The sequence below is a fragment of the Pseudomonas sp. RIT-To-2 genome (assembly GCF_029623465.1).
Lineage (GTDB): Bacteria > Pseudomonadota > Gammaproteobacteria > Pseudomonadales > Pseudomonadaceae > Aquipseudomonas > Aquipseudomonas silvicola.
In genome coordinates, this window is record NZ_JAPYKM010000004.1 from 56,646 (window position 1) to 114,316 (window position 57,671).

The following is a 57,671-nucleotide window of genomic DNA, read 5'->3' on the forward strand; positions in this document are numbered from 1 at the left end:
GGCGACGCCACGGTGGCGCTGGAGGCGTATGACTACAGCACCGCGCTGACGCGCATCGAGGGCTTCTTCTGGTGGTTCTGCGACGATTACGTGGAGCTGGTCAAACGCCGCGCCTACCAGCCGGCGGGGGCATCGGCGCGCCATGCCCTGGCACGGGCGCTGGGCACCTTGCAGCGCCTGCTGGCGCCGTTCCTGCCCTTCGTCTGTGAAGAAACCTGGCGTTGCTGGCAACCGGGCTCGGTGCACCGTGCGCCGTGGCCGACGGCGGCAGCGCAGGAGGCCGAGGGTGATTCGTTGCTGGAGGATGTCAGCGCCATATTGGCCGTTATCCGTAAGGCCAAGAGCGACGCCCGCCAGTCGATGAAAGCCCAGGTCGCCAGCGTCGACGTCACCGCGCCGACCGCGCAGCTGGACGCGTTGCGTGACGCGGTACAGGACCTCCGCGACGCCGGGCAAGTGGGGCTACTGACCTTGATCGAAGGCGCAGGCTGGCAGGTCCGCGTCGACAACCCATCCCCGTCGCCACAGGCCTGACGCACCGCTGCGACTGTGACGTGGCCTGGCGGGTGCTGCTACAAGGCGGGGTCTGGCCCTTGTCTACGGATGGCCAAAGGCGTTGAGGTAAGCCAGCGCGAGGTGGTATTTGCGCGCGCGCTCCAAATCCTTGTCGGTCAGTACCGGGAGGCGGGTGAGGTTGAGGTTGTCCTTGATGTCCTCCACCTTCACTCGCCGCGCCAGTGGGTTCGCCGCCAGACGCTCGATGAACGCCGTGTAGGCTTCACCCGGCTGCTTGGTCATGCATTCGATGGCACTGACCACAATGTCGGAAAATCCCAGCGCGCGGAGGTCGACCAGGCTTATTTCGCTGTCTTCGACCACATCGTGCAGCACCGCGACGAGCTGCGCGTCCAAGTCGTCGAAACGCAGCATCATGCGCAGCGGGTGAAGGATATAGCTGCCCCCGGCCTTGTCGGTCTGGCCTTGATGCGCGCGGCAGGCCAGTGCGATGGCAGCGTCCAGTGTACTCATTGACGGGCACGTCCCTGATGATAGTGCTGCGTGCTTATTTCCTCGCCGAATCGAAGCGCATCGTTGTACAACCGGTTCGCGTGCGGCACGGGGATGTCGCTTTCGGGGCTGCCGTAAAACCGCACGAACACCTGGCGGGTCACGTGATCCCAGCGGTACATCACTTCCTCGTAGGGATAATCGATGTAAATATCCTGACTGGCGAAGCGTTCGCCTTTCTCAACGGGCATTGGCTTCCCTCACTGCGTTGTAATAAGTTTTGCTCTGCTCTGCTCGGCTATGGCACTAGCGACGGGGCTGTCCGAGTCCAGTACTCGCCACTGTTCATAAAATCCGTCCTAGGCCGCCCGGAGCTGGTGTTTGCCCGGCAATGGCATCGTAAAGGTCATTGCCCAGCAGGTTTCTGGCCAGCGCCTCGGGTTCCTCGGCGTAAATCATTGCCGGCGAGTTGACCTGAATTTCGCCGGCAATACCTGCCCGGGTCATCAGCGATGAGTTTACCCCGCTGTAGCCCAGCGCGTCTGAGCCCTCGTAGATCACCTTCACCTTGGCGCCCAGCGCGCGTTGATCGTGGACCACGCGGGTTATTTTACTGTCATCGACAATGATGGTATTGCGCGCAAGGTCTTTGATGCGAGAGGCGTCGCCCCCATAGTCCGCGTTGATTTGCTCCAGTGCTCGTTGCGCTGACTTGATAGGTGCTTTCGCTACAATGCCACCGTTGGACGGCCACGGTACCCTGGAATAGCCAATGCTCTTTTCTGCCGAAGCCTTCGCTGGTTTCAAGCCTTCGCCCTACAAGGAAGTCTAAGGATGCTTTGTTCCACAATATTGAACGGTAAGCAGTTGCCTACGGAGCAATCACAAGTGGTTGTCCCTTGGTGGAGCTTTACCAAGACGGTGCTAGCTGCGGCAGCGCTTTCTCTTGTTCGTGACGGATTGATCCAGCTTGACGATCATGTCCAAGAAGGCCAATTCACTCTTCGGCAACTGCTCAAACACCAAGCCGGACTTGCGGACTACTCAGAGCTGGAGGAGTACTACGCGGCTGTTGCCGAGGGCCAGGCACCGTGGTCAGCAGATGAAATGATGCAACGTCTTGACGGTGCCAGATTACGTTACGCACCAGGGGCTACCTGGCGATACTCCAACGTGGGCTACATGCTTGTTGCCAGACTGATCGAGCGAGTTACGGGGGTAAGTCTAGGAACTGCACTGACCCAACGTGTGCTGTCGCCCCTCGGTTTGACACATACTAGGCTCGCAAAAAAGCAAGAAGATCTGGATGAGGTATACCTGGGAGCCATTGAGTCATACCATCCTGGGTGGGTCTATCATGGTTTGCTGGTAGGCCCGCTCTCAGAGGCGACTATGTTGCTGAACAATCTGCTGACCGGGAAGCTTCTACCTTCTTCATTGCTGCATGAAATGCATGATGCAGTTGTGCTCGGAGGGCCAATGCATGGAAGGCCTTGGGCCAGTCCGGGCTATGGGCTGGGCTTGATGATCGGCGGAACTAAAAGTGGGCATATGCTTGCCGGGCACACAGGAGTCGGGCCAGGCGGCGTAATCGCAGTATTTCATTATTCAAGTGGCAATAATGCGGCGACTTGCTCTGCGTTCAGGGAGGGCAGCGATGAAGGGGGTGTTGAAGCGCAGGTCTGGGAGCGGCTGTTAGCCGCTGTCGGAGTTTGTGAAGAGCGATGACCCCACTGGAGATTTACGTGATTCAGGCAGGTGTCCATTGATGCGGCAGCAGTTGCTCGATCTCGCTGGCCCGCTTCGTCGGCAGCCGCGTCAGCACATCCTTGAGATAAGCATATGGATCATGCCTATTGATGCGCGCCGACTGGATCAGGCTTATGATCGCTGCCGCCCGCTTGCCGCTGCGCAGCGACCCTGCAAATAACCAGTTCGACCGCCCGAGCGCCCATGGCCGGATCAAGTTCTCGATCTGGTTATTGTCGATGGGCACAGCACCATCCTCCAGGTAGCGCGTCAGCGCTACCCAGCGCTTGAGGCTGTAATCAGGGCCTTGGCTGTGGCCAAACCCTCGGGCACCAGTTCGCGCTGGGCCAGCACCACTTCGCGCAGCACATCGACCAAGCGCTGTAGCTGCACGCCGGTTTGGCCCACCCACGGCGCCAGTGTCGCGAGCGGATGGCCAGGCCGGCACGGCCGAAGATCTTTTCCTGTCGATACAGCGGCAGGTGGTCGGCGAATTTGGCCACCATCACGTGGGCCAGCAGGCCCGCGGTGGGGATGCCCTTGTCGATTACTTGAGGCGGCACCGGAGTCTGGATCAGCGTTTCGCACTGCCGGCAGGTCGGGCTCGGTATTGAGCAGGTCGTCGAGCAAGCTGCCCTCCGCCGATCCGCTCGCTGCGCTTGGCGAACTTGTGGTGTTTAAGGAGGGCGATCTCGTGAGTGAGCTGCTCGATGATCGTTTCATCACGATGGATCTTTCGGCTCGGGGTGTCGATCTTGGACTGTTGCCGCTAAGCGAGATTGCCCCATATGCCGGCGCAATGCTCAACCATGTATTACGACTCAGAAACCAGTGCTGGAAGGGCTTTACTGAGCAACAGCATAGGTCAATGAAATTTCAGCTAATGGGTCACTTCGACATCAGCGTCCACATTGAGGCCAATGTCGGGATAACTGCCGATGGCAAGCACGTTCTCCTTGCCCCTCAACCGATACTTCATACGCCAGTAGTTGGAGGCGGGCTTTTCAGCCTTGCGGGGCGCCATCACATGCAGGTAAAGGCCAGGCACTTCGCCATCGGCGTATTTGCCCGATTCGGCCACGGAACGCATGAAGGCGTCGCTGGGTTTTCGGCGTAAGGCCGGACCATTGTCAGGCGCATGGGCTGGGGTATCGTTTTTACAAAAGAAAAATGTACCCCCGATAATACCCCCATGCACCTGGGAAACCACTGGATGTGGACGGACGGCAGTGGACAGTTTTTAGCTATAACTTATTGTTTTGTAAGTATTTCACGGGGGCAGTGGAACTTGGTTACAGGCTATCCGGATCGCCAAAAAACATTTTGACTGGGCTCTAGCACGGTAGTTTCAGTTTGAAAAAATCTTAATATGCCCCCAATTTTGCCCCCACTCAGACGCCTTGCATGAGCGATCACGAATGGCGATTCCTGACGAAATCCAGTATGGCTCTGGGTGGCTTTGAGTTTACGCCCGAACTGGGGTTAGCTGGGGGGGGAGGGAAGTGGCACGCTCAGAGGTTCTCCCTCGGTGAACTGGAAACCAAAGCAGGTTATGCGCAGCCCAATTCTTGTTCGGCCCTGCTAATGCAAAATGACCGGTTCGGTTTCGACACTTGTCGGATAGCGAGGCGCAGCACGCGGGCGGTCGAATGCGAGCGCCCGCGTGCCCAGGTACCGCTTATGCCGACGCCGGCCTTGGCTCTGCGATTACATCAGGGGCGTCTAGTGCCTTAGTGTCGATGCGGTGGAATAGGAGCTTGCCTTTGTTTTGATCGAACACATCAACGGTAGCTAACGGAATAGCCGTGATTAGAACACTGGTAGCTGAATGATCATCGTCAATGGCTTTTACCTGCAGAGCGATAAGGTGATTAGCTCGAGGTCAAATCTACCGATTGAGCACCCAAACGAGAAGACCATCGCCAGAGCCACCTACCATCCAATTCAAAATTCGCGCGCGTCAGGTGCGACATAACCAGGAGCAAGGATCGCGTTCTTGACACCGTACAGTGCCAAGGGATCGGACAACCACAACCTATATTCTGGCCCCCTTAGACTGTGATCTGGTGAACAGTCCACGCTCCACTTACGTAGGGTGTAGCCCGCCGTAGCCGCCCGAAGTTTCAGCGACAGCATCCCATCAACCATTGCGTAATCCATGAGCGTGACTTCCGGTCGCGGTTGATCAGGGTGAGGGATAAGTGTCAGCTCAACGATCCTTGTCCACTGAATGTCTTGATCGCTCGTCTCGTGAACAGCAACGGCATCATCGAGAAGAGGGCTTGCCTTGCGGATCCGGGTGATGACGAAATCTCGGAACTCGCCCGACTTTCTGTCAAACCCACGGACGTGCCAGCGAAGTCCATTGTCGACCAGAGAAAAAGGCACGATGACGCGCTGGCTGGATCCGTTCAGCGACTCGTAATCAATCTGCAGGGGGCATTTCTGGTGAATCGCCTGGGTGACGTGGCCCAGGATATCGAGCTTCGGCCACGTCAGCTGATCTGGAAAATCGACCGTAATCCCAGGCGTGGTGTCTCTGGGTTCCCCATCACCGAGCCCCTTGGTGATCCAGATCAGCGCGTGTTCCGCGGTGGGGTCAAACAGGCTCTTGAAGGATTCACTGGCTTTGTAGAGGCGCGAACTCGCGTCATACACCAGGTTGTGTTTACTGAGCGTTTTGTACAGCGCGATGTCACGACTGGCCGCCGCTTCCTGAATGTCAAAGCGCTCGATCAAGTGCTGACGCTTGAGTTCACCCAGCATGCGCAATCTGAGATCTATGAAGGCGAGGCGGTCTCGTTGTGGCTGACTGAGGTTCTCAAGCATGGTCGAACTTTTTGTGGTGAAGGGGATTGCCATACTACACCATCATCAATAGACTTCATGCAAGGTTATCAAATTGATGACCATTTAAGAGTGGCGTTGGCCTCACTACTGAGCAGATGAAAGCCCTATGCCAAACGAACAGTTGCCCGATGCATCCGATTCGCTGGGCGAGCCCAAGAGCGAGTTGATCGACTTATCGCCTCAGTTGCGAAATCAGCGGTTGCTGGAACCAATGAACCAGCTCCATTCGACTCGTAACTTCCATCAAGACGAGGCTGGAGAGCCGCTATTTGATGGCCTGGACACCCACTACCTGTGCATGGCCACCCTCAATTTCATGATGGAGGGATCCGCAGTTGGCGCGGGGTACAGCATGGCGGATGTGCACACCTATGTGAGTTCACTGATCAGTCGGATCCGGCCAGAAAAAACCGGCTCAGCGTGTGCAAAGGCAGCCGATGTCGTGATTGGCTGCCTGAGTAATAAAGCCGAGAACTACAAAGAATTCGAATTCACCTACTTTCACGCCCCCACTCTGCAAACCCTCGTATACCGCTTTCGCCTGGTGAATCTTGAGCCGGATCTTGATGACGTTTATCGGTATCGCCCCTCACCAGAGGGTTATCTGCTGCTGATCGGCATGCTGAATGTGGACGTTGAAGATCAGCAGATCCTAATGGAAAAGATGCTGCAGATCCTGATCGAGAGAGGGCGCTTTGAGCAGGCCGCGGAGTTCGCCAGGCGCGCCATGGTGCTTTCCATTGAGCATCGGCAACACATTCAGGGCCATATTACTCAGGCGATTCGCGCACCGGGAACGGTGAGATGGAGTACGGATATCAAACCTCGATTAGACGACTCCCGCCAGCACGTTAAAGCTCGCCAGGAGGAAGAGGGGCGGCTGCTCATGGCGATTCGCAACAAGATTGGTGAAGTAGAAAACATCAAGAGCAAGCAAGAGCTTTCAAGCCTGCATGACTTGTTGTCGAAGGCAGGCAACGTAAGAGCCCGGCTGCAGCTGGAGGTCAGCAGCGCCGAAGGGCGTTTCATCGAAGCTCAGACAGCCGCGTTTCGTGCCCGCAAATCTTCCGGCATTCCTGATCTTGAGACACATCTTCTCCCGCAAGCAATGATCCGCCCAGGCGCGCAGTTGGCTGTGGCGGCCGAGGAGCTAATTGTCAGTATGTTCCCGGCAGTGTTTCCCAAAACACCTGATTTATCGAACCTGCTTAGCATCCTGCTGGAGCGACGTCAGTTAACCAAGGACGCAGATGACGACGAGGATGACGACGAGATCGAGCCGTTCCAGGTCTGGCCGGATCCTTTTCCAGATCAATTGGTTGTCAAAATTTCTCAATGGCTATCCGCAAAATTTGAAGAAAACCGTTCTTGGCGGATTGATGAACTGATAGATGCGGGAGCGAACGAAGGCTTCAGTGCGATTGAGCAGCAGTGCATTGCGTTCTGCCTTTACCGCAGCTTCCCCGACAGCGAATCAGAATTTGAAAACCACCATGCGGTGCTCGATGGTGAATACGAAACCTGGGTGGTCCGAGGCGACAACCTCAGATTCGACGTCAAGACAAAGGTTTAGGAGGTTCATTTGGATAACCAGAACAGCGCCGCAGCACGTCTGATTTATCGGGCACTTAATCTAAGTGCGACCCCGGCCAATGACGTGGAGTATCGCGAGCTATTGGCTCGGTACCGTGCTAGCCCAGAACTGCAGCAGGTCCTTGCGCAAATTGCTGAAGGGATGGAACTGATGGTGCTCGATGTCAGCGAGCGTGGCTTGATCATCGCCCCGGCACGCAAGGAAAGTCGCTTCTCGATTCGACTTGGTGATCTACGCAAAAACTTGTCTGAAGACCAGCGTGTCGCGCTGGCGCTGAGCTTCCTGGCCATCTGCGCGGTGTTTTATCCAACGACCGCTTTGATTGAAGATGACAGCCGGTTTCCAATGCCGGCGACGTTGGCCATGTTCAGGGACACCTTGACTGGCTTGTCCGGGCGCATGAATGCACTCGAAGATTCCGATGATTATTCCCGAGAGGAGCTGCGACCAGGCTGGAGCTACATTCACAGCCTGCCTACTTCGATCCCCCAAGCCGATCGCGCGTCGCCAAACTCGATTGAAGGGTTGGTGCGCATGGCACTGAACTACCTGATTGAGTACGGGCTGGTGAATAACGTGGGGCCCCAGGATGAGGGCGAAGCGGTTGAATACACCGCCACCCATCGACTGCGCATTCAGCTGCGTGAACGGACGCTACCGCGACTATTTGACTATGTGCGTTCCGGCGCAACGGCCTGAGGATTTTATGCAAAAAATTACCCGAATGCATGTTTGTCGCTACGGTACTGCCACTGCCTGGTACGACCAGACCTTGCTCGACTTCACTGCGCCGGATACGCACGAGGCGGTCAACGCAATTGTCAACCTTGAGAACACCGGTGGCAAAACCTCGTTGCTGTCGTATGTGTTCAGCATCTTCGAGCCGCGCCGGGATCTGTTCATTCAGCACATGCAGAACCCCAACCACCAGTTCAATGACTATTTCGCTAAAGACGGAAAGCCATCTTTCATCATCATCGAATGGTCGATGCCTTCAAGGCTGCCTGGGGGCAAGGACTACAAGTTGGTCATTGCCCAAGCCGTTGCGACGCGAGATGTCATTGAACGCGGTAACGACGTTGATCGGGTGTTTTTCGCGTTTGAATCCCAGCACGGCATAGCCTTTGAAGATATTCCGGCCCCTGGCGTCAGCATGCTTGGAGTCAACACGATGGGAGAGCTCAATCAATGGCTCACCCAGATGAACAGGAAGTCCCCTGAAGACTTTTACTCGACCCGCAGTCAGCACGATTGGATCACGCACCTTGCTACTACGCGGCTACTGGATCTCGATCTTCTGGTCATGCAGCGACAATTCAACGGGCAGGAAGGCGGCCTGGAAAGCGGCTTCCTGACCTTCAAGGATGAAGAGGATCTGGTTCGTAAGCTCATGGCACTGACGATGGACCCTGAGCGCGCTCAAACGGTACGCAATACCGTGGTGAATGTGGCTGACAAATATCAGAATAAGCCTCGTCTTGAAGCGCGGCTTATTCAGTTGGCCAGAATCCTGGGAGCCATGAAGCCACTGGGTGAATCGTCTAAAGCTTTTGAGCGTGCACTTGAAGCGCGAACCGGATTGTTGCGCCACGCGTCGGGCCTGGCTGCGGCCATGGAGCTGGCTCGTTTAAGTGAGGAAAAACAGGTCACTTATTTTAGCGACGTGATCGATAGCCTCAACCCACGTATGTTGGAAAAGCAGGAGCTTCTGGTCAATCAGCGAGCATCCACGCTTTCCATGCATGCTTTACAGCACACGCGCAGTGTGGATCGCACTGCAGTGGCATGCAAAGAGGCCGAGGCAAGTAGGGATGCAACTCAATTGCGTTTGAGGCATCTCAACGGCGCCATTTCGTACAAGAAAATCATCAGCGCCCATGAACGCGTTCTCATTGAAGAACAATCACTAGCAGAAGAAGTTGAGGGCTTGCGCCCGATCAAGGAAAAGCTCGAAACGCAGGGAGCGCTGCTTCGTGGCGCTATCGATATTCTGCTCAAGCAGAACGACGACAAACACATAGCGCAGAAAAATATTGAGCTGGAGGCTGCTGAGGCAGTGGCTCAAGCCAAGGCCCAAATTAAAACGTTGAGCTTATCCATTAGGGCGCTCCAGCTGGAGGAAGCGAAAGTCGGGACCGACATCAATAATGCCGAGATTCAACGCACAGGCTTGCTGGACGATGGAGTACTTGACGCGTTCGATCATGACGCAGCTGCTGCGATCGAAAGAATTACAGCGGCCATTGCCCAAGCGCAAACCCGCCTTGAGGCTTTGCGTGCTGAACGAGCGGGTCATGAACAATACATCGGCCGTCTTCGTGAACAAGCAGAGCAGCATAAGTTACAGGCCCAAGCGCAAGCGCACATCCAACAAAACCTGAACAGAGAAGTCGGCGATGCCAGAACCCTTCAAGAAGACCTTCAACAAAATCGGTTGCTGTGTTCGGTGGTCGAAGCCGAGCGATGTGATCCTGACTCCCTGACTCTGCTGGGCACCGTTAACGAATTTATCCAATCCATGGATCGTGAAGTGTTGGAGCGGGATATTCGCCTGGCCAAACTCCAGCGCGCCAGGCAGTCCATTGAAGAATCCGAACTTGCGGGCCAGAGTGATGACGTCGATCAAGTTGTCCGGCTACTTCGATCCGCTGGCATTCATTCTGCGCGAGCAACTAACTCCTACATTGCAAACCTGGTCCCCGATGCTGATGAGGCCCGTCGACTGGTCGCCTCCGACCCAGCCCGGTTTCTCGGCGTCTGTGTGGCCTCTGAAGAGTGGGGGAAATCACGAAAAATTGTTGCGGGGGCTGACTTACCCCTGAGCACTCCGGTGACAATCGCCCTCGCCACCCTTGATGTGGCCGTTGCTGCATTCGATCGAGTCGTGATACCGGCAGAAGACAACTCTGCCTATAACCTAGAGGCCGCGGCCGCAGCGCTGATCGATTTTGAACGACGAATCGCTGAAATCTCAGAGACGCGCGACGCGCACATTCAACGCCGCAGCGATGCTCGTGATGCTTCCAACAAACTCATGGATTATCAGGAACGCTTCGGCGCTGTGCGAATCGCTGAGCTTGAGCGAAATATTCAAACTCACTACGAGGAAGAACAGGCATTCGCGACCCTGCGGGCAGCGTGTCTGGAAGAAGTCAGTGAAGTGTCGGAGCGTGCAAAGGGGCTTGAGGGAGAGATTGAATCGATTCCAAATGAAATCGCCAATCAGGCGAGCATGATCCAGCGTCTGGAGCGTTACTCGCATCAGTATGAGCAGCCGCTTGCGCAGTGGAAGCAGCAGCTGGCAACGGTACAAGCCTCTCTGGAAGAGGCAGAATCAGAAAGTGACCGCTTTGGGAGAGCGATCGAACAGAAGGAAGGAATTATCACCCACTCGAAGCAATTGCAGTTCGACCTTGCAGTCGATGCAAGGCAACTCTTGAGTCGTAAGGATGTTACCGTGATCTTCGATCCCGGTTTCGATTGCAACGCAATCCTCAAACATGATTTCAATCTGCAGGCACTGATCGAAACCTATGACACCGAAAAGCTTTTTTTTGATACCGCGGAATCCGACCGATTGGGTGCTCGCCGAATAGCCCTTCAACAACGGCGTGAAACGGAAGCGACACTGCGTAGCGAATACAGGGCTGATTATTCCGATCTGCGCGAAGAGGCCGTGATCGACCTGCTCGACCTCGATCTGGCACATGAACGCTCGACCCAGGCAGCGCAGGTCAGTTTGTACGAGCAGGCATTTTTATCGTCATCGAACGCGCACGCGGTGGCCAGCAATGACAAGCGTGCTTTCTTTGCCAAGGTCAATCCCCCTCAACCCTCCGATGACGTCTTGTCACTCAGCGATGATGAACTGGCGCAACACATCGTGGTGGTCCAGGAAAATACGGAGCAGCTTGAGACCAGTCTGGTCTGTGATCAAGAAGCAGCCGAGAAAGCATTGCAGGGGCGTGCTCAAAGCAAGAAGAATGTCGATGTGCTGAACAAACATAAGAAAATGCTCAGTTCTGCGGTTCCTCATGAGGCTGCCGCTCCCGAGTTTATTGAGCTTGAAGGTGACGGTGATGCACAACTGAACGAGGTGCTCGACCGCCACAAGCAGCTCAGTGGCGGCTTGGACGAAGCCCGGAAATTGGCTCAGGCGCACTTCGTAGGGTTTACTGATGTGGTGAAATCAAAGGCCGTGCAGGAAGTCGATCCGGCCCTCGCGCACGAGCTGTCGAGCAACTCATTTGAAACCACCTGCAGTGATTTTGAGCGACTGATGATGCTGATCGTTGAGCGTACGGATGCCTCTCAGTCTGAGCTCGACGGCATGCTGCCCGACTTTGAGAATTGCGTGGGCGAAGTGCATCAGTTGGTAGAAGAGGGCATGAGTGTCCTGAAGAAAGCTTGCGAGGTCATGGTGCCAAAAGGCGCCCCCTATGTCGGTGGCAAAGTCATCATGAAGATGCGTCATCCGATTACAGGTGTTTCGACGGAAACCGGAAAGGCTTCTATTCGGCATTACTTGAACGCGTTGATAGAGACTAAGGTCATTCCTGAACACGGCGCGGACCTGGTCGCAGCCGGCATGATTAACCTTTCCCCACAACGCGCGTTCGGTTTGCAATTATTGCAAATGGAGCAGAATGCTGACCACCAGTACCAAGATGCCGGGAGGCTGAAAAAGTCTGGTGGCCAAGGGGTGGTCATCGCCATGTTCATGTACCTGATGATGAGCCAATTGCGGCGTACCCATCAGGCCGTCACTAAGCGTGGAGGCGGGTGTCCCCTTATTCTTGATAATCCGTTTGCCAAGGTACAGACCCGGGCGTTGATTGATGTACAGATCATGCTGGCCGAGGCCATTGGTGTGCAGTTGATTTTCTTCACAGCCATGAAGGATGTGAACATCCTTGCCGGCTTTCAGCGGGTGATCCGTCTGCGCAAGGAGGGCGTGAAAAGTGGGCGATCTCACATTCAGATGGCGACTGCAACCTTCAATACTGTGGTGCAAAGAGCAGGTACAAATTGATGAACATTGCTTTTTTTGAAGCGTTGCGCGGCAGCCGTAAAAAGCGCATAGAGCTGCTGAAGTTAAGGAGCCTCTGGATAGAACACCATCCAGAGCTCCAACAGCACCCCAATCGGGATAGGTTACTCATGGAAGCCCTTAGGGCTGGAGATGAGCAAGGCATCCTGAGACTTCCTTCTCCCCGCAGTTTCGAGCGGATTGGCAATCCGGCCATGCCCATGTTTATCACCGTCATCGTTGAAACGATCTCGGTGTTGAAACCAGACTGGACAACCGTTTCCTGGATGCCGGAATTGGGGTTTTGGATGCAATTGACGGAAAGCGAAAAGGTGACTGCCAAGGTCGTCAACGAATGGCTCATCCGCCGCAAGGGGCGCTTTATGACGGTGCCGTTGCGCGAGCGATCGCTTGAGATGTTCGGGGATGAGAAATACCTCGATGCCAGGGTGCGATCCAATGCACTTTTTGGCGGCAGGCTTGCTCTGTCGGCGATTGGTGCCAGGAAGGTGGACCTTCCCTTGCCTTACCGACAGCAGCCTGGCAAACCAGGGCGGCCGGTGCTGGTCGTGGAGAACCATCACACGTTCTTCAGCCTTGGCGAATGGAACGACACCGCACATCGCTACGCGGCCGTCGTATATGGCGCGGGTAGCGCCATTACGTCGACGGGTACAGCGCTGGATGAAGTCATCAGGGAGGTTGACGGTGACGGAGCGGAATACTTCGGAGATCTGGACCCCGAGGGTGTTTCAATACCGCTGCGATACAACTCTAAGCATAAGACCCAGCTGTACCCGGCGATCTGGCTCTACCGAAAGCTGCTGACTATCGGTCGCCACAGGCCACTGCCCATCCTTTACGCAGGTGACAACCAAGCGGTTACTTCGTGGATACCTGAACTCGCTCAGGAAGTCCACGATGTGTGGAAGGAGGGCGACTGTCTGCCACAAGAGGGCATAGGGCTTGAGCAACTCTTATCCCAGCCTTATGAACTAGGCTTAAACAAAGCCTCTATCGATAATTTATCTGCAGCCGCTCAGTCGTAGGCTAGCGACAAAATGATCGTTGTGCCGGCTGCGGACAATAAGCATTGGATATCGAAGGCTTCGCGCAGTCATCATTGATCTTGCTTAGTAATGTCGCAGCATTGATGTACCCGGGGCGCTCCATGCACCCCGACCTCGAAGGCGTCAGTATCGATGACTCGCTCCGGTTACTCCTGTCGCTGAATTGCTACGCGGTGACCATTAGGACGCTTGCTTGGCCAAGCGTTGCATGTTGAGCGAGCTCGTCGTCAGACCGGCCCGGTTGAAGCGGTAGCGCATGTACGCCGAGATATCGTCCTCGTGCGACGACACGATCAACTGGCTATGTTTGAGCTCACAGCGGAGCAGGTCGGTCAGAGATGCGATGTTCACCTCGTCTAGAGATTGGGATGGATCGTCGATGAGGATAAGCGGGACTTCTGCGTAGACCTTGTTGAGCGACAGGAAGAAGGCCAGGCTCAGCGCCGACACCTGGCCCGTGCTCATGGACATGACCGCGTCATGCTCAGATTTTTCTGCCGTCAGGAACCTGAGCTGCTTGCCATCTCGGCTCTCGATGAACAACCCCAGGCCGCGTTGGTAGTTCTGGATCAGTCGCCCACTGTAGATGTGGAAGATGAGCTCGATCTCCGAGATGGTCTGATCTGCATACTTCTGCTCCGCTTTCTCCAAGGTAGCGCGCAGCTGGATGACCTTGCCCTTTGCTCTGGTGGCGGCCTCCGTCTCGCGTTGCATTTTCTGCAGTTCTTCAAGGCATTTTTGAAGTCGGCTGCTCTGCGCTTCGTTGGCTTTGATCGTGATGTAGAGCTCTTTTTTTGCCAGATCCTGAGCGTCGAAAATGTAAAAATCCTGCAAGTCCTTGAAGACTGCTTCGATGGTTTGCCGCCAATCGTCAGGGAGCACCACTGTCTCGTCCGTTTTCTTGGCGTGCATCGATTTTCGCAGTTCTTCCAGGCGAGCCTCTGTCACCACTTCGTCGTTGTTGAATGTGAAGGTGATCAGAATGCCTTCGCCCCTGAGCCGTTCCAGGAGCTGCTGGATTGCAGGGAGGCGGGTTTCAACTTTGGCCAGTGCCTGATGCAGTGCCTCGTTGTACCCAGGTTTCAGGATCGCTTCGCGCCCCTGAATGAATGTATCAATGGTGCCCAACTCAGTGGTCATCGCAGTGGTCAGCGCGACGAGTGCCTTCCCATCCTTTCCTAAGGTGTCAGAGATTTTTTGGGCTCTGACCTCAATCGCTTCGAGCATTGCAACGTGAGTTTTCCAGTCATTCCCGCACAACGGGCAAAACTTGTCGTCCGGATAGAGCTTGGCGTGCTCATCAAGCAACTGCTGCTTCAGTCGGGCCAGTTCGGCAGCGGCGCTGTCATTGGCTGTGTTCTTGATGTTCAGGTCATTACGCGCTTTGATTTGCTCTTCAAACCATTCAAGTCGACCAGCAGCCCAACTTGGCAGTGTTCGTGCCTGCTCAGCAGTGATGGCGGAAGCACCTTTCTTGACGATTTTGGCTGCTTTATCGAGCCCGTCGAGCTCCTTTTTGATCTGTTCCAGGTCATCTAGTTTGTTCAAGTCGGTGCCCAGCAGTGCCAAGCTGCTCAGCGACTCCGCGTGCGACTCGATGTCCGCATTGATGGCATCATTCTGAGCTCTGACCCGAATGGCTGCTTTCTGAGGGAGCAGGCCATTTAGCTTGCGAATGGCGTTCGAGAACTGGGTGTGAATCTCTGAGTCGTAGGTGGGGAAGGGATCTTCCTTATCCCAACCCGGCCCAACCTCAACCGTGGACAGCTTTTTGTAATCAATATTTCCCAGATCGGCTTGCACCATCGCGCGCAGGGCTGTGCACTCATTGTTAAGCGCTTCTTCATCAGCTTTGCGTTTTTCGTCCCCTAGGAATTTTGTGAACCTTGTCGAGAGTGAGCGGCAATTTTCAATCTCAGCTGCAACATCGTTGATGTTGAACAGGTTGCCAAGCTGGTCTTTACGCTCGTCTACCCGCGTGTGAAGCAGTTTGTTCTGCCCTTGCTCAAGGTAGTTGAGGAAGGTGAAATTTTCCCGGAAGTTTCTGCCGAAGACTTCGTCTAGAAACTCGTTCTCACGCAGGTTGGCCGGCGTGAAGGCTTTCGATTCGAAATCGGGGAGTTCATACAGCTTGAAGTGCTTGAACTTGTCGGCTCGGTTGTTCGATTTCTTGTCGAACGCTTTTACGGGCGCATGCCGGGCCAGAACCAAGCGTTTGTCCCCATCATGGAATTCGATTTTGATGCTCAGGTCTTTTTGATCGGTGCGCTGGTTCCAGAAGAGGTTGTCGTCATAGTTTGTTTTGAGCTTCGTCATCAATGTCGAAAAAAGATTGTCGATCCGCTTGATCTGACCCGTGAGCAACAGCTCGACAGCATCGAAGACACTGGTTTTTCCGTACCCGTTCGGCCCGTCGAGCGTTAGCAGCGATGAGGTGCCAAGATCCAAATTGACGTGTTTAAAAGCCTTGAATCGAGAAACTTCAATCCGCGCTATTTTCCATTTCATTGCTCATCAGCTCCGTGATCAATTCTTCAGCGTTATTCGACGTGAGTTTCTGGATGATTGTGTAGGTTTCATCAAGGCCTGCTTCGGCTACGGCGTCGGCTGCTTGCAGGCGCAAGGAAATAAGCTCACCTCGGGTGAACGGGAGCTCAAGAAAAGGAAGCTTGATGAAAATCTTTGCTGCAACACTGTAGTGCGTAGCGGCCAGAGGGTCTTCCTTGTAGTTGCTGAACTGGCTCTTGTCCGAGACAGTGGCCACTAGTTCGTTGAAGGTATAGTCCTGGATGGCATGCTGCTCAGTATCGCTGTAGTAAAGTACATATTTCTTGAAGAAGTGAGGGTCCTCTTCAATCGCAAAAATCTGTTCTTCCTGGTCTTTGAATTCAGCTAGGTGGTTCAGGTGATGAATGCAGATGAGGTCACAGTTTTTCTTGAATGTTGGATGGTTCAGGAAGGAGTCGGGGGCCGATTGATTAATAAGAGCATTTAGTTCGGTGGGACTGGGTAAGTGATCCAGCTTGTGCAAAATCGCAAAGCGGATGGCGGAGCCGGATTCCCGAACGTAGAAGCTCGTAAGGTCGGTTTCAAAGTCTTTGGTGAATCCATGATAAATGAGCGCCTCATCAATAATTTTATTTATCATTCAAACGAGCCTCTGCGTCTTCTTTAGTCACGATGCTTAAACAAAATGATTTGAGAATGTTGCTGTCAATGCGGTCTCTGACCTGCTGATCGTCAAGGTCGTTGGGGTGCGTGAACTTGGTGTTGATGATGAAAGACTCGGAAGATCTGCTGGGGATCAGGTTGTTGTACTCAAACAGCAGCTTGAGTAAATCTCCGTTGGTATCCATCTCTCCCAGCAGGTCTACAGTGCAACCCTCGTGGTCATCAACGAAGGGAAGGTCGAGGGCCGTCGGAAGATAGAATCGCTTGTCACTGTCCAGATAGTGCGGGAATTGTTTAAAAATCGGCTCAATCGACATGTCCTCGATAAGGCCGGAATAACGCCGGATATCTCCTTTTTGTATGCTGGAGAAACGCTCTGATGGCTTTATCAATTGACAAAGCGTCTGCATGTCGCTGGCTTCTGAATCCCGAATATGTTCGAAGAGCCGACGCGCTCGCCCGTACGAGGCGTCGCTCATACCAGGTAAGGCTTGATCGAGTCTGTCTTCCAGATGGCTGTGCAGCTTTGCCTTCAGATCGATCGCATAATACTCAGTGTTGTTGTATGGGTTCTTGTTAACAATATCGTCTATTAGGCTCTGAGCTGTAATACGGCTTTCATACGCTGCCTTGTTGGCCTTTTCTCGGTCGACCTGTACCATTCGGTGAATCGCGACTGCTTGTGTGCTTATCTTTTCAGACAGAAGGCAGTAGTTGTAGTGCAAGAGCTCGTCGGTTAGCAGGATGGAGTTGCTGCTGCATATTTCTTTGATGACAGCTTTTGTGAGGCCTTCGATCTCGCCTAGACCGCAATATTTGTTGTTCCCGTACGAGTAGAATTTAACCAGCTCGTTGTTGTTTCCGGTGTAATCATCGGTATCGTTGAGTTGGACCGATACATGGAAGTATCGTGATACGCCTTTAACTCGATCGTACTCGACAGCAGATGATTTTTCCAGTGCCTCGATGTACTCGCTTTTGTACGTGCCAATCTTGGCTTTTACTTGATGAGCGCTTACAAGTGCGCCGCTTTTGTAAATGGCGAAATCGTCGCTGCTATCTAGTTGAAGCTCAAAATCTAAGTCGCCCTGATGGATTAACTTGAGGGAGTGATATAGTGCAATTTTCCCTTGGTAGACGTAGCCGCTCCACGTAGACACAGCGGTGGCTGGATAGCCTTTGCTCTTGACGCTCACGTTGACTCCCTTCACGGATAGATATGACACTCATAAATGGCACAAAGATATCACCATGTAAATGTCGTCTTGTAAACCGCAGATTGGAGAGATTTTTGTTGGCTTTCTGACGCCGGAAAGTAGTTCTATTGTTTCGCTTTAACGTTTAAGCGCGGTGGTCTAGTGATACTGCGATACGCGAAAAGGGCGGTTTGATGGGCTGGATTTAAATTTAAGCTATTAATTTATATAGGCTTTGCCAGGATGTAGATTTTTTGACGATGACCAAGTCAGCGACTTCTTCACCATCTGTGAACCTCGGCGGTTTCAAGGGGGGATGGACGTGTCCTGCGTCCGCAGGAAGTCGAAGAGCTGCACGCTCAACGGGGCGTGTAGTAGATGGCGTCCAGAAGCGCTGCGCGTCCCAACCAGATTTCTGCGTCAGCCGCATTGCTCGGCTGCGGATGTCTCCACCACGGATCACCCTGCATCGGCTCAATGATGCGCTGCCAGTAGTTCTCCAGGTTCGTTGTGCTCGGGCTGACACCGAAGTTTTCGCACAAGTCCTTCCGGTTGGCCGAATCGATGCACACGAATGCGTCAGGCCGCTTCATCGCCAAGAGCCTAGTCGCGGTCGGTAGTCCGCCGACTCGCCCGTCCTGATCGAAGGCTGCTCTGAACGCTTTGCAGTAGCGGTCGTAGTCGCCCTGCGTGACCGCGCCCATCAACGGGATGAAATCGAGGGCGTGGGAGAGATCTGTGGGCGCTTCGATGACCAGGTTCGCGAACGTCCCACTTGCGCCCATGCTCCCGAAAAGCCCGTAGTCCACGCCTGGCTGCTGAGACTTCTTGCGCCCGAGAGTGCCGGCGACCAGCTTGCGGTCGTCCTCGTTCCACTTCGCGTAGGGTATGCCAGTCGCAAAAAGGGCGCGAGCCTTTGTCAGAACGCCCAAGCGCTCCTTAAACAGGTGCGCAGACGGGTGTGATGAGCTTCGGACCTGCACGAGGTAGTCCGCCCAGCTCATGTCATGTGGCGCGCGCTTGGTATTCGGCTTAGAAGGTGGCCGAACGTCAGCGAATTTGATCAGTTCCTGTCGCGCAGCCATCTTAGCTGCGTACTGGTGACGGTACCGAAAGAGGAACTCGTGAGAGATGTCCTCCGCCCCCTTCCACGCTTCTGCGATGAAGCGACTGAGCTCTACCAGCGCTGCATCGTCGAGCGAGCCATCAAGCAGCACGCTCGCCTCGACGTTTCGGCTCATCGCCGCCTTCGTGAGATTTGGGCTCCCGACCACGCAGCGTATGCGTTGCCCGTTACGAAACAGGTAGACCTTCGGGTGGAACAGGTCGCCCGTAGGAGGAACGACGGCTGCGGCCGCTAGCGCTGCTGCCCGCTCAAGCACCTCGGGCTGCGTCTGGAACATATGAGTGCCGACAACGAAGTGCTCGAACTTCGAGCTGTCTTTCATCGCTGCCTCGAAGACCGCGTTCTCGGTCGCCCAGGCTACTGCCCATTGCATCGAGTCGCAGTTCTCAACCAGTGCTATGAGTGTCGACTGCGTCTGCGAAGCCGACAGGAACTTCACATCCATCTCTGCTTTCCCTCGTGTTTCTACTTAACTAAGTCCGGTACGCTTCTGGGAGCGTCAGGAGAGGCGGACTGCTCGTGCAGCGACCGGCATGTAGAGCCATCGCTCGCTCACGGGCTTGCCGGTCGCGTTGAGAAGGGCATGACCATAGGACTCGAGCTGCGGACCGTGCTCCGCCACCAGGTCCTCGTCTCTGGCTGAGCCACCGGGGTTCGACTTGTGGTCCATGAGAATCCAACTATCTGGCAGTTCAACCAGCAAGTCGATGCGGCCCCGGATACGAGTGCCGTTAGGGCCATTGGCTTCGATGGGCACTTCGACGTAAACGGGACAGTCAGGCCAGCGCTTGGCTACCCAAGCTTGGAACGCTGAGGTCTGGGTGCACACGGCATCCTTATCTACAGAATCAGCCACGGCCCAGATCTTCAGGATGCGCTCGACGTCAGGGGGAGAAATACCGCCAAGCACGCCGGCGCGTGCGATGCACAGGTGGAGCGCAGTGCCCAGCGATGCCATGTCGGGCTTGCCTGCCAGACTTAGCCGAACTCCGACGGCGTCGGTCTCGACAACTGTGAATGTACCGCCCGAAGCAGAACTCGGTCGGTGCCACAAAGGTTCGGCCTGCACGCGCGGACGAGCTGTAAACCAGTGGCAGGCCTCGGGGGCTGTGGAAGGTGGCTCCGCTGAGCACTCATCCTTGCTCCAGGACTTCGATAGTCTGGAGAGCTGCTTGCCTTCGGGTGTCGTTACGATTTCTGAGTCACCGAACAACAGCTCGGCTGCGCCTTGAATCTCGCCAACCCAGGCGCGGCCCGGTCCTGATTTACGCACGAAAGATAGTGCTACGTTTATGTCACGTGCGCGGGTCAGGCCCACGTATAGAAGACGCTTGTTCTCCGCCAATGCCTCTGCCTGCATGGCTTGGCCAGTTACGCTGGCTTCGGCATTGAGTGCGGCCTGGGGCTGGGACCGCTTACCCCAGCTCTTTAACCAGCAGTGGACGAAGCGGTTGGCGAGTGGCTGCTGCGGGTCGAAGCTTCCAACTGTCCTCGCGCGCACGCCCCAAAGCGAAGTACGTGCTATCGCATCGAGGCTTGTCAGCACGACAACTGGCCACTCCAGTCCCTTTGCCCCGTGATAAGTGAGAACCGAGACTGCGTTGCCTGCAGAAGTAGCCCGATTATCATCCTCTTGACTAGCGAGTTCATCCAGCCAACGAAGCATGCCACTTACCGTCGCTGGCCGCTTCGCGGCGACGCACTCGTCCTCGAAAGTCTTTCCGAGCTCAACCAGTGCCTCGACGTTTGACATCCGGTTGCGGCTCTCATGGGGGGAGGTGGACCATTGGCCGGCCAGTCTTGCTACTTGGGACTCAGCAGCGGCAAGTCGTAGCACCTCCAGTGGCGTCAAAGCCGTTAGCGTCGGGCGCAGTTTTTCCAATCGGGCGATCAGTTCATGAGCGCTATCGCCCGTCGTCAGCCACTCGTATGGCTTGGCCTCATCCGTGGCGAGGTGCTGCAGCCTGTCTGCAAGCCAGGTTTCGATCGGAGTGCTGTCGGCCAGTGTTATAACCAGCGCCGTGGCGACAGTGTCGGTTGGGTCGTTCATACGCCTCAGACAGGCCATGACATAGATGGCTTCGGCAGTCCCCAACAAGCCGGAGCGTGGGCTGGCTGACGGGATGCCCCAGCGGGTGAGTGAAGTGACGGCAAATTCGACCTGGTCGTTGTAGCGACACAACACTCCAATATCGCCGGCCTGAATCGGGCGGAGCTCCTTGGTGTCCTTGTCTTCGACCTTGGTCCCGGATTCCAACAGCTCGCGGATGGCCTGACCAATACATAGGTAATCCGAGTCGTTTCGACTGCTCTCGAAGTTCCAGTTCAATAGCGCAGGCTGGTCCGGAATGTCCTTGCGCAGTGACTGCAACCGAACCTGCTCGGGCGTCAGCTCGGGCTCAAATGCAGAGTTGAATAGACCATTGGTGAGCGAGACCAGGCTTTCGTTGGAGCGTCTGGAAGTGTCCAGGGCCTTCCCTACGATTCCGCCCCAGTCCTTGATGGCATTGAGAACGCCGGAAATGAGGCTTGCGTCAGTACCGCGGAAGCCGTAGATAGCCTGTTTGGGGTCGCCGACCCACACCGACTTCTTAGCTAGCTTGGCCAGCTCGATGAAAAGCGCCAGTTGGAGCGGGCTGGTGTCCTGGAACTCATCAATCATGATCAGATCCAGTTCTGCAGCCAAGACTTCACGGACAGCTGGCTTTGTCCTCAACGCACGTAGCAGCAACACCTCTTGGTCGCTGAAGTCGACGGCACCCAGCGCCTTCTTAGCCTGCTCATATGCATTGAGAACGTCGGCGGCTAGGTTGAAGACGTGGTCAAGGTACTGGCGGACCTCGGCATGAAAAGCCGGGTGAGACTCATGGGCCTGCGCTGCGGATTTGACTGGTGCTACGATATCTCTGACTTTGGCGCCGGCGTCGAACCCGGCTGCACCGATCCAGTCTGGCCAGCTCCAGCGGCCTTCACGGAAGAGTCGATCCAGCTTCTGGAGTCCCTCTAGGCCTTTTAATAGGTTGTCTGCAACTTTGACATCGGCAGCTTGCTGCTGTTCTACGTATGCCGCCACTCCCCTGTACGCTTCGGCCAGCGCAGTCGCCAATGCTTCGGTCGGATCCACCCCCGTAGCCGGAGTAGGCCAATTCGTGAGCATCGCGTCTGCATTCTGGGAACCCATCACTCGAAGTTCATCCGGCCCGATATCGTTGTCGAGCGCGGCCTTAACGACAGCCTCAACAGTCTTGGACCAGTCCGCCTGCTCGATACCGAACCGCTCTGTGAGCCGAACCAGTTCCGTTTGAGCGTCGGCTTCCATCGACTCTGCAAGTGTAGCTTTGAGCAGTCTCTTGGATTGACCTTCGCCCAATACAGTCTGATCGGGAGAAAGCCCCAGCTCAAAGCAGAACCGCTTGAGCATCTGGCCGCAAACGCTATTGACGGTGCCCAAGCGGGCCTGGCCGATAGCTGTGGCCAGGTCGATACGGCCCTTTTCAAGCAGCCAGGAGCGAGCGCGTTCACGCAGCTCGGTAGCGGCCTTCACGGTGAAGGTCGTGGCCAAGATGGCGTGAGGGCGGGCTGTGCCCGACTCTAGGGCTTGGGCGAGTGTTTCAGTCAGCTTGTAGGTCTTGCCACTGCCGGCGCCTGCACTGATGAATTCGATGTTGTTCATCATTTCCAGCCTCCCAGCAAGATAAGGTGGTCTCGGTCCCATTTGCTTGGACCTTTGACCGGAAGGGTTCCCTCAGGGCCCTGGAACTCGTCGCTCGGATCTTCCGGAACGACTTCGATGGTCCCTTCATCCAGTTGTTCCTTGCGCCATTTCCACGTAGCGCGCGCGCGGTCTAGTATGCTGGAGACGGTTGCGCCGTCCGGCGGTCTTCTAACCTGCGCTTTTGGGAAAATGTCAGCAGCGCTGATGTACAGTCCGCCGCTTTCTAGGATGAAGTAGCCAAGCGCAGCGGGTGCGACACCGCTTGTTTGCTCTATAAGGCTGGAGTAGAGGGCCAACTGTAGGTGTTCACCAGAGCGAAGCAGCCCGGCGTAGTAGGTATCGCCTCTCCATTTTATGTCCACGGCGACAGTTCGCTTGTCACCAAGCGTGACCAAGAGGTCAATTTTGCCGATCAGCGGGACTGCTCCCAAGGTTCCTCTGAGCTCCACCTCCGTCTGAACCTGAACGGCACCAGCGAGCCTGAGGTGATCGAGGAGACTGCCGATGGCTAGTTCGCAAACCTTCCGGAAGTGCTGCTGCGTTACTCCTGCGCCCTGCATGAGTAGTACAGCGCCTTCAGTCAGCAAGAGCGAGTCTGCTTCGGCGCGGAACCACGCAAGGGCATCGGAGTTTGACAAACTCAAGGCATCGTTGTGCGCGAAGAGTTTCTCGAGTACCCGATGAGCGAGGATACCCAGCAAGCGGTTGTCCTCATCCACCGCCAGGACGGAGGTCGGATCCAGCTTCGCCACTCGTTTCAGAACGAATAGGGCTGCGTCATTGAAGAGTTCGTTGAGCGTAGTGAACGACTGTAAAACGTCGCCGAGCTGCACGGGATGAGGGAGTTGGATGTGTCGTGGAGTAGCTGGCAGCGACTGAGGTGCAAGCACCTCAGCGGTTACCCCGAGAAGTGTGGAGTCGAGTGCAATGTCCAGGTCAAGCGAAGCGGACTCGATATCCGGTACGAGCTTCTTAAGAATCTGGCGAATCGGATGTACTTCTGTACCGGGGGGAGGGCAGACGATGATGAATCTTTTTCTCGCAGCAAGTAGTGGCCGCAGCCACTTCAGTGCTAACGATACAAGCTCACGCGCCGGGTCTCGCAACTGCACACCTAATTGAGTAAGAGCGTTCACCTCGGCAGGAGACCAAGGCAGAGGCGAGGGCAGGGCAGGCGTAGATGGCATCCACCAGATCACCTCATCAGCTGCTTCGATGCACGCGGCTGCGGTGCTGGTCGAGCGCATGCAACCGACATGGGAAACCGCTGCGGGGTTGGTTGCCCCTGCGGGCGTGGCGTGGGCGACCAACTGCTCGACTTGCCGAGGCAGCACCGTGGCCAACCCTTGCCGAGCCAGCTCGATCAATGCTTCATGGACAGCCGCACATTGGCTATGCGCCGCCGTAAAACTCGCCGCATCAGCGGATTCACCTGAGAGGCGAAGCCGCATAGCCTCCTTCATCCGGGCGACGCGAGCAATCAGTGCATCGACCGGCACTCCATCGGTGCGTGACCAGCGCTCTGACTCCAGCCAGAAGGTAATTTCATCTGCTACTTCCTGGGCATTGTTACCCGCTGCGATCTTGGCCTTAGCCGCCGTCCAGGCTTCGCTCCCAATTCCAGGCTGCTTGGCGACAGCACGAGCGAGCCTGCTTCTCGCAGGACGACTGAATGGGCCCACTGGGTGCGTCAGGAAATCCAGCAGTCGGTTCATGTCTATTGGTTCCCAGCACATTTCCAAGGCAAGGATTAGTGCCTGTAGGGCTGGGCGGAGCTGACTAGGGCGTTCGAACCCGCAGTTGACCCCGCCGGTCGCGGACAGCGACACATCTAGCGAGTCGCCCGCCTCCTCAGCCAGGATCAGCCGGTCGCCGGGCTGGTGCGAGTGCTGTGCGCTCAACCAGTGTTCGGCGGTCGTGGCCGCGAGAGCGTGCACTAGCAAGACACTCCCGTCGGTCTGCACGGTCAGATTGCCCGCGGAGCCTCCAGCCAGAACGGTTAGGGCTTGCTCTTGCAACGCACGAAGTTGGCCTTCTCCCTGTGGCTCGGGAAGTCGGACTTCGACCGCTGGCAGGCGCTCGAGCACCTGCCGCCAGAGAAGCGGGAAATCCTCGGGCGGGTCAACCAGGTGAACTGACTTGATGGGGCCGGGGGCGGACGCACTCAGAGCCTGTATCACCAGGTGCAAGCGATCGGCCTCTCCGGGCGGCAGCGTTTCGAGAGCTGCCTTTTCAATGGCGGCAAGCTCCTGGATTCGCGAAGCATGCTCTGGATTAGCGCTGCCGTCCCAACCGCCAAGCCGCCACTCGTCACGCCAGGCCAGGAGGCGCGCAGCCGTACCAATACTGTCGGCCTTCAGGGACTCACTGTAAAAGCGCGAGTTGTTGTCATGGACGCGCAGCAGGCCAGAGTAGATGGTCACGCGTCTGGCCTTGGACGCTTCTGGCGCGCTTAGACCAAGGTAGGTCTCCAGCAGGGACAGGAATCCGAGGCGGCCCACTATCGGGGTATTGAAGAAGTTCGTCGGGGACGGACCCTGACGGGTATCCAAGAAAAGGCCAAAAGTGATGTGCATGCTAAGGTTGACTTCCTTGACGACAATCCAATGCAGGCGTCCTATTGCATCTTGTTCCCCTGCTCCTAGTCGACAAGACTATCCGAAAGCAACCATATACGTACGACGGAAAATTGCTGAGAGCGGCTGTCAGACCACGACTGCCTGTGTGTCAGATATCGCAGCAAGGCAGACAAGGAACTGCGCTTACTGAATTTTTGCTCTTTACCGTTAGCAGCCTTTGTCCAACTAGAGGTCTGGTAAAGCCTGCTGGCCCCTGGAGTGAGCAGCCGACTTTTGGCAGCGTTTTGAAAAGCGTCGGAGTAATACCTGAATTCAGCTTGGCGACTTACACTTGAAATATTAATTGCACAGGAGGTATCACTCGGTTGCTCACGCACTTTGGCAGAGGAGAGCATCTCATCGGCCTACCTTCACACCGCGGTGTGTGGGAACAACAACGGGGGACTTTTCTAGAAGGGAACTGTTGGACTTCAGGCTGGGGGCATCCTTTTCAAACCATCCAACGTATGCCCTCAGATGTGCCCCCAATGTTGCAATCTACCGGAAGTGAATGGAACTCCATGGTTTGTGGAAAGGCAGAAATGATCAGCTAAACAGCCTGCCCGACAACGCCTAAAGACTCTCAGGATCGCCAAAAAACATCTGTATCCGCGACCGCAACCACCGCTCCCCCGGATCATTGTCCTGCGCCCCACGCCACGCCATGTGCAGCTCGAACCCTGGCATCTCCAACGGCAGGTCTTCCGCCCGCACCCCACCCGCCGCGGTCAACGCCTCGGCCGTGTAGTCCGGTACCGTGGCCACGATGTCCGTGCCCGACAGCAACGTGCTCAAACCGTTGAACTGCGGCACCGCCAGCACCACATGGCGCTTGCGTTCAAGTTTCTCCAGCTCCGTATCGATGAACCCGCTCAGGTCGCCGGCGAACGACACCAGGGCATGGGGGCGGGCGCAGAAGTCGTCGAGGCTGATGGGCCCCGGCATGGTGTCGGCGCGCAGCAGTTTCGGCTGGCTGCGGCGCAGGATCTTGCGCTTGGCGTTGGCGGGCAGGTCGTTGGTGTAGCTGACCGCGATGGAGATTTCGCCCGAGGCCAGCAGTGGCGGGGCGAGGATGTAATTGACGCGGCGAATGACCAGGACGATGCCCGGGGCTTCGGCGCGCAGGCGCTTGAGCAGTTGCGGCAACAGGGCGAATTCGACGTCGTCGGACAGGCCGATGCGGAACACCGCGGTGCTGGTGGCGGGGTCGAACTCCGAGGCGCGGCTGACGGCCGTCGAGATGGAGTCCAGGGCAGGGGACAGCAGGGCGAAGATCTCCACGGCGCGGGCCGAGGGCTCCATACTGCGCCCGGTGCGCACGAACAGCGGGTCATCGAACAGGCTGCGCAGGCGTGACAGGGCGGCGCTGATGGCCGGCTGGCCCAGGAACAGTTTCTCGGCGGCGCGGGTCACGCTGCGCTCGTGCATCAGCGTTTCGAAGACGATCAGCAGGTTGAGGTCGACGCGGCGCAGGTCGTTTCGATTCATCGGGTTCGCTTCACGGCAAAGGTGACAAATGGTTCATGGGTGAATCTTACGGGCAAAGGCTGTTAACCTGCACCGGTAAATTCAGTTTTGCCTGGGGCGCAATTCATCGCGCAATCAATGTCAGGCATGTCGACTATTAATGGCCACGGGTGGTCGAACGGCCAAAGCCCGGATAAAGTTCATGGCATTAGAGGTTCAAAAGGCGAGGTTTGCGATGTCCCGCACCATCCGTTTTCACAAGTTTGGCCCGGCCGAAGTGCTCAAGTGCGAAGAGCATGCGGCCGCCTTGCCCGGCCCGGGCGATGTGCAGGTGCGTGTCGAGGCGATCGGCATCAGCTGGTATGACGTGCTCTGGCGTCAGAACCTGGCGCCGTCCCAGGCTCGCCTGCCCGCAGGCCTTGGCCATGAAATGGCCGGCGTGGTCACTGCCGTCGGCGAGGGCGTTGATGCCTTTGCCGTGGGTGACAAGGTCGCCAGCTTCCCGGCTGAAAGCCCCAACGAATACCCGGTGTACGGGGAGAGCATCGTGCTGCCGGCACTAGCGCTGACTCGTTACCCGGACGTGCTGACCCCGGTCGAGGCGGCGGTGCATTACACGCCGTACCTGATCGCGTCGTTCGCCTACACCGAGCTGGCCCGGGCCAAACCCGGGCAGGTGGCGCTGGTCACCGACGCCAGCCATTGCGCCGGGCCCTCCTTCGTGCAACTGGGCAAGGCCCTGGGGCTCAAAGTGGTGGCGGCCACCAAGGCGCCGGATGAGCGCGAGTACCTGCTGTCGCTGGGCGCCGCCAAGGTGATCGTCACCGAGGAGCAGGACCTGCTGATAGCGATCAACAAGTACACCGACGGTCGTGGCGTGGACATGGTCCTGGACGGCTTGGGCGGCCCGCAGATGTCGATTCTGGGTGACGTGCTCGCCCCGCGTGGCAGCCTGATCCTGTATGGCCTGCAAGGCGGCAACCAGACCCCGTTCCCGGCCTGTGCGGCGTTTCAGAAGAACATTCAGTTCTACGTGCACTGCCTGGGCAACTTCACCGGCAAGCCGGAACTGGGCATCAGCCAGGACCAGGCGGCGCTGCAGCGGGCGCTGCGCGAGATCAACCAGCTCACCGCCGACCGCGTGCTGGTGCCGCAGATCACCCGAGTGTTTCCCTTCGAGCAGTTCGTAGAGGCGCACCGGTTGATGGACGAGTGCCCGTGTGGTGGGCGAATCGCGTTGAAGGTCGGCTAGGCGCGCGCTGCGGGCCCGGGCGAAGCTCGGGAAGCGGTTGGCGTGATTCGTTACGGCACTGCGCGGCGCCTGCTCTCGAGCCGGCGCCGGGCCCACAGGGTGGCGCCTCATCGTGCGCACCTGTGCTTCAGGCGCAATGCCTAAAGCAGTCCCCATTCAAAGCCTGAAAATTCCCAAACTTCCAGCGAAATTTCCCACAAATTAAGGCATCCACTCCGTGCGACCCCTCTAGCACGGCGTTTCTTCTTGTCCTAACTTGGGCATGTTTAAACTGTACTGGTTTTCGTCGACTATCTGTTGCTGTTATTTCCCTTCTCGCCCTGACTACCATTTACCTTCGAATCAGCTCAGGGACTGAGACATGCCCTTCAATTTTATCTGCGAATGCCCGCGAAGCCCGGGCTTGAGCCCGCGCGCGCCGCCGTGTCGGATAATGTCCTGTGCGTGTTAATTATGCGTAGGAAGTTGTAGGAATGTTCTTAGGATTATAAAACATCACCCTCAGGGTATTCAGCAGTGGCCAGTCAAAACGTCAGTCTTATTCATCTCCAGGCCATGCAAGGCATCTACCAGCAAGTACTGGAGAAGTTGCTGGCGCATTTCACCCATGCCCAACGGTCGGCGTTGTTGTTGCTGGTGCAGCGTATTGGCGTGGCGGCGGGCGGTTTCGACCGCCTGGCACGGTTCAAGGTGCTGCTGGCCCATGGTGGTGGCAGCAACAGCGGCCAGTGCCTGGCGCTGCTGCGCGCGGCACAGCTGAGCCTGGCCGTGCGCAACCCCGGAACCTTCGTGCTGCGGGTGGCTACATACCGCCATTCGGGGATGGACCAGGCGGTGATGGACAACATCGAGCGCGGTTACGCGGCGCTGTCGTTGCACGATGACCCGCGCGTGGAACTGCTGGTAGTCGATGACCAGCAGGTAGTGGATTACGACGCGCTGGCGCCGTTGTCGCCCGCGACGCGGCTGCGCAACCGCACCGACCTGCTGGTCAACGGCCATCTCAGCGGCGGTGATGGTCGAGCCAGCCTCTGCCACGGCTGTTACCTGGGGCGCGCGGATTTCTACCGGCGAGCCCTGGCGTGGGAGGGTGGCGTGCACGCCATGGCCTGTGTCGAGTCGCCGGCCCGCCAGCGCCGCTACCTGGCCTGGGGCTTGCGGGTGGCGCGCAGCGCAGGCCTGCCCCCGCGAGTGGGCAGCGAAGGCGGCGAGGGTGCCCTTGAGGTCATCGGCCAACTGGGCGACGCGTACTACCGCCAGTTATACGGCGACAAGCTCACCGTGCGCCGCCTGCCGCGCAGCAAACCCCCGGTTCAATTGCTGCCCATGCATGACCTGCTGGCGGTGGCACCGGAGCAGCACTGGCGGCTGCTGGTGGATTTTCTGGGTTTTCGCTTCTCCGCCCTGGCACTGGGGTTCAGCGAGACGGCGTGCGCCAACCCGCTGCTGATGGCGCACCTGCGGGGGTTGCGGGCCGAACAGCTGGAGCGGCGCAACTATGCCGAAGGGGTCGAAGAGTACCTGCGGGCGGCGCGCCAGTTGATGGCACGCAAAGGCATGCCTGCTCACCTGGTGGACCTGATGCTGTCGGCCTATGACGACCCGCACAAGTCCCAGGAGCGCCGCGCGCTGGCGCAGGCTCATGCGCTGACCAATTACCAGGTCGATGAGGCGCAACTGGTGTGCCTGTTGTTCGCGCCCTTTGTCGAGGGGGGCAAGGGCCTGGCGCGCTTCCTGCGCTGCCGCCATCCCGAGCGAGTGGATTGGCTCGGGCAGTTGCATCAAGTGCTGCAAGGGGGGCGAGGTTCGGCGGAGCAGGTTCGCTGGCTGGCCGCCGTCAGCGGCCTGCCGATTCAGGCGTTGCGTCGCCTCTATGGCCAACGCCCCAGCCTCGGCCCCGGGCAGCAGACATTGATCGCACGGGTGGTGGCGGCTGACCCGGACAGCGCCAGCATCCAGGTCACCGACCTGGCCACGGGGCAATCCAGAACCGAACGGGTATGCGGGCGTTGAGCATGACGATCAAGTCTAAAACCGGGTTTGCCTACCAGGCGGTCTACCGTTACCTGTCGGCGCTGATCGAGGAGGGTGAGCCCGATGTGCCCTTCAGGCTTCCGTCGCTGCGGGCACTGGCTGGCCGGCTGGGTGTATCGGTGTCGACCATTCAGTACAGCTACACCCTGCTGGAACGCGAAGGGCGTGTGTATGCCTTGGCCAAGTCCGGCTACTACGCCCGGCCCCCGGCGCGAGTGGCGCTGGCACCGGACGGCAGCGACCTGCTGCAGCGCCTGCAGGCCGGGCAACGGCGGCAGTCGGGTAGCCTCGCCCCCTTGCTGGCGCTTGATGGCCCGCTGCTGCGGCTGGAACGCCAGGTGCAGCGCCAGTACGCCACGTTGCCCGGCCCCGCCTGGAACCCCTGTGGCGACCCCGAGTTGCGCCGGGCCCTTGCTGGCCGCTATACCCAGAGTGGTGCCCACCAGTGGCACGCCGACCACGTGTACCTGGGCAGCGACCTGCGCGGGGTGCTGGACATCACCTTCGAGGCCTTGGGGCTTGCCGGGCAGACAGTGCTGGTGGCAACGCCCGGGTGCCCGCTGATTCTGCAGGCATTGCAACTGGCAGGCGCCAACCTGGTCGAGTTGCCGCTCAGTGATAACGGGCGCCTCGACCTGGCGGCGGTGCGCGACCAACTGAACGCAGGGCCGGTGCGGTTGCTGGTGCTGGACGCGGTGTTCGGCGCGGTGCAGGGCCAGTGCATGCCTGAGGACGACCTGGAGGCGATGGCCAAACTGTTGAACCGCCACGATGTGCGCCTGCTGGAGAATGACGTGCAGGGTGAGTTGTGCTTCAGCACGGCGCGCCCGCTGCGCGAACGGCTGGCCAGCCATCGGGTGCTGATCCTTGGCTCCCTGGAGCCGTGGTTGGGGGCCGAGGCCTCGTTTGCCTATCTCGTGGCCGGGGGGGCCGGCAAAGCGCTGAGCGGGGCATTCCAGCGGCGCGCCCTGCGCCTGCCGCCGCTGCGTCAGAAAGCCGTGGCGCGCCTGCTTCAGCAAGGCCTGCTGGACGAGCAACTGCCGGCGTTGCGCATGCGCCTGCAGCAACAATTGTGGCGGCTGGACCGTCAGGTACGCAGCCGGCTGGGCCGTTACCTGCTGGCTTTTCACCCAGTGGGCGGTACGGGTTTGTGGTTGCGCAGCCGCTACCCGCTGGACATGCGCAAGGTGTTCGAACGGTTGTTGCCCCAGGGGTTGCTGATCGAGCCGGGCCCGCTGTTCAGCACCCAGGGCTTGCATGAGCGTTACCTGCGCATTGGCGTGCAGGGACTGGCCGAGGTCAGCCATGGCCCTTTGCTCAATGCCCTTGCTCAAGCGCTGGTGGAAGAGCACAAGGGGCTCGCGCTGGCCAACCATTGACCCGAAACAGGCGTACCGTACCCTGGCGCGGCCTTGCGGCCACTGCTGCTAACGTACACATCGCTTGCAGCGCGGACGCCGTGCCGCCATCGGTCCAAAAGTCTTTGCCAAGCGACCAGGTCTGTATGTATAACCAGTGCCTTTCCACAAGGCCTCTGCGTAGAACACCGTGACCCCCGGCAATCTGGACGACCCGTTTTATTACCTGATCAACTTTCAGCGTGTGCTGGACTGGCTGACGCATCGTTATGCCGATCTGCTGGACGCACAGGAAGCCCGGTTCATCAGTGGCTTCGCCGCAGTACCGCGCGAGTCCCAGGCGCTGCTGGTTCGGATGGTCATGCGCAAGGGCCCGCTGTACCGGGCCAGCAAGCTCAATTATGAAGAGATCGGTCCGGCCCGCCAGGCCGTGCTGCCGCTGCTCGCCCATGGCTGGGTAGACAGCCAGAGCCCGTTGAGCCTTGTGCAGCTGTCCGACGTGCTGCAGAAAGCCGAACTGCTGGCGCTGTTCAAGGGCCGCGCTTCGTTGCGCAAGGCTGAGCTGCTGGCCCTGTGGCTGGAGAGCGCGCCTGAACCGCAGCCCTTCATGGCGTGGTGCCCGGATATGGACGATGCGGTCTATTCACTGCCGGTACGGCCCTTGTGCGAGCGCTTGCGCCTGCTGTTCTTCGGCAACCTGCGCCAGGACTGGTCTGAATTCGTGCTGGCCGACCTCGGGGTCTACCGGTACGAACAGGTAGAATTGCACCCGGCCTCCCGGGGCCTGCAGAGCCGCGCGGATATCGACTTCTGCCTGGCCCTGCAAGCTTGCCGCCAGGCGCTGGAGGAGGGCACCGAACTGGCGTTGTTACTCCAGCAACTGGCGGGCCTGCAAAGCACCAACCCCTGGCTGCTGGGCCGCCGCGAGCGGCTGTTGTTTGCCGTGGGCCAGCAATGCGAGCGCCAAGGCCTGCTGGACGATGCCCTGGGAATTTATGCCCAGTGCGCCTACCCCGGCGCCCGTGCCCGGCGTATCCGGGTGCTGGAGCGCAGCGAGCAGCACCAGGCTGCCCTGGCCCTGGCAGAGGCCGCGGCCCTGGCGCCGGAGAGCGCCGCCGAGGCGCAGCAGCTGCCCCGCATGCTGCCCAGGCTGCGGCGCAAGCTGGGACTGCCAGCGCTGCCGAAAACGAAAAAGCCGGTGGTCAATGAATGGCAACTGGCGCTTGCGCCGGAGCCTGGCGTCAGTGTCGAACTGCGTGTGGCCCTGCACCTGGATCAGGAGCAGGCGCCGGTGCATTACGTGGAGAACAGCCTGATCAACTCGCTGTTCGGCCTCTTGTGCTGGCCGGCGATTTTCGCCGCCGTCCCGGGCGCGTTCTTTCACCCTTTCCAGAGCGCCCCGGCCGACCTGCACCAGGCCGATTTCCGCCAGCGTCGTGCCGAGCAGTTCGAGGCGTGCTTCGCCCAACTGCACGATGGGCGTTATCAGGACAGCATCCGTACCTGCTACCGGGAAAAATGGGGCCTGCAATCGCCCTTCGTGCATTGGCAGGCCATCAGCGAGCCGCTGCTGGAGCTGGCCCTGCAATGCTTGCCGGCCGAGCACCTGCACCATTGTTTCGAGCGGTTGCTGCAGGACATCGCCGCGAACCGCGCGGGCATGCCTGACCTGATCCAGTTCTGGCCCCAGGAACGACGCTACCAGATGATCGAAGTCAAAGGGCCCGGCGACCGCCTGCAAGACAACCAGCTGCGCTGGCTGGAGTTCTGCGCGCGCCATGCCATGCCCGTGCAGGTCTGCTACGTGCAATGGGCGCTGGCATGAGTTACCGCGTGGCGGTACGGGCCCTGTGCGAGTTCACCGCCAAGGTCGGCGACCTGGACCTGCGCTTCACGCCCTCGCCGACGGCCCAGGAGGGGATGGCCGGGCACCGGCGCGTCACGGCTGGGCGCGGCGCCGGTTACCAGAGCGAAGTGGCGCTGGAAGGTACCTATCAATCCTTGCAGGTGCGCGGCCGCGCCGATGGCTATGACCCGGCGCGCAACCGCCTGGAAGAAATCAAGACCCACCGTGGCGACCTGGAGCGCCAGCCTGCCAACCATCGGCAGTTGCACTGGGCTCAGGCGCGGGTATACGGCTGGCTGCTGTGCCAGCGCGACGGGCTGGCGCAGCTCAACCTGGCGCTGGTGTACCTGGACGTCGACAGCGACCGCCAGACCTTGATCGAAGAACAGTGGCAGGCCAGCCACCTGGAGGCGTATTTCCACCAGCAGTGCGCCCTGTTCCTGGCCTGGGCCGAGGCTGAAATGCAGCGTGCCGGCGTGCGTGACCAGGCGCTGGTGGCGTTGAAGTTTCCCCATGGCGAGTTTCGCCTGGGCCAGCGCGACCTGGCGGAAACCGTCTACAAGGCGGTCAGCACCGGCCGTTGCCTGATGGCTCAGGCCACTACCGGTATCGGCAAGACCCTGGGCACCCTGTTTCCCATGCTCAAGGCGCTGGTGCCTCAGCAATTGGACAAGGTGCTGTTCCTCACTGCCAAGACCCCAGGGCGGCAACTGGCCCTGGAGGCCTTGCGCCAGATCGGCGCCAGTGCGCCGGACCTGCCATTGCGCAGCCTGGAACTGGTGGCCCGGGACAAGGCCTGCGAATACCCGGACAAGGCCTGCCACGGCGATTCGTGCCCGTTGGCCAAGGGCTTTTACGACCGGTTGCCGGCGGCCCGCGCCGCAGCGGTGCAACTGCGCCTGCAAGACCAGCAGGCGGTGCGCGAAGTCGCCCTGGCCCACCAGGTGTGCCCCTATTACCTGAGCCAGGAACTGGCCCGCTGGGCCGATGTGGTGGTGGGCGATTACAACTACTATTTCGACCTCAACGCCTTGCTGTTTGGCCTGGCCCAGGCCAACCAGTGGCGCCTGGCGCTGTTGGTCGACGAGGCGCACAACCTTGTGGAGCGAGCCCGCGGCATGTACAGCGCCAGCCTCGACCAGTACCACCTGGGCGTGCTGCGCCGCGACCCGCCCGCGCTGCTGAAAAGCCCCTTGCAGAAGCTCAACCGCGAATGGAATGCCCTGTACAAGGACCAGTTGGGGCCCTATCAGGCCTACGCACACCTGCCGGACCGCTTCGTGCAGGCCTTGCTGCGCTGTGTCAGTACCTTGGGCGAACTGTTCAACGAGCAGCCCACCGGGCTGGATCGTGCCTGGCTGGATTTCTATTTCGATGCCCTGCAATTCACCCGGGTGGCCGAGCTGTATGGCGAGCACTATGTGTTCGATATCCAGCAGCGCGAGGGGTCAGGGCGCAAGCGTCAGGCGCAGTTGAACCTGCGTAACGTGGTCCCGGCACCGCTGAGCGGCCCGCGCCTGAAAGCGGCCCGCAGTGCGGTGCTGTTCTCCGCGACCCTCAGCCCGCAGCATTATTTCGCCGACCTGCTGGGATTGCCGGCGGACTGCGCCTGGATCGACGTGCAGTCGCCCTTCAGCGCGTCGCAATTGGACGTGCGCATCGTCGACAGTATTTCAACCCGCTTCAATCACCGGCGTGCCTCCCTGGCACCCATCGCCGCGTTGATCGCCGAGCAGTTTTCCCGCCAGCCCGGCAACTACCTGGCGTTCTTCAGCAGTTTCGATTATCTGCAACAGGTGGCCGAGGTCATGGCCGCCCAGTATCCCGACGTGCCGTTGTGGTTGCAGGGGCGCAAGATGGACGAGGCCCAGCGCCGGGACTTTCTCGGCCAGTTCAGTGATCACAGCCAGGGCGTGGGCTTCGCCGTGCTGGGTGGAGCGTTTGGCGAGGGCATCGACCTGCCTGGCAAGCGCCTGATCGGCGCGTTCATCGCCACCTTGGGCCTGGCGCAGTTCAACCCGGTCAACGAACAGCTCAAGGCGCGCATGGGCGAAGTGTTCGGCGCCGGTTACGACTACACCTACTTGTATCCCGGGTTGCACAAAGTGGTGCAGGCGGCGGGCAGGGTGATCCGCGGCCAGCAGGACCAGGGCGTGGTGGTGCTGATTGATGACCGCTTCAGCGAAGGGCGGGTGAAAGCGTTGCTGCCGCGGTGGTGGGCGGTCTGAGCGCTTTGTGTCAATTTTCCTGCAATACGGATCGAAGCCGTCGCGTTGCGGTCAAACTGCCAGTAAACTGACCCCTTAGTGTCCACGATTTCCCTTTTCAGAGGTTATGCATGAAGCTCAGTCCATTGGCGGGTAAGCCGGCTCCAGCGAACGTGCTGGTCGATATTCCGCGACTGGTAACCGCCTACTACACCGTCCAGCCCGATGCCAGCGAAGCCACCCAGCGCGTGGCCTTCGGTACTTCCGGGCACCGGGGCAGTTCGTTTGATGCAAGCTTCAACGAGTGGCACGTTCTGGCCATCAGCCAGGCTATCTGCCTGTACCGCCAGGCCCAGGGCATCGATGGCCCGCTGTACCTGGGGGCAGACACCCACGCGCTGTCGACCCCGGCCGCCGCCAGTGCCCTGGAAGTGCTGGCTGCCAACGGTGTGCAGGTGATGATCTCGCACAATGACGAGTACACCCCGACCCCGGCCGTGTCCCATGCCATCCTGTGCTACAACAAGGGCCGTAGCCAGGGCCTGGCCGACGGCATCGTCATCACGCCGTCTCACAACCCGCCGCAAAGCGGTGGCTTCAAGTACAACCCGCCCAATGGCGGTCCGGCTGACAGCCATGTGACCAAGTGGATCGAAGCCAAGGCCAACGAGCTGCTGGCCGACGGCCTCAAGGGCGTCAAGCGCATCGGCCACGAGCAAGCGCTGAAGGCGAGCACCACTCACCGTCACGACTACCTCAATACCTATGTCGCCGACCTGGGTAACGTGATCGACCTGGTCGCCATCCGCAACGCAGGCCTGCGCCTGGGCGTGGACCCCCTGGGGGGCGCCGGGGTCAACTACTGGGCGGCCATCGCCGAGCACTACGCGCTGAACCTGGACGTGGTCAACACCCACGTTGACCCGACGTTTCGTTTCATGTGCGTGGACTGGGACGGCCAGATCCGCATGGACCCGTCCTCGCCGTACGCGATGCAGGGCCTGATCGGCCTCAAGGACCGCTTCGACGTGGCCTTCGCGTGCGATCCGGACCACGACCGCCACGGCATCGTCACCCCCAACGGTGGCCTGCTGGCGCCGAACAACTACCTGGCGGTGGCCATCGACTACCTGTTCCAGAACCGTCCGAACTGGCGTGCCGATGCGGCCGTGGGCAAGACCGTGGTCAGCAGTGGCCTGATCGACCGCGTGACCGCGCGCCTGCGCCGTCGCCTGTACGAAGTGCCGGTGGGCTTCAAGTACTTCGCCGATGGCTTGTTTGACGGCTCCCTGGGCTTTGGTGGCGAGGAAAGCGCCGGTGCCTCGTTCCTGCGTCGTGACGGCAGCGTCTGGGCCACCGACAAGGACGGCCTGATTCCGTCGTTGCTGGCGGCGGAAATCACTGCCCGCACCGGCCGCAACCCAGGCCTGGCTTACCAGGAACTGACCCGCGACCTGGGCGAGCCTTTCGCCACCCGTGTCGAAGCCAAGGCCAACCCGCAGCAGAAAGCGCTGCTGGGCAAGCTGTCGCCGGAACAGGTCAAGTCCACCGAGCTGGCAGGCGAGCCGATCGAGCAGATCCTCAGCCACGCGCCTGGCAACAACCAGGCCATTGGTGGTTTGAAAGTGATGACCGCCAACGGCTGGTTCGCCGCACGGCCGTCGGGTACCGAGGATATCTACAAGATCTACGCCGAAAGCTTTGTCGACGAGGCGCACCTGCAGCGCCTGGTAGCGGAAGCCCAGGTATTGGTGGACGCGGCGATCAGCTGATACCGCGCCAGCACGAAAAAGGGCCTGCATCGCTGCAGGCCCTTTTCGTTTTCACGCTACATCCACCAGCACGATCTCGGCATCTTCGATGGCTGTGACACGCAGTACGCGCTCGTCCTCCACGGCCACACCGTCCCGTGCGACGGCCCGCACGCCGTTGACTTCGATCACGCCCGTGGCCGGTACCAGGTAGGCCTTGCGGCCAGCGTCTACCGCGTACTCGGCGGTTTCCCCGGCTTTCAGGGTAGCCGCCACCAGGCGGCCGTCGGCGCGGATGCGCAGGCTGACGTCATCGTCGGCACGGCCACTGGCCAGGGTCACGAAGCCTTCGCCACGTTCGCCTTTGGGAAACGGCCGGGCGCCCCACGAAGGTGCTTCGCCACGCTTGTCCGGGATGATCCAGATCTGGAAGATCCGGGTCGGGCCGGGTTCGAGGTTGTACTCGCTGTGGACGATACCGGTCCCTGCACTCATTACCTGCACGTCGCCGGCTTCGGTACGGCCCTTGTTACCCAGGCTGTCCTGGTGGGTGATGGCGCCTTCACGCACATAAGTGATGATTTCCATGTCGCGGTGCGGGTGTTGCGGGAAACCGGTGCCGGGGGCGATCACGTCATCGTTCCACACCCGCAGGTTGCCCCAGTTCATGCGTTTTGGGTCATGGTACTCGGCGAAGGAAAAATGGTGATGGGCGTCGAGCCATCCGTGGTTGGCGCCACCCAAGGACGCGAAAGGTCTTAACTGGATCATGGTGCTCTCCTCAAGTGGGTAATCTGAATCACGGGGCTAGTGTCTCGCGTCCATAGATCGAAAAAAAGCGTAAAATATTCGACAAACCAATCTACTATATCGATATATATGTGTTCACGCTGTGGGACCGGGCGAAGCTCGGGAAGGGTTCGCTGCGGTCTACCTGACGCAACGCGGCGTCTGGTTCCCGAGCTTTGCCCGGTCCCACAGGGCGGGTGGCGTCTTAAATACTTGATTCACAATGCTTTGGCTGGCAGTGTCGGTGCCTGTCGAACCCATGCCGGAGCCCGCGTGTCAGAACTACCCGCCGAACTTGTCCCCCCCGCCCAATTACCCTGGCTCAAGCGCCTGGTGGCCCGCCTTCTGGGCCGTGGCCTCAGCCGCCTCAGCGCCCAGCACCGCGACTCCTGGTTTCATGGCCACGTGGCCGGGCAGCGCAGTGGCCATGGCGAGGGCCTGCGCGAAGGTTTCGAGCAAGGGCACGAGCAGGGCTTCGAAGAAGGGCGGCAGGTGCTGGTGATCCGCGACACGCGCCCCGACGAGCACGGCGTGCCCGGTGTCGACGACTACCTGTTCGACCACTGGAAGCCAGCCCTGAGCACCGAACTGAAGAAGCGCATCAAGGCGGACGTCGCCGCGCGCCTGCCCGAGGCCGCGCAGCCCAGCGCCGCGCAGTGGAAACTGATCTTCAGCGATACCCCTTCCACGTGCGTGATCGCCGGGGCCGGGGCGGGCAAATCCACCTCGTTGGTGCTGCGCTTGCTGGTCCTGCACCACTACCTGGGCATGGAGCTGGACGCGCTCACCGTGGTGACCTTCACCCGCGAGTCGCGCAAGGACTTCATCAACAAGGTGCTGCAGGTATTCGGGCTGTGGGGCTACGCCCTCAGCGTGCGCCAGGTGCGTGAGGTGGTGCGTACCTTCCACTCACGCATTCTGCCGCTGGTGCGCAGCCTGCCGGGCTTCGAGCAACTGCGCGCGTTCGAGAACCTGAGCAACCAGGCGCCACTGCCGGGCGCCGAGGAAGAGGCTGACAGCAACCCCTTTGACCTGCGCCTCAATGATGCCCAGCGCCAGCAGATGAACCTGTGCTATCGGGACCTGATGCAAGGCAACGACCGCTTCGCCGAGCTGATCGGCCAACTGCGCCGCCAGGCCCTGCAACTCAAGGAACTGGACCGCGACCATCCTGACGTGCAGAAGCGCGTGGCGGTGACCGAATTGTCGGCGCGCCGTGACGAAGAGCTCTGTGATCTGATCGAGGACCTGTGGTTCAACGCGGGCGCCTGGCCCATCAAGGGTATCGAGCCGAGCCGCGAGACCGTGGACATCAACGGCAGCCGTTTCCATTTCCACGGTTATATCCCCGAGATGGACGCCTGGGTGGTGCTGGGTTTCGACCCGTCCCAGGACCAGCAGATGAAACGCCCCGGCGCCAAGCTACCCGTGTGGGCCGAGTGGGTGATCAAGCGCACGCTGTTCCAGGCCTTCTGCGCCAAGCCGGTGATCTGGCTGGAGAATTACGCCCAGGCCCGCCGCCTGCTGGGTTCACTGGCAGCGGACGCGGTGGCCGGGCCGGGCTTCGACTACAAGGTCAAGGGCGAACTGGTGACCGCGCCGCTGCTGGATTGCTTTGTCGGCGCCGCCGGTTTCATCGAGAACCTGGGCTTGGACGTGTCCGCGGCGGTGGGGCAGATGAGCTTTGCCAGCGATGACAGCGACCGGTTGTTTTTCGAGGCCCTGAGCCTTTACTGGAAAGCCTTCGAAGCGCACCTGCTCAACCAGGCGCCACCGGTCATGACCTACAACCGCATGTTCGCCCTGTTCGGCGAGAACAACCCGGAGAACCTGCGCCGCCTCGGCGACGAGGTATTGCGGCCGTTGTCGCACCTGATGATCGATGAATTCCAGGACGTTTCGCCGCAGATCGTTTCCTGGCTGCGCGCCACGCTGCGGGAAATTCGCAGCCGTGGCCCGCAGTTGTCCGTGGGCCGGGTAGCGCAGTATTCCTCATTGCTGTGCGTGGGGGATGACTGGCAGTCCATTTACGGCTGGCGCGGCAGTTCACCGAAGTACTTCATGGAGTTCGCCAGACAGTTCCCTTCGCCAGCCACCACCCGCGTGATGCTGGCCGATAACTTTCGCAGCCACCAGCACATCATCGATGCCGCCGAGCATCTGGTGCGCAGCGCTCCGGCCATCCCTGGCAAGAAGGCGAGGGCGGCCGGCCCGCAGCCGGAGGTGCTGACCCCGGTACGCGTGCTGGAGCGCGACGACGAGACCATGGCCTTGACCGTGGCCGAGCATTACCGGCTGGGGCATTCGATCCTGTTGCTGTTCCGCAAGGGCAGCGACCGCGCCGCCGCGGTCGAACACCTGCAAGGGGTGTTGCAGCGCGACCAGGCGCGGCCACTGGCCGAGCGGCAGATCAGGCAGCTGACGTACCATAGCGCCAAAGGCCTGCAGGCCGATGCGGTATTCCTGCTGGGCGACTGCCAGCACGTTACTCGGTCCCCCTACAAGAACCAGGTGTACCGCCTGGCCGGCCTTGGCAAGGCCGGGGAAGCGGAGGCCTATGACAAGGCCCAGCAGGACGAGACCCTGCGCCTGGCTTATGTGGCGGTGACCCGTGCCGTAAGCCATTGCTACTGGTACGTGGAGCCGCCTGCCAAGGACACCCCGGCGCTGCCCCGGGCGTCCGACCATGTGGCAGGTGACAAGCCGTTCTTCGACGACGTGCGCGCCTCACTCGTCTGACCGCGGTCCTGCTGCGGGGCACCCGCACGAGAGGCAATAAAAAACCGATGCCGGCAACCGGCATCGGTTTTTTTGTGGGGCTGCGTGCGGGTCAGCCGTAGGCCGACAGCGAATGCGGTGGAATGAACGCCTCCAGCTCTGCCTCGACCGCTTCGATGATGCGCTCCACATCCGCTGCATTCATCACCGTGGCGCAGGGGATACCGGCGATCGCGATCAAGGTTTCGCCGCTGGCCCGGTCGAACAGGCGCGCCACCATGCTGCTGGGCGCGTCCATGCTGCCCTCGAACCCCATGGGGTGAAAATGCCAACGCATGACTTGGCAGGCGTTGGGAAAGGTCATTTTGTTCATTGTGCCACCTCTGCATCGTGCAGCCTGGCCTGGCGTGCCGTTGTGTCTGATACGGCGTGGGTACCGGCCTTGTCGAGAACTTAAACGTAGCACTGCAGCACACCGGGTATGAAGGTTTTTTAAGTAAAAAGTGTGCTTAAGTCCAGTTTTTTGATGCAGGTCATAAAACCACTGACCAATGGCGATGTCCGCGCGCAAATCGATAAAGGCGCAAACGTTTAAGTGCGAAAGTAATTAACCGTTCAGTACATGAAACTTCATTTCCGGCCCTCATGTTTTCGCCAAACAGTCGATAGCCCTTATAAGCAGGGGCTGCGCTGACGTGTCGCCCCCGCACCTTTGCATGGATGCCTGCCCTTTGCATTGCGAGAGTATTCCATGTCCCTTCGAAATATGAGCATCGCCCCGCGTGCGTTCCTCGGCTTCGCTTTCATCGCCCTGCTGGTGGTGGCGCTGGGGGTGTTCGCGTCCAACCGCATGGCATTGATCCGCCAGGCCTCCATTGACATGCAGACCAATCAACTGCCCAGTATCAGCTTCCTGGGCAATGTCACCGAAGGCGTAGTGAGGTTGCGCGTTACCTCGTTCCGCCTGCTGGTCAACCGCGAACCGGAAATGGTCGCTGATACCGACGCGCGCATCGCGGTATTGGTCGATAAAGTCAAACAGGCTGCGCACAGTTATGAAGTGTTGCCCGCAGAACCTGAAGAGGCAGCCCTTTATCGGGAGTTCCAGGGCACGCTGGACAATTACCTGCAATTGCAGAGCCGCCTGCAAGACCTGTCGCACCAGAACAAACTGGAAGAGATGCGTACGCTGCTCAATACCGGTATCAAGGACGGTTCCGACAAGATGGGCGAACAGCTCGGCCGGCTGGTCGCCATCAATCAGGCCGGCGCCAAGGCGGCCAACGATGAAGCCGCCGCCCAGTATGACCTGGCCAACCTGTGCGTGATCATCGTGTCGGTGATCGCCTGCCTGATGACCATCTTGCTGGCCTGGCTGCTGACCCGCAGCATCGTCAACCCCCTCAGCGTGGCCGTGAAGGCCGCGCAGACCATCGCCGGCGGCAACCTCACCCAGCCGATCCAGGTGGACGGTCGCGACGAGCCCGCGCAACTGCTCCAGGCCCTGGCCCAGATGCAGGGCAACCTGCGCCAGACCATCGAACAGATAGCAGGCTCCGCCACGCAGTTGGCCTCGGCCGCCGAAGAGCTCAGCGCCGTTACCGAGGAAGCGTCCAAAGGCCTGTTGGCACAGAACCAGGAAATCGAGCAGGCCGCCACGGCGGTCAATGAAATGACCGCGGCGGTGGAGGAGGTGGCGCGTAACGCAGTGTCCACGTCCCAGGCGTCGCAGGACTCCAACCAGGTGGCGTTGCAAGGCCGCGACCGGGTTACCGACACCGTGGGCGCCATTCAGCACATGACCCAGGAAGTGCAACGCACCTCGGTGCTGGTCGAGGGCCTGGCGGCCCAGGGCCGTGATATCGGCCAGGTGCTGGACGTGATTCGCGCCATCGCCGAACAGACCAACCTGCTGGCCCTGAACGCTGCCATTGAAGCGGCCCGCGCCGGTGAGGCCGGGCGTGGTTTCGCGGTGGTGGCCGACGAGGTCAGGGCGCTGGCCCACCGTACCCAGCAGTCCACACGGGAAATCGAGCAGATGGTCAGCGGTATTCAGACCGGTACCGGCGAAGCCGTGCAATCCATGCAGCAGAGCACGCAGCGCAGCCAGTCCACCCTGGACATGGCCCGCGAGGCGGGCAGCGCCCTGCAGCAGATTACCGACTCCATCTCGCTGATCAACGAGCGCAACCTGGTGATTGCCAGCGCCTCGGAAGAGCAGGCCCAGGTCGCGCGGGAAGTGGACCGCAACCTCGTCAACATTCGCGACCTGGCCAACCAGTCGGCCGCCGGTGCCCATCAGACCAGCGCCGCCAGCCATGAGCTGTCGCGCCTGGCCGTGGACCTGAGCGGCATGGTCGCGCGATTTGTGATTTGACGGCACGCACAGCGGTGGTAGGGTCAAGGGCCGCAATGCCGCGACAAGGATATGTGCATGCGTTATTCCGCCCTGACCCAACGTATCGCCGGTGACGGCGCCGCCGCCTGGAATATCCACTACCGTGCCCTGGAGATGCTCGACCAGGGCCGCGACGTGATCCTGCTGTCGGTGGGCGACCCGGATTTCGACACCCCGGCGCCGATCGTGGAGGCGGCCGTCGCCAGCCTGCGAGCCGGCCACACCCATTATTCGGAAGTGCGCGGCAACCTGGCGCTGCGCCAGGCCATCGCGCGCCACCATGGCCAGTGCAGCCATCGGACGGTGCAGGCCGATGAGGTGGTGGTATTGCCGGGCGCCCAGTGCGCGGTGTTCAGCGTGGCCCAGTGCCTGCTCGACCCTGGCGACGAGGTGCTCGTCCCCGAGCCCATGTATGTGACCTACGAAGCCGTGTTCGGCGCCTGTGGCGCCACGGTGGTCCCTGTGCCGGCGCGCCCCGAGCACGGTTTTCGCGTGCAGGCCACCGATGTCGCCGCGCGGATCACCCCGCGCACTCGCGCCCTGATGATCAACAGCCCGCACAACCCGTCCGGGGCCGCCTTGCCGCTGGCCACCTGGGAGGCGCTGGCACGGCTGTGCATCGAGCATGACCTGTGGCTGATCAGTGACGAGGTCTACAGCGAACTGCTGTACGACGGTGAGCACTTGAGCCCGGCGAGCCTGCCGGGCATGGCGGCGCGCACCGCGACCATCAACAGCCTGTCCAAGTCCCATGCCATGACCGGCTGGCGCGTGGGCTGGGTGGTGGCGCCGGTGGAGTTGGCCAGCCACCTCAGCCACCTGGCGCTGTGCATGCTCTACGGGCTGCCGGACTTCATTCAGCACGCTGCCCAGGTGGCCATCGAAGCACCGTTGCCGGCGTTGGCGCAGATGCGCGACACCTACCGTGAACGCCGCGACGCCGTGTGCGCGGCATTGCATGACTGCCCGGGGGTACGCCCGCTGAAGCCTGACGGCGGCATGTTCGTGATGGTCGACATTCGCGCCACGGGCCTCAGCGCCCAGGCGTTCGCTGACCGGTTGCTGGACGAGCAGGGCGTGTCGGTGCTCGCAGGCGAAGCGTTTGGTCCCAGTGCGGCGGGGCATGTGCGCCTGGGGTTGGTGCAGGACACCGAGCGCTTGCTGGAGGCTTGCCGCCGAATCGCCCGCTGCGCCGCGGGGCTGCCGTCAATGAGTTGACCGGAAGCCGTAGGACCGGGCGAAGCTCGGGAACCAGACGCCGCGCAGTGTCAGATGATGGGCATTGCCGGGTTCCCGAACTGCACCTGGTCCTGCCGCCCTTGCTGAGTAGTGGAGAAGTTGATGCACTACATCAGGTGTCGCCACTAGTTTTCATAACATATCGATATTTAGCATGCATAGTGGCCAGCGGCTACAGTATCACGCCCGGTTTTAAGGATTGAAACCACGATGGCGCTCGATACATCCAATAATAAAAAGTTGCTCAGGGCATTGCAGTCGTCAATGCCGTTGTTGAATAACCTGCCGTTAGCCTATATCGCGCTCAATAAACAGACTCAGTGCGTCAGCCGCCTGGTCTCGAATTACCCTGCCGCATGGCTGGGTGTTTACCGCCGTTTCAATTACCACCAGATAGACCCCGTTATTCAATATGGCATCAACCAGGTAGCACCGTTTCCCTGGCGCACAGCCCGTGGCGTGACGGCCAACCACGGCGACACGCTGTTCAGCCAGTCGCGGCATTTTCAATTGAGCGGCGGCTATACCTTTATCCTGCATGACGCGTGCGGCCAGTTCGCGGCCCTGAGCCTGAGCAATGCCGACCAGTGCCCTGAATTCGACACCCGTATTGGCGACCATGCCGCGCAGTTGCAGATGGTATTGATCGATATTCATCAGCAAGCGCTGGAGCTGCCCACCGCGCACGATGCGTACTCGGTGGGTGGGCTGTCGGAGCGGGAAATGACCATCCTGACGTGGGTGGTCAGAGGCAAGGCCTACAGCGAGATCGCCGGCCTGGCAGGGATTGTCGAGCGAACGGTGAAATTCCACATGAGCAATATCGTGCGCAAGCTGGGCGTCAACACTGCCAAGGAGGCCGTGTTCAAGGCTACGACGCTAGGTCTTGTATGAGCGGCCGTGGCGCGCTGGCGGGAAAGTGGGCCACGGTCAGGTCCAGCCCCGCTGGCGTGCCGATGCGCGCCCGCAGCCGCTGCCGGTTGGCCTCGTCCACCGGCATGCTCAGCAGCAGCACCCGTTCGCCGGGTGACGCCTGGCCCTGGCTGAGCACCTCGTAGTGCCAGCCGGCGCGGCGCACGATACGTGACATCGCCGCACTCACCACGGTCACCACGGCTTTCATCCCCGTTGCCTGGGCATGGTTGTGCATGGCCAGCAACAGCAGCTCCGTGAAGGGTTGGGCGGCCAGGCCCAGGGCGCTGGCGCGCTCGGTGTCGACGAAAAAGCGGCTGGACTCGCACAGCCGCGGGTGCTTGGGCGGCGCTACATCGAAAAAGGCTCGAAACGGGCCTTCGACCATGTACGGCCGCAGGGTATTGATCAACCGCACCCCGGCCAAGGGCTGGCCATTCCAGCAGCCGACAATGTAAGTGGCATCGGCATTGTCGTAGTGGTCGAACTCATGGCCGTTGCGCACCTGAACCTTCCAGTTCAGGCGGTCAGCGAATACTTTCTTGCGCAACCCGTATAACTGCGAGAGTACCGAAGGGCAGGTATCGGGGTGAGCAGAGGCATGAAAAGCAATAGTGTGTTCGGGCATGTGAGCAGTACTTTTTATTGTCAGAAACTTCCTACACGGAGTCTGCGGGTCGTGCAGCACCGTTACAACTGGACCAAAGAACAGGTGGGCAGGCGCGACGCCCTCCTGTACCTGCGTACAGTTGTTGGGGATGAAGGCGACGGGCAACTATGAAATGGCCGCCGAATGAGTTCGGTGGCCAACGTCGATTTTCACCGCCCCAGGATAAAAATAATGAATAGTTCACTGGCCCTTGATGCCCTGACCACTGCCCAGCCGATCAAGGACGATATTACCCAGCACGAAATATCGGCCCTCAAGACGCGTTTCAACCTGGCCGATGCTCATACACACCAGGCGCAAAGCCCAAGCCAGCAGCAGATCATCCAGAACCTGCCAGCGCTGTGGTATCAGGCCGAATCGCAAACCCAGTACCAGAGCGAACAGGCGTTCATCGAGACCTTCTTCACCTTTCACGGCCAGCGCCATGCGCTCAAGCGCCGCGATGAGATCTACCTGGTGTATGCCGCGTCCATCGCCATGCACATCACCGCCACGTACCTGCGCAAGCGCAACATGAGCGTTGGCCTGATCGAACCCTGCTTCGACAACCTGCACGACCTGCTCAAGCACATGGAAGTGCCCATGACCCCGCTGCCCGAATCGATCTTCGCTGACCCGGCGAAGGTCTACAGCCAGCTGAGCCAGTATGCCGAGGGCCTGGACGCGATCTTCCTGGTCGACCCCAACAACCCCACCGGCACCAGCCTGTTCGCCGACGGCCCGGAGCCGTTCGTGGAAGTGGCGCGCTATTGCCGCGACCACGGCAAGCTGCTGATTCTGGACTTCTGCTTTGCCTCCTTCCTGCTGGCCAGCGGCCGCAAGCGCGTGGACGCCTACCAGATCCTCGACGAGATGGGCACCGATTACATCGTCATGGAAGACACCGGCAAGACCTGGCCGCTGCAGGACACCAAATGCGCCACCCTGATGAGCAGCACGCGCATCAACCCGGACATCTACAGCCTGGTCACCAGCGTGCTGCTGAACGTTTCGCCGTTCGTGCTCAACGTGGTCACCCAGTACGTGCGCGACAGTGCCCAGGACCAGTTCGCCTCGGTGCGTGACCTGCTGGACCGCAACCGCGCCATCGCCCGCGAATGCCTGCACGGGGATTTCCTCAATTACCTGGATCCCAAGGTCGAGACCAGCGTGGCCTGGTTCGAGATTCGCCGCGAAGGTGTCACGGCCGATGCGTTGCAGGCCTACCTGCTGACCCATGAGATCTATGTGTTGCCCGGCAAGTATTTCTACTGGAGCCAACCCGAGCGCGGTCAGAAATACATCCGCCTGGCGTTGGCGCGCAAGCCTGAAGATTTCGCCGCCGCCGTGCAGACCATCGCCCGTGCCCTGGAGGCCTTCAATGGTTAATGTCAGCGCCCCGTTGATCGACGCCACCGTGTTCATGGGCATGCACCATGCCGACCCCGCGGTGAAACAGCAGTCGTTGGCGTTTTTCGGCAACTATTTCGACAAGACGGTGAAGATGAACTTCGCCCAGATCGGCTTGTGCGACGCGGTTATCTGGAAGAAAGCCCGAGCGCTCCAGGACGTCTATTACCCGTTCATGGACGTACTGCACACCGACATGAACATCGAGCGCCAGGGCTACTGCCAGCGCGTGCTGGACCGCGCCGCGCAGGCCGATGAGCTGCAGGGCCTGGACGCCGAGCGCAAACTGCTGGCCGCCCAGGTGCTGGAGTACCGCCTGCCATTCTTTACCCATGACTGGCGGTTGACCGGCCTGGCGGCGTTGCAGCCCTACCTGCAGCCGTTCCCGACCCTGGAAGACCCGCTGGTCTTTCCCGCGGCGTTACAGGCGCTGTACCAGCATTCCACCGCGCTGGTGGTGGCGGCGGAGGACCTGGCGCATGTCTGAGGGCAAGATTTTCGTACCTCTCGTCACCCCAATGGATGACGCCCAGGGCATTTGCGTGGCCAGCGTCCGGCGCCTGTTGCACAGCTGCGCGCCTTTCGTGGATGGCTACATTCCCTGCCTGACGTCCGGGGAGGGCTGGCGCCTGAGCGACGCCCAGTGGCAGGCGATGCTGGGCGCCACCCTGGACCTGGCCGGGGGCAAGACCGTGATCGCCGGCATCGAGGCGGCCACCACCGAACAGGTGGTGGCCCGTGCCTGGCTCGCCGAGCGCATGGGCGCCCACGCGGTGATGTTTACCTCGCCATTCGCCCCCGGGCTCACCCAGCCGCAGATCATCGAGCATTACCGGGCCGTGCATGCTGCCACTTCGTTGCCATTGATGATCTACAACGAGTCAGCGTTGTCGGGCAATGAAAAGACCCTGCCCACGCTGCTGGCCATCGCCGCCCTTGGGCGGGTGACGGCGATCAAGGATTCGCCTTCGGTGCCGCGCACCCCGGCTGACATCCAGGCCCTGCGCAGCGCCGGCCTGGCCTACCTGATCGGCTGGGAAGCGCAGTTGGCGGGTGCGTTGGGCAGTGACGGCAACGTGGTGTCGCTGGCCAACCTGGAGCCTGCGGTATGCCGCCTGGCCACCGTCGCCGACCAGCCCCGCGTGGCCCAGTGGGTGGCGCGCCTGGACGAGCGCTTCAACCTGGGTGCCGATGACTGGTATGCCTGGGTCAAACGAGAACTCAAGGCTCGCGGCGTGCTTGCCAGCGACTACCTGGTAAAGGAGGACGAACGTCCATGAACCCCTCGCACAAGGCCCTGTTTCGGGCCAACCGCGCGTTGATCGAGCGGCTGACACCTATCGACCCGGCCCTGCTGGCGTTCGAACAGCAGTGGGTTGAGGCAAACTTCGCCGCCACCCTCACGCCGGAGCAACCCACTGACCTGGCGCAGTTACGCAAGGCGTTGGCCGAGCTGATCGCATTCGAGAAGGATCAGGCTCCCGACAGCGTCGTCTACGTGGCCAATGACATGGACCGCGAAGAATTCAAGATCCTGGTGCAAGAGTTTGCCCTCGACGGCCTCACTGAGGCGCAGGTGTTCTACCACCTGATGCCGCGGCTTTCGCTGGAAGCGCAGATGCCCATGTTGCGCATGATGATCGACGAGTTCGGCTCGGGGAACATCAAGCGTTCGCACACCACGCTGTACCAGGAGCTGTTGCGCGAACTGGACATGCCGGTCGACCTGGAACACCACATCCAGGTCAACGGTGAGGCGGGGTGTTCGTTCCCCAACCTGTTCTGCTGGCTGACCATGAGGGCGGATGACCCGTCCTATTTCGCCGGTTTCGTCACCTATTTCGAAACCGTGGTGCCGTTTTTCTTCGAGTGCTACACCGACCTGTGCACGCGCCTGGGTATCCAGGCCCATGCCTACTATTCCGAGCATGTGCACATCGACGTCTTCCATGCCCTGGAAGGCCAGCGGTTGCTCAAGGCGATGGACAGCGGCGGCCACCTGGACGTGGGCAAGGCCTGGCGGGGCATCTGCATGGGCCGCGAGATCATCAACGCCGCCTTCGACGCCGCCGTGCTGAAGGCCCAGGAAATGACCCGGGAGCGTCAGCGCCATGTCGAGCGAGTGTGAGGAACTGAACCGTGCCGAGACCTTCAACCTGGTGGTCGCCGACCGCGAATACCAGGTGCCCCATCAGTGCCCGCATCGCGAAGGGTGGCTTGAGCACGGCATGGTCAACGAAGGGCGCCGCACCATCACCTGCCCGTTGCATTTTTCGGTGTTCTGCCTGGAGACCGGCAAGCAGTTGGGTGGGCCTGAGTGTGGCAGCCTGAAAGTAAAGCGGTTGAGGTAGCCCAGGACGGCGCTGCTGCCAGGCTGCGCCCCCCGCAACGTCACCTCGCAGCGGACCCGGCCGCGCCACAGGCGCCGCGTGGCATCAGGCATACCGCGTGCACCGCCGACGCGGCCAGGTCCGCTGCTACAGTGCCGTGGCAATCCTGTGGGACCGGGCGAAGCTCGGGAAGGGCCAAGCCCGGTCCCACAACGGAGAAGGGGCGCAATGCGCCCCTTCTTTGTTTACCACCCAACGCTATCAGACACTCGCCGGGTCCGTCTTGCCGGTATCGATTTCAAGGTCCACCAGCGCCTTGGCTACCACACTGCGTTCAATCACACCGTCATCGGCCAAGGCCTTCAAGGCTGCCAGCACCACGAACTGGCGGTCCACTTCAAAGTGGCGGCGCAGGGCTTCGCGGGTGTCGGACTGGCCGAAGCCGTCAGTGCCCAGGGCCACGAAGCGGCGGCCATGAACGAAGGGGCGGATCTGGTCGGCGAGGATCTTCATGTAGTCAGTGGCAACCACGACCGGGCCCTGGCGGCCGGCCAGGCAGTCTTCCACGTGGCTGGTGCGTGGCTCGGCCAGTGGATTGAGCAGGTTCCAGCGTTCCACCGCCTGGCCGTCACGGCGCAGTTCGGTCAGGCTGGTGGCGCTCCACACGTCGCTGCTCACGCCATAGTCCCGAGCCAGGATTTCCACGGCGGCGATCACTTCGCGCAGGATCGACCCACAGCCCATCAGTTGCACATGCGGGGTGCCCTTGGCCGGTGCGGTGGTCGACAACGGGTACAGACCCTTGAGAATGCCGTCGGCGACGCCTTCGGGCATGTCGGGGTGGCTGTAGTTTTCGTTGAGCAGGGTGATGTAGTAGTACACGTCCTCGTTGTTGACATACATGCGGCGCATGCCTTCCTGGATGATCACCGCCAGCTCGTAGGAGAAGGTCGGGTCATAGGACACACAGCACGGAATGGTCGAGGACAGCACGTGGCTGTGCCCGTCGTCATGCTGCAGGCCTTCGCCCATCAGTGTGGTGCGCCCCGAGGTAGCCCCCAGCAGGAAGCCGCGCGCCCGGGCGTCACCCGCGGCCCAGGCCAGGTCGCCCACACGCTGGAAGCCGAACATCGAGTAGTAGATGTAGAACGGGATGGTCATCACGCCATGGTTGGCATACGAAGTACTGGCCGCGATCCAGGACGACATGGCCCCGGATTCGTTGAGGCCTTCCTGCATGATCTGGCCGTCCTTGCTCTCCTTGTAGTAGCTCAGCTGGCCGGCGTCCTGCGGGGTGTACAACTGGCCTACATGGGAGTGGATGCCGATCTGGCGGAACAGGCTTTCCATGCCGAAGGTGCGCGATTCGTCTGGCACGATCGGCACGACCCGCTTGCCGATTTCCTTGTCCTTGAGCAGGGTGCTGAGGATCCGCACGAAGGCCATGGTGGTGGAAATCTCGCGCTCGCCGGTACCTTTGAGCTGCGCCTCCAGCGCGGTCAGGGGCGGTATGGCCAGCGGCTCGACGTTGGCGTGGCGGGCCGGCACGTAGCCGCCCAGCTTGCTGCGCGCAGCCTGCAGGTAGCGCGACTCGGCGCTGTCGGCATCGGGCTTGAGGTAGGGCAGCTCGGCCAGTTGCTCATCGCTGAGGTCCAGGTTGAAACGGTCACGGAAGGCCTTGATGGCGTCGGTGCCCATCTTCTTCTGCTGGTGGTTGATGTTCTGGCCTTCGCCAGCCTCGCCCATGCCGAAGCCTTTCACCGTCTTGGCCAGGATCACCGTCGGGCCGCCGGTGTGGCGCATGGCGGCAGCGTAGGCATTGAAGACCTTCAGCGGGTCGTGGCCGCCGCGCGACAGCTTCCAGATCTCGTCGTCGGTCATGTCGCTGACCAGCTCCAGCAGTTCAGGGTACTTGCCGAAGAAATGCTCGCGCACGTAGGCGCCGTTCTGGGACTTGTAGTTCTGGTAGTCACCGTCCACGCACTCCATCATGCGCTGGCGCAGCAGGCCGGTGCGGTCCTTGTTCAGCAGGCGGTCCCAGCCACTGCCCCAGATGACCTTGATCACATTCCAGCCAGCGGCGCGGTACAGGCTTTCGAATTCCTGAATGACTTTGGCGTTGCCGCGCACCGGGCCGTCCAGGCGTTGCAGGTTGCAGTTGACGACGAAAATCAGGTTGTCGAGTTTCTCCCGGCCGGCCAGGGAAATGGCGGCCAGGGACTCGGGCTGGTCCATTTCGCCGTCACCCAGGAAGGCCCACACCTTGCGGCCCTGGTGTTCCTTGAGGCCGCGGTTTTCCAAGTAGCGCATGAAGCGCGCCTGGTAGGCGGCGGTGATCGGCCCCAGGCCCATGGACACGGTAGGGAACTGCCAGAAGTCACCCATCAGGCGCGGGTGCGGGTAGGAGGAAATGCCGTCGCGGTCGGTTTCGCGGCGGAAATTGTCCAGTTGCTCTTCGCTCAGGCGGCCTTCCAGAAAGGCGCGGCCATAGATGCCTGGCGAGGAGTGGCCCTGGATGTAGACCATGTCGCCGGCAAACGTCTCGGTACGGCCGCGGAAGAAATGGTCGAAGCCCACGTCGTACAGCACGGCAGCCGAGGCATAGCTGGCAATGTGGCCACCCACCCCTGAGTGTTTGCCGGCACGCAGCACCATGGTCAGGGCGTTCCAGCGAATGAAAGCATTGATGCGCTTTTCGATACCCAGGTCGCCAGGGTAGGGCTGCTCACGCTCAGGGGCGATGGTGTTGACATAGGGGGTGGTGACGCGGCCGTGGAAATCCCCGTGGCGCGCGACGTCGAAGTCGAGCAACTGATCGATGAGGTAGTGGGCGCGGGAACGGCCTTCCACATCGATGACCGACTCCATCGAGTCGATCCATTCGCGAGTCTCCTGTGGGTCCCTGTCAAGAAACATCGATTGCTCTTTCATAGCTAGTCTCCTTCGGCAGCGTGAGCAGGCACCGCACTGTTCGGTGCCCAAGAGGGTCTGTTCGGCTTGTGGCCGGCCCCCGAATTATTTCATTGCAACTGCAACTATCCGCTGAATTTATCCCGCGCTGGCGTACAATTGCAACTAAATTACCCCCCGCTTCAGGAGAACCCATGCCTCAGGGCCAAGCAGACCTCTGGTTCAACTTCGTTCGTGCGCACCGCTCGCTGATCCGCGAGATCGAGCGCCGCCTGGCCGCCGAGCAGTTGCCCGCGTACGCCTGGTACGACGCCCTGTGGGGGATCGAGAGCGGCCCGCAGGGCACGCGGCGCATGCACGAACTGGCCGATGTGATGGTGATCGAGCGCTACAACCTCACGCGCCTGGTGGACCGCCTGGAAGCTGACGGCCTGGTCGAACGCCGGCGTTCCCAGGCCGATGGGCGCGGCGCCGTGGCGTGCATCACCGACAAGGGCAGGGCACTGCGCAAGCGCATGTGGGTGGTGTACGAGGGCGCCGTGAACGAACTGTTCCTCAGCCAGTTCGACCCACAGGTGCGCCAGCCGATGGCGGTGGCGCTGGAGCAGGTGCGCCTGGCCGCCAACGCCAGCAGCGAGGCTCAGTGAGCCCGGCGGGCATCGCTCAGGGCACGATCGGCCAGGGCGCTGTCGACGCTGCCCTGGCGCGCCAGCTCGGTCAGGGCACTGACAACGATCCAGTGACGGCTGACGGGTTGGCCGTCGCCCAGTGAGTCCGCGCCCAAGGCACAGTAGGGAGCGCGCACGTGGCTGGCCAGTTGTTCGGCGATGTACTGGCCATAACCGGTGACGGCGACGATCGGCACCTGGCTGCCGGCCAGGCTTTGGTGCAGGTGCGCGGCCCTGCGTGGCCGGCCGGGGTTGAGGCGGTTCCAGCGTTCGGCGCTGGTGGCTTCGCGGGCCAGGCGGGTGTAGCTGGGGCAACTCCAGACTTCGCTCTGCACGCCCCAGCGTTCATCCAGCAGGCGCGCCGCGGCCCGCACCTCGCGCAGGCTCAGCCCGGCGCCCAGCAGGCGTACCTTGGGCCGCGAATCATCGGGGTCGAAACCTTGCACTGGGTACATGCCCTTGAACGCTGCGGTCGGGTCCGCTACCTGGGTGGGCTCCATGGCGGGTTCGTCGTGCAGGGTCAGGTAGCAGAAGCCGGGTTGCCCTTCGACGTACAGCGCCTGCAGGGCGCCGAGCAGGATGGCCCGGGCCTCTTCGCTGCAGGCGGGGTCGTACGGCAGGCAGTGGTGGTTGGCCGCCAGCCACAGCGGCAGCCAGGGGTGGGCACCCTTGGGCCAGCGCGAGGGCGAGGACTCGATATCGTTGCAGACGATGCCGCGGTCGGCGGCCTGGTTCGCCAGTGCACACAGCTCCGCCGAGGTAGGGGACTGGGTGAGGTACAGCAAGGGTTTCTCGCTGGCCCGCGCTTTTTCGCTGAACCACAGCGGCCAGGTGCTGATCTGACCGCCGTCGTGGCCAGGGCGCAGGGTGTCGCGCACCACCCAAATCTGTTTTGCGGTGTGCGGGTCGCCTTCCAGGCGGTTGGCGATGTCCAGCAGGGTATAGAGCGGCGAACTGGCGCCCGGACCTGGCGCCGCCAGGGGGCCGCGGATCTTGTCCATCAGCGCCTGGGCGGCGCGGCCGGTGTCGGGGGTATGGGGGAAGTGGGTCGTGTCCATATGGGTGATGTCCTTTTCAGTCTGACACCACCATAAGGGATGAGAGGTTATTGTTGCAATTGCAATTACAGCCCGTACTGCAACCGTGTCAGGGCTGTTGTGTATCGGGCGTGAAGAAGTCCGCGCCGAGCCAGGCCGGGGTGGGCGAGGTGTCCTGGGGGCCGCCTCGCTGGTAGCTGGCCGCCAGCCGCGGGTCACCCTTGCCGTTGTAGGCGGCCGTGTACGGCCAGGGGTACACCGGCCGTGTGCGTCCGGCATTGGCCTGGTCGGCAGCGGATGGTGGCAGGCCCATCATGCCCATGGGCGGGCGCTTGCCCTTCAGGTCGCCCGCCGGCGGTGCCATCGGCGCCCCAAAGCTTGAGTGGCTGTCGGCCTGGGTGGCAATGATTGCATCGGGGGCCTGCTGGCGTTCCACCCAGCTCATCATCGGCGTCAGCAGGTCCAGCTCGCTGGGGCCTTCGCCACCGCTGCAGTGGTGCACACCGGGCAGCAGGTACAGGCGCTCAAAAGCCTCCGTGCGGGCCTGGCCCATCTGCTTGATCAGTGCCTGGTGGTACGCCAGGGAGTTGAGCGGCGAGATATGCGGGTCGGCCCAGCCGTGCCAGATGATCAGCTTGCCACCCTTGTCGGCGAAGGCCGACAGGTCCGGGTTGGTGGCGTCGTACAAAGGATGCAGGGTGCGCAAGCGGGCGAATGTGGCGCTGTCGAAACGGGCGTCGGCCAGCGTCAGTTCGGTGGTCGGGTTGGGTTCGAAGCTGACATTCTGCAGCGCATCCAGGGCGATCTTCTGACTGAAGATCGGCTGGTCGGCGCTCATGGGCACGAACACGCCGGCCCAGGCCAGCTCCGAGCCAGGCTGTGGGCCGCCGATGATCATGCGCTGGCCGCTGGCCGGGTCGTGGGGGCCGTCATACAGCTTGCGCACCGCGCCGACTTCGGCCGCCGTGAGGCACTGGCCGGGGTCTTCGCCAGCCTTGCATTGCAGCACCGCCGGGTCGAAATGGCAGGCGCGCGGGTCGCTGACCAGGCGGTCGACCTGGCCGTCCAAGGCATCGCATTGCTTGAGTACGGCATCATGCAGCAACGGCAGCCGCGAGGCCAGCAGAATGGCCTTGCCGTCCGGCCCTTCGTTGGCCTTGGCTTGCCAGGCGTGGTACAGGGCGTTCTGCACCTGAAAATTCAGGGCCGCGGCGCCGGCGATGATGCCGTTGAAGTCATCCGGGTAGCGCTGCGCTTCCATCAGCGCTTCGCGCCCGCCGTCCGAGCAACCACTGAAATAGGCGTAGGCCTGGGGTTGCCCGTAGTAGGCCTGAATCAACTGCTTGGCCACCTGGGCGGTGAGGTGCTGGCTGCGGTAGGCGAAGTCCACGCGTTTTTGCCGGTCTTTGCCGAACTCGCTGCTGTTGCCTTCGTGGCCCATGTCGGTGGCGGCGATGACGAAGCCGCCGGCATTGAGCGGTGCGCAGCCCTGGGCCGCGCCCACCTGGTTGCTGATGTTGCCGCACAGGCCGCCGCAGCCGATCTGCAGGTAGCGTTGGGTCCAGGTGTGCACAGGCAGGGCGACGCGAAAGCGAATGCTGGGGGCCAGGGTGCCCTCGACCACGCAACTGGCGGCGCCATTGGCGGTGGCTTCGCTGGCGCTGTCAATGTGGCTGCCGGCGCCGCCCAGTGCGGTGAGGTCCTGGGTTTTCAGGGCAGCGCAGGTCTGGGTAGGCTGCACCACGGGCAGGGTGGCGATGTCTTCGGCGTGGGCGGTGCCGAGTAGCAGCGCCAGGAGGGCGCCGGCCAGGAATGTTTTCATGACAGTGTTGGCTCCTGTGTGGAAACGACTGCAGGAGCAGGCCTGCCAGCGAGCTTTTACAGTGTCGAAAGCTCGCGGGCAGGCCCGCTCCTGCAGGGTAGGCGTAGGGTAGCCCAGGGGTCAGAAGGTCTGGCCCAGGGAGAACTGGAACACCTGGGCTTCGGAGCCGCTAGGGCTGCGCAGCGGCAGGGCCAGGCTGAAGGTCAGCGGGCCCAGTGGCGAGTACCAGGTAGCGCCGACACCCAGGGACGCGGCCATTTCGCTGAGGCTGACGTTGCCGCAGTTCTGGGTGGTGCTCAGGTAGCACTTGTCCGAGTACACCGTGCCGAAGTCCCAGAAGATCGACGTCTGCAGCGACTTCTGATCCTTGATGAATGGCATCGGGAACAGGTACTCGGCGCCGCCGGTGATCAGGATGTTGCCCCCCAGCGAGTCGGTGCTGCGGTCCGAGTAGTACTCCTGGCCCATGGACGAGTAAGTGCCGGTGGCCGGGGTGCTGCGCGGGCCCAGGGTGCCGCTCTTGAAGCCGCGCACGCTGCCTTCGCCGCCAGCGGTGTAGTTCTCGTAGAAGGGCAGGCCGTCGGTGGAACCATAGCCGTTGCCGTAGCCCAGCTTGGTGTGCAGGCGGATCGAGGTGTTGCTGCTCATGGGCAGGAAGGTCTGGCCGTTGTAATCGAGCTTGTAGAAGGTCAGGTCGCTGCCCGGCACCGTGGCCATGAAGCTCAGGCTCTGGGAGTGGCCGCGGTTGGCCAGCACGCCCCGGTTGAGGGTCGATTCCGACCAGGCCACGCTGGCCTTGAGGTTGGTGAAGCTCTCGCCGTTGCGCTCGATGAAATCGTAGATTTCGTCGGCGCTGTAGGTGCCCGGGCTGATCTCGTCGTGCTGCAGGGTCAGACCGTAGGTCATGCGCGTGGTTTCACTGATCGGGTAGCCGAACGTGGTGCCCATGCCGTAGCTGTTGATCGAATAGTACGACACGCCGTCGTCGTAGTAGTCGTTGTAGTCGGTCTTGTTGAGGAACAGGTTGTAGCCCAGGCTCACACCGTCGGGGGTGAAGTAGGGGTTGGTGTAGGCGAAATTGTACTTGGTCTGATATTCGGACTTGGTCAGGCCGATGCTGGCGTAGTTGCCGGTACCCAGGAAGTTGCTCTGGGTGATCGAGCCGCCCAGGATCAGGCCTGCGCTCTGGGCAAAGCCGACGCTGGCGGTGATCGAACCAGAGGCTTGCTCTTCAACCGAGTAGTTCACGTCGACCTGGTCGTCCTTGCCCGGCACGGCCGGGGTTTCGACGTTCACCGTCTTGAAGAAGCCCAGGCGCTCCAGCCGGGTCTTGGACTGGTCGATCAGGTAGGTGGAGGCCCAGCCGCCTTCCATCTGGCGCATCTCGCGGCGCAGCACCTTGTCATCGGTCTTGGTGTTGCCGACGAAGTTGATGCGGTCCACGTAGGCGCGCTTGCCCGGCACCACCATGAAGGTGATGTCCACGGTGTGGTCGTCATCATGGGGCTCGGGCACGCCGTTGACGTTGGCGAAGGTGTACCCCTCGTTGCCGAGCCGGCGGGTGATCAGCTCCGACGTGGTGGTCATCAGTTTGCGCGAGAACACCTGGCCTTTCTGCACCAGCAGCAGCGCCTTGACCTGGTCTTCGGGCGCCTTGAGCTCGCCCGACAGCTTGACGTCCCGCACGGTGTAGCGTTGGCCTTCGTTGATGTTCACGGTAATGAACACGCTCTTCTTGTCCGGGCTGA

The 57,671-nt window shown here is 60.5% G+C and carries 41 protein-coding genes and 1 pseudogene (2 of these 42 cut by a window edge); 22 read left to right on the top strand and 20 right to left on the bottom strand.

Features of this window, described 5'->3' with window-relative positions:
• Positions 1–534: the 3' portion of a valine--tRNA ligase gene (gene valS, locus QBK88_RS05060; protein ID WP_277961178.1), read on the top strand. It extends 2,040 nt beyond the left edge of the window; the window shows 534 of its 2,574 coding nt (coding positions 2,041–2,574); its start codon lies beyond the left edge, outside the window; the stop codon is at positions 532–534.
• A gap of 63 nt (positions 535–597) precedes the next feature.
• On the opposite strand, the gene QBK88_RS05065 is transcribed toward valS, so the two are convergent.
• The 3 genes from QBK88_RS05065 to QBK88_RS05075 all read right to left on the bottom strand — a co-directional run bounded on the left by QBK88_RS05065 (position 598) and on the right by QBK88_RS05075 (position 1,815).
• Entirely contained in the window at positions 598–1,029 is a 432-nt protein-coding gene (locus QBK88_RS05065; RefSeq protein ID WP_277961179.1) for a GTP pyrophosphokinase, read from the bottom strand.
• Complete coding sequence (locus tag QBK88_RS05070; protein ID WP_277961180.1) at positions 1,026–1,259, bottom strand: hypothetical protein; 234 nt, start codon at positions 1,257–1,259, stop codon at positions 1,026–1,028. The genes QBK88_RS05065 and QBK88_RS05070 overlap by 4 nt, the downstream gene beginning before the upstream one ends.
• A 94-nt stretch (positions 1,260–1,353) precedes the next feature.
• Positions 1,354–1,815 (bottom strand): hypothetical protein, encoded by a 462-nt coding sequence (locus QBK88_RS05075; RefSeq protein ID WP_277961181.1) that lies wholly within the window; start codon positions 1,813–1,815, stop codon positions 1,354–1,356.
• Positions 1,816–1,842: 27 nt separating this feature from the next.
• On the opposite strand from QBK88_RS05075, the gene QBK88_RS05080 reads away from it, so the two are divergent.
• Positions 1,843–2,736 (top strand): serine hydrolase domain-containing protein, encoded by an 894-nt coding sequence (locus QBK88_RS05080; protein ID WP_277961182.1) that lies wholly within the window; start codon positions 1,843–1,845, stop codon positions 2,734–2,736.
• Positions 2,737–2,758: 22 nt separating this feature from the next.
• Here the strand turns inward: QBK88_RS05080 and QBK88_RS05085 are convergent.
• The 3 genes and pseudogenes from QBK88_RS05085 to QBK88_RS05095 form a co-directional block, all read right to left on the bottom strand.
• Positions 2,759–3,517: pseudogene (locus QBK88_RS05085) on the bottom strand (IS66 family transposase); the annotation flags it as partial.
• A 120-nt stretch (positions 3,518–3,637) separates the two neighbouring features.
• Positions 3,638–3,847: an Arm DNA-binding domain-containing protein gene (locus tag QBK88_RS05090; RefSeq protein ID WP_445764889.1), complete on the bottom strand. Its 210-nt coding sequence runs from the start codon at positions 3,845–3,847 to the stop codon at positions 3,638–3,640.
• A gap of 854 nt (positions 3,848–4,701) precedes the next feature.
• The gene (locus tag QBK88_RS05095; RefSeq protein WP_137206567.1) at positions 4,702–5,523 is read right to left on the bottom strand and encodes a WYL domain-containing protein; all 822 of its coding nucleotides are present in this window, start codon (positions 5,521–5,523) and stop codon (positions 4,702–4,704) included.
• 190 nt (positions 5,524–5,713) lie between these two features.
• Between QBK88_RS05095 and QBK88_RS05100 the strand changes: the two genes are divergently transcribed.
• Genes QBK88_RS05100 through QBK88_RS05115 form a run of 4 tightly spaced genes read left to right on the top strand, consistent with a single transcriptional unit; the run spans position 5,714 to position 13,279 of the window.
• A complete protein-coding gene (locus QBK88_RS05100; RefSeq protein ID WP_277961183.1) occupies positions 5,714–7,180 on the top strand; it encodes a hypothetical protein in 1,467 nt (488 codons plus the stop codon).
• 9 nt (positions 7,181–7,189) lie between these two features.
• Positions 7,190–7,900, top strand: coding sequence for a DUF6063 family protein (locus QBK88_RS05105; protein ID WP_102592363.1), 711 nt, complete (start codon positions 7,190–7,192; stop codon positions 7,898–7,900).
• Positions 7,901–7,907: 7 nt separating this feature from the next.
• Positions 7,908–12,233 (top strand): hypothetical protein, encoded by a 4,326-nt coding sequence (locus QBK88_RS05110; protein WP_277961184.1) that lies wholly within the window; start codon positions 7,908–7,910, stop codon positions 12,231–12,233.
• Positions 12,233–13,279, top strand: coding sequence for a Wadjet anti-phage system protein JetD domain-containing protein (locus QBK88_RS05115; RefSeq protein WP_137206526.1), 1,047 nt, complete (start codon positions 12,233–12,235; stop codon positions 13,277–13,279). Before QBK88_RS05110 ends, QBK88_RS05115 begins: the two co-directional genes overlap by 1 nt.
• Before the next feature lie 201 nt (positions 13,280–13,480).
• Here QBK88_RS05115 and QBK88_RS05120 read toward each other — a convergent pair whose 3' ends face one another.
• From QBK88_RS05120 to QBK88_RS05150, 7 genes are all read right to left on the bottom strand, one after another.
• The gene (locus QBK88_RS05120; RefSeq protein ID WP_102592362.1) at positions 13,481–15,808 is read right to left on the bottom strand and encodes an AAA family ATPase; all 2,328 of its coding nucleotides are present in this window, start codon (positions 15,806–15,808) and stop codon (positions 13,481–13,483) included.
• The gene (locus tag QBK88_RS05125) at positions 15,783–16,448 is read right to left on the bottom strand and encodes an ABC-three component system middle component 1 (protein ID WP_102592361.1); all 666 of its coding nucleotides are present in this window, start codon (positions 16,446–16,448) and stop codon (positions 15,783–15,785) included. The genes QBK88_RS05120 and QBK88_RS05125 overlap by 26 nt, the downstream gene beginning before the upstream one ends.
• The gene (locus QBK88_RS05130; protein WP_277961185.1) at positions 16,438–17,667 is read right to left on the bottom strand and encodes an ABC-three component system protein; all 1,230 of its coding nucleotides are present in this window, start codon (positions 17,665–17,667) and stop codon (positions 16,438–16,440) included. The genes QBK88_RS05125 and QBK88_RS05130 overlap by 11 nt, the downstream gene beginning before the upstream one ends.
• Before the next feature lie 359 nt (positions 17,668–18,026).
• Entirely contained in the window at positions 18,027–19,238 is a 1,212-nt protein-coding gene (locus QBK88_RS05135) for a phospholipase D family protein (protein WP_277961186.1), read from the bottom strand.
• Between the two features lie 54 nt (positions 19,239–19,292).
• Positions 19,293–22,469, bottom strand: a complete 3,177-nt coding sequence (locus QBK88_RS05140; RefSeq protein WP_277961187.1) for a UvrD-helicase domain-containing protein — start codon at positions 22,467–22,469, stop codon at positions 19,293–19,295.
• Positions 22,466–25,084 (bottom strand): PD-(D/E)XK nuclease family protein, encoded by a 2,619-nt coding sequence (locus tag QBK88_RS05145; RefSeq protein ID WP_277961188.1) that lies wholly within the window; start codon positions 25,082–25,084, stop codon positions 22,466–22,468. Before QBK88_RS05145 ends, QBK88_RS05140 begins: the two co-directional genes overlap by 4 nt.
• 615 nt (positions 25,085–25,699) lie before the next feature.
• A complete protein-coding gene (locus tag QBK88_RS05150) occupies positions 25,700–26,614 on the bottom strand; it encodes a LysR family transcriptional regulator (protein WP_277961189.1) in 915 nt (304 codons plus the stop codon).
• A 214-nt stretch (positions 26,615–26,828) separates the two neighbouring features.
• On the opposite strand from QBK88_RS05150, the gene QBK88_RS05155 reads away from it, so the two are divergent.
• The 6 genes from QBK88_RS05155 to pgm all read left to right on the top strand — a co-directional run bounded on the left by QBK88_RS05155 (position 26,829) and on the right by pgm (position 37,062).
• Positions 26,829–27,845: a zinc-dependent alcohol dehydrogenase family protein gene (locus QBK88_RS05155; protein ID WP_277961190.1), complete on the top strand. Its 1,017-nt coding sequence runs from the start codon at positions 26,829–26,831 to the stop codon at positions 27,843–27,845.
• A gap of 516 nt (positions 27,846–28,361) precedes the next feature.
• The gene (locus QBK88_RS05160; protein ID WP_277961191.1) at positions 28,362–29,858 is read left to right on the top strand and encodes a hypothetical protein; all 1,497 of its coding nucleotides are present in this window, start codon (positions 28,362–28,364) and stop codon (positions 29,856–29,858) included.
• A gap of 2 nt (positions 29,859–29,860) precedes the next feature.
• On the top strand, positions 29,861–31,258 hold the full coding sequence (locus QBK88_RS05165) for an aminotransferase-like domain-containing protein (RefSeq protein WP_277961192.1): 1,398 nt from the start codon (positions 29,861–29,863) through the stop codon (positions 31,256–31,258).
• 169 nt (positions 31,259–31,427) lie between these two features.
• A complete protein-coding gene (locus QBK88_RS05170; RefSeq protein WP_277961193.1) occupies positions 31,428–33,062 on the top strand; it encodes a VRR-NUC domain-containing protein in 1,635 nt (544 codons plus the stop codon).
• Positions 33,059–35,311, top strand: coding sequence for an ATP-dependent DNA helicase (locus QBK88_RS05175; protein ID WP_277961194.1), 2,253 nt, complete (start codon positions 33,059–33,061; stop codon positions 35,309–35,311). The genes QBK88_RS05170 and QBK88_RS05175 overlap by 4 nt, the downstream gene beginning before the upstream one ends.
• 110 nt (positions 35,312–35,421) lie before the next feature.
• The gene (gene pgm, locus QBK88_RS05180; protein ID WP_277961195.1) at positions 35,422–37,062 is read left to right on the top strand and encodes a phosphoglucomutase (alpha-D-glucose-1,6-bisphosphate-dependent); all 1,641 of its coding nucleotides are present in this window, start codon (positions 35,422–35,424) and stop codon (positions 37,060–37,062) included.
• Positions 37,063–37,113: 51 nt separating this feature from the next.
• On the opposite strand, the gene QBK88_RS05185 is transcribed toward pgm, so the two are convergent.
• Entirely contained in the window at positions 37,114–37,812 is a 699-nt protein-coding gene (locus QBK88_RS05185) for a pirin family protein (RefSeq protein WP_277961196.1), read from the bottom strand.
• A 291-nt stretch (positions 37,813–38,103) separates the two neighbouring features.
• On the opposite strand from QBK88_RS05185, the gene QBK88_RS05190 reads away from it, so the two are divergent.
• Complete coding sequence (locus QBK88_RS05190) at positions 38,104–40,569, top strand: UvrD-helicase domain-containing protein (RefSeq protein WP_277961197.1); 2,466 nt, start codon at positions 38,104–38,106, stop codon at positions 40,567–40,569.
• 91 nt (positions 40,570–40,660) lie between these two features.
• On the opposite strand, the gene QBK88_RS05195 is transcribed toward QBK88_RS05190, so the two are convergent.
• A complete protein-coding gene (locus tag QBK88_RS05195) occupies positions 40,661–40,921 on the bottom strand; it encodes a DUF1652 domain-containing protein (protein ID WP_158158797.1) in 261 nt (86 codons plus the stop codon).
• A gap of 378 nt (positions 40,922–41,299) precedes the next feature.
• Here QBK88_RS05195 and QBK88_RS05200 point away from each other — a divergent pair, with 378 nt between their 5' ends.
• The 3 genes from QBK88_RS05200 (at position 41,300) to QBK88_RS05210 (ending at position 45,079) form a co-directional block, all read left to right on the top strand.
• The gene (locus QBK88_RS05200) at positions 41,300–42,925 is read left to right on the top strand and encodes a HAMP domain-containing methyl-accepting chemotaxis protein (protein ID WP_277961198.1); all 1,626 of its coding nucleotides are present in this window, start codon (positions 41,300–41,302) and stop codon (positions 42,923–42,925) included.
• Positions 42,926–42,982: 57 nt separating this feature from the next.
• On the top strand, positions 42,983–44,164 hold the full coding sequence (locus QBK88_RS05205; protein ID WP_277961199.1) for a pyridoxal phosphate-dependent aminotransferase: 1,182 nt from the start codon (positions 42,983–42,985) through the stop codon (positions 44,162–44,164).
• Between the two features lie 285 nt (positions 44,165–44,449).
• A complete protein-coding gene (locus tag QBK88_RS05210; protein ID WP_277961200.1) occupies positions 44,450–45,079 on the top strand; it encodes a LuxR family transcriptional regulator in 630 nt (209 codons plus the stop codon).
• Here the strand turns inward: QBK88_RS05210 and QBK88_RS05215 are convergent.
• Complete coding sequence (locus QBK88_RS05215; protein ID WP_277961201.1) at positions 45,057–45,725, bottom strand: acyl-homoserine-lactone synthase; 669 nt, start codon at positions 45,723–45,725, stop codon at positions 45,057–45,059. The two genes, QBK88_RS05210 and QBK88_RS05215, sit on opposite strands and share 23 nt — an antisense overlap.
• 213 nt (positions 45,726–45,938) lie before the next feature.
• On the opposite strand from QBK88_RS05215, the gene QBK88_RS05220 reads away from it, so the two are divergent.
• Genes QBK88_RS05220 through QBK88_RS05240 form a run of 5 tightly spaced genes read left to right on the top strand, consistent with a single transcriptional unit; the run spans position 45,939 to position 49,507 of the window.
• Positions 45,939–47,135, top strand: a complete 1,197-nt coding sequence (locus QBK88_RS05220; protein ID WP_277961202.1) for an aminotransferase class I/II-fold pyridoxal phosphate-dependent enzyme — start codon at positions 45,939–45,941, stop codon at positions 47,133–47,135.
• Positions 47,128–47,643 (top strand): DUF6190 family protein, encoded by a 516-nt coding sequence (locus QBK88_RS05225; RefSeq protein WP_277961203.1) that lies wholly within the window; start codon positions 47,128–47,130, stop codon positions 47,641–47,643. The genes QBK88_RS05220 and QBK88_RS05225 overlap by 8 nt, the downstream gene beginning before the upstream one ends.
• Entirely contained in the window at positions 47,636–48,436 is an 801-nt protein-coding gene (locus QBK88_RS05230) for a dihydrodipicolinate synthase family protein (RefSeq protein WP_277961204.1), read from the top strand. The genes QBK88_RS05225 and QBK88_RS05230 overlap by 8 nt, the downstream gene beginning before the upstream one ends.
• Complete coding sequence (locus QBK88_RS05235) at positions 48,433–49,284, top strand: iron-containing redox enzyme family protein (RefSeq protein ID WP_277961205.1); 852 nt, start codon at positions 48,433–48,435, stop codon at positions 49,282–49,284. Before QBK88_RS05230 ends, QBK88_RS05235 begins: the two co-directional genes overlap by 4 nt.
• Positions 49,268–49,507 (top strand): Rieske 2Fe-2S domain-containing protein, encoded by a 240-nt coding sequence (locus QBK88_RS05240; RefSeq protein ID WP_277961206.1) that lies wholly within the window; start codon positions 49,268–49,270, stop codon positions 49,505–49,507. The genes QBK88_RS05235 and QBK88_RS05240 overlap by 17 nt, the downstream gene beginning before the upstream one ends.
• A 240-nt stretch (positions 49,508–49,747) precedes the next feature.
• On the opposite strand, the gene aceE is transcribed toward QBK88_RS05240, so the two are convergent.
• Positions 49,748–52,417 carry a pyruvate dehydrogenase (acetyl-transferring), homodimeric type gene (gene aceE, locus QBK88_RS05245; protein WP_277961207.1) on the bottom strand — a complete coding sequence of 890 codons (2,670 nt, stop codon included), beginning with the start codon at positions 52,415–52,417 and terminating at the stop codon, positions 49,748–49,750.
• Positions 52,418–52,590: 173 nt separating this feature from the next.
• On the opposite strand from aceE, the gene QBK88_RS05250 reads away from it, so the two are divergent.
• A complete protein-coding gene (locus QBK88_RS05250; RefSeq protein WP_277961208.1) occupies positions 52,591–53,043 on the top strand; it encodes a MarR family transcriptional regulator in 453 nt (150 codons plus the stop codon).
• Here QBK88_RS05250 and QBK88_RS05255 read toward each other — a convergent pair.
• The 3 genes from QBK88_RS05255 to bamA all read right to left on the bottom strand — a co-directional run.
• The gene (locus tag QBK88_RS05255) at positions 53,037–54,122 is read right to left on the bottom strand and encodes a transketolase-like TK C-terminal-containing protein (protein ID WP_277961209.1); all 1,086 of its coding nucleotides are present in this window, start codon (positions 54,120–54,122) and stop codon (positions 53,037–53,039) included. The two genes, QBK88_RS05250 and QBK88_RS05255, sit on opposite strands and share 7 nt — an antisense overlap.
• A gap of 88 nt (positions 54,123–54,210) precedes the next feature.
• Positions 54,211–55,923: a tannase/feruloyl esterase family alpha/beta hydrolase gene (locus tag QBK88_RS05260; RefSeq protein WP_277961210.1), complete on the bottom strand. Its 1,713-nt coding sequence runs from the start codon at positions 55,921–55,923 to the stop codon at positions 54,211–54,213.
• 120 nt (positions 55,924–56,043) lie between these two features.
• Positions 56,044–57,671 carry the 3' portion of an outer membrane protein assembly factor BamA gene (gene bamA / locus QBK88_RS05265; RefSeq protein ID WP_277961211.1) on the bottom strand. Its footprint extends 739 nt past the window's final position, so the window shows 1,628 of its 2,367 coding nt (coding positions 740–2,367); its start codon lies off the right edge, out of view — the gene reads right to left on this strand; it ends in the stop codon at positions 56,044–56,046.

Bases quoted from the DNA above. Each gene is read 5' to 3' on its own strand.
- QBK88_RS05225 (WP_277961203.1), top strand. From the start codon at position 47,128: ATGGTTAATGTCAGCGCCCCGTTGATCGACGCCACCGTGTTCATGGGC.
- QBK88_RS05240 (WP_277961206.1), top strand. From the start codon at position 49,268: ATGTCGAGCGAGTGTGAGGAACTGAACCGTGCCGAGACCTTCAACCTG.
- QBK88_RS05165 (WP_277961192.1), top strand. From the start codon at position 29,861: ATGACGATCAAGTCTAAAACCGGGTTTGCCTACCAGGCGGTCTACCGT.
- QBK88_RS05195 (WP_158158797.1), bottom strand. From the start codon at position 40,921: ATGAACAAAATGACCTTTCCCAACGCCTGCCAAGTCATGCGTTGGCAT.
- QBK88_RS05095 (WP_137206567.1), bottom strand. From the start codon at position 5,523: ATGCTGGGTGAACTCAAGCGTCAGCACTTGATCGAGCGCTTTGACATT.
- QBK88_RS05210 (WP_277961200.1), top strand. From the start codon at position 44,450: ATGCCGTTGTTGAATAACCTGCCGTTAGCCTATATCGCGCTCAATAAA.
- QBK88_RS05065 (WP_277961179.1), bottom strand. From the start codon at position 1,029: ATGAGTACACTGGACGCTGCCATCGCACTGGCCTGCCGCGCGCATCAA.
- QBK88_RS05155 (WP_277961190.1), top strand. From the start codon at position 26,829: ATGTCCCGCACCATCCGTTTTCACAAGTTTGGCCCGGCCGAAGTGCTC.
- QBK88_RS05145 (WP_277961188.1), bottom strand. From the start codon at position 25,084: ATGCACATCACTTTTGGCCTTTTCTTGGATACCCGTCAGGGTCCGTCC.
- QBK88_RS05230 (WP_277961204.1), top strand. From the start codon at position 47,636: ATGTCTGAGGGCAAGATTTTCGTACCTCTCGTCACCCCAATGGATGAC.
- QBK88_RS05235 (WP_277961205.1), top strand. From the start codon at position 48,433: ATGAACCCCTCGCACAAGGCCCTGTTTCGGGCCAACCGCGCGTTGATC.
- QBK88_RS05200 (WP_277961198.1), top strand. From the start codon at position 41,300: ATGTCCCTTCGAAATATGAGCATCGCCCCGCGTGCGTTCCTCGGCTTC.
- QBK88_RS05175 (WP_277961194.1), top strand. From the start codon at position 33,059: ATGAGTTACCGCGTGGCGGTACGGGCCCTGTGCGAGTTCACCGCCAAG.
- QBK88_RS05090 (WP_445764889.1), bottom strand. From the start codon at position 3,847: ATGCGTTCCGTGGCCGAATCGGGCAAATACGCCGATGGCGAAGTGCCT.
- QBK88_RS05150 (WP_277961189.1), bottom strand. From the start codon at position 26,614: ATGAATCGAAACGACCTGCGCCGCGTCGACCTCAACCTGCTGATCGTC.
- QBK88_RS05260 (WP_277961210.1), bottom strand. From the start codon at position 55,923: ATGAAAACATTCCTGGCCGGCGCCCTCCTGGCGCTGCTACTCGGCACC.
- aceE (WP_277961207.1), bottom strand. From the start codon at position 52,417: ATGAAAGAGCAATCGATGTTTCTTGACAGGGACCCACAGGAGACTCGC.
- QBK88_RS05250 (WP_277961208.1), top strand. From the start codon at position 52,591: ATGCCTCAGGGCCAAGCAGACCTCTGGTTCAACTTCGTTCGTGCGCAC.
- pgm (WP_277961195.1), top strand. From the start codon at position 35,422: ATGAAGCTCAGTCCATTGGCGGGTAAGCCGGCTCCAGCGAACGTGCTG.
- QBK88_RS05080 (WP_277961182.1), top strand. From the start codon at position 1,843: ATGCTTTGTTCCACAATATTGAACGGTAAGCAGTTGCCTACGGAGCAA.
- QBK88_RS05185 (WP_277961196.1), bottom strand. From the start codon at position 37,812: ATGATCCAGTTAAGACCTTTCGCGTCCTTGGGTGGCGCCAACCACGGA.
- QBK88_RS05205 (WP_277961199.1), top strand. From the start codon at position 42,983: ATGCGTTATTCCGCCCTGACCCAACGTATCGCCGGTGACGGCGCCGCC.
- QBK88_RS05120 (WP_102592362.1), bottom strand. From the start codon at position 15,808: ATGAAATGGAAAATAGCGCGGATTGAAGTTTCTCGATTCAAGGCTTTT.
- QBK88_RS05135 (WP_277961186.1), bottom strand. From the start codon at position 19,238: ATGGATGTGAAGTTCCTGTCGGCTTCGCAGACGCAGTCGACACTCATA.
- QBK88_RS05140 (WP_277961187.1), bottom strand. From the start codon at position 22,469: ATGATGAACAACATCGAATTCATCAGTGCAGGCGCCGGCAGTGGCAAG.
- QBK88_RS05110 (WP_277961184.1), top strand. From the start codon at position 7,908: ATGCAAAAAATTACCCGAATGCATGTTTGTCGCTACGGTACTGCCACT.
- QBK88_RS05255 (WP_277961209.1), bottom strand. From the start codon at position 54,122: ATGGACACGACCCACTTCCCCCATACCCCCGACACCGGCCGCGCCGCC.
- QBK88_RS05125 (WP_102592361.1), bottom strand. From the start codon at position 16,448: ATGATAAATAAAATTATTGATGAGGCGCTCATTTATCATGGATTCACC.
- QBK88_RS05215 (WP_277961201.1), bottom strand. From the start codon at position 45,725: ATGCCCGAACACACTATTGCTTTTCATGCCTCTGCTCACCCCGATACC.
- QBK88_RS05115 (WP_137206526.1), top strand. From the start codon at position 12,233: ATGAACATTGCTTTTTTTGAAGCGTTGCGCGGCAGCCGTAAAAAGCGC.
- QBK88_RS05220 (WP_277961202.1), top strand. From the start codon at position 45,939: ATGAATAGTTCACTGGCCCTTGATGCCCTGACCACTGCCCAGCCGATC.
- QBK88_RS05070 (WP_277961180.1), bottom strand. From the start codon at position 1,259: ATGCCCGTTGAGAAAGGCGAACGCTTCGCCAGTCAGGATATTTACATC.
- QBK88_RS05100 (WP_277961183.1), top strand. From the start codon at position 5,714: ATGCCAAACGAACAGTTGCCCGATGCATCCGATTCGCTGGGCGAGCCC.